55 protein-coding genes, 10 tRNA genes and 1 riboswitch (2 of these 66 running past the window's edge) are annotated in these 55,546 nt (G+C 59.8%); of the genes, 22 read left to right on the top strand and 43 right to left on the bottom strand.

The annotated features are described in order from the left end of the window. The 30 genes from ACTQ33_RS09945 to ACTQ33_RS09800 all read right to left on the bottom strand — a co-directional run. On the bottom strand, positions 1-298 hold the beginning of the coding sequence (locus ACTQ33_RS09945; protein ID WP_441464350.1) for a DNA/RNA non-specific endonuclease. 620 nt of this gene lie to the left of the window's left edge; only the first 298 of its 918 coding nucleotides appear in the window; the start codon lies at positions 296-298; its stop codon lies off the left edge, out of view. Further along, the gene (locus ACTQ33_RS09940; protein ID WP_441464348.1) at positions 295-693 is read right to left on the bottom strand and encodes a hypothetical protein; all 399 of its coding nucleotides are present in this window, start codon (positions 691-693) and stop codon (positions 295-297) included. Before ACTQ33_RS09940 ends, ACTQ33_RS09945 begins: the two co-directional genes overlap by 4 nt. Beyond that, on the bottom strand, positions 690-1,085 hold the full coding sequence (locus ACTQ33_RS09935; protein ID WP_441464346.1) for a Fur family transcriptional regulator: 396 nt from the start codon (positions 1,083-1,085) through the stop codon (positions 690-692). Before ACTQ33_RS09935 ends, ACTQ33_RS09940 begins: the two co-directional genes overlap by 4 nt. An 84-nt stretch (positions 1,086-1,169) precedes the next feature. After that, positions 1,170-1,244, bottom strand: a tRNA-Cys gene (locus ACTQ33_RS09930). Positions 1,245-1,247: 3 nt separating this feature from the next. Further along, positions 1,248-1,323, bottom strand: a tRNA-Gly gene (locus ACTQ33_RS09925). 89 nt (positions 1,324-1,412) lie between these two features. Further along, positions 1,413-1,488: transfer RNA gene (locus ACTQ33_RS09920), tRNA-Phe, on the bottom strand. A 29-nt stretch (positions 1,489-1,517) separates the two neighbouring features. Beyond that, a tRNA-Asp gene (locus ACTQ33_RS09915) sits at positions 1,518-1,594 on the bottom strand. 4 nt (positions 1,595-1,598) lie between these two features. Beyond that, a tRNA-Val gene (locus ACTQ33_RS09910) sits at positions 1,599-1,674 on the bottom strand. 144 nt (positions 1,675-1,818) lie between these two features. Further along, positions 1,819-3,636: a glycerophosphodiester phosphodiesterase family protein gene (locus ACTQ33_RS09905; protein WP_441464344.1), complete on the bottom strand. Its 1,818-nt coding sequence runs from the start codon at positions 3,634-3,636 to the stop codon at positions 1,819-1,821. A gap of 103 nt (positions 3,637-3,739) precedes the next feature. Then, positions 3,740-3,815 (bottom strand) — tRNA-Gly (locus ACTQ33_RS09900). A gap of 55 nt (positions 3,816-3,870) precedes the next feature. Next, positions 3,871-3,947: transfer RNA gene (locus tag ACTQ33_RS09895), tRNA-Asp, on the bottom strand. A gap of 33 nt (positions 3,948-3,980) precedes the next feature. Next, a tRNA-Gly gene (locus ACTQ33_RS09890) sits at positions 3,981-4,056 on the bottom strand. A gap of 25 nt (positions 4,057-4,081) precedes the next feature. Then, a tRNA-Phe gene (locus ACTQ33_RS09885) sits at positions 4,082-4,157 on the bottom strand. A 29-nt stretch (positions 4,158-4,186) separates the two neighbouring features. Further along, a tRNA-Asp gene (locus ACTQ33_RS09880) sits at positions 4,187-4,263 on the bottom strand. A gap of 121 nt (positions 4,264-4,384) precedes the next feature. Next, positions 4,385-5,260 (bottom strand): Hsp33 family molecular chaperone HslO, encoded by an 876-nt coding sequence (gene hslO, locus ACTQ33_RS09875; RefSeq protein WP_441464342.1) that lies wholly within the window; start codon positions 5,258-5,260, stop codon positions 4,385-4,387. Continuing rightward, a complete protein-coding gene (locus ACTQ33_RS09870) occupies positions 5,257-6,006 on the bottom strand; it encodes a class I SAM-dependent DNA methyltransferase (protein WP_441464340.1) in 750 nt (249 codons plus the stop codon). Before ACTQ33_RS09870 ends, hslO begins: the two co-directional genes overlap by 4 nt. After that, positions 6,003-6,314, bottom strand: a complete 312-nt coding sequence (locus tag ACTQ33_RS09865) for a YerC/YecD family TrpR-related protein (RefSeq protein WP_441464338.1) — start codon at positions 6,312-6,314, stop codon at positions 6,003-6,005. Before ACTQ33_RS09865 ends, ACTQ33_RS09870 begins: the two co-directional genes overlap by 4 nt. Before the next feature lie 204 nt (positions 6,315-6,518). Next, entirely contained in the window at positions 6,519-7,607 is a 1,089-nt protein-coding gene (gene ftsZ, locus ACTQ33_RS09860) for a cell division protein FtsZ (protein WP_441464336.1), read from the bottom strand. Between the two features lie 110 nt (positions 7,608-7,717). Beyond that, positions 7,718-8,695 (bottom strand): cell division protein FtsQ/DivIB, encoded by a 978-nt coding sequence (locus ACTQ33_RS09855; RefSeq protein ID WP_441464334.1) that lies wholly within the window; start codon positions 8,693-8,695, stop codon positions 7,718-7,720. Positions 8,696-8,731: 36 nt separating this feature from the next. Beyond that, positions 8,732-9,994: a UDP-N-acetylglucosamine 1-carboxyvinyltransferase gene (gene murA, locus ACTQ33_RS09850; RefSeq protein ID WP_441464332.1), complete on the bottom strand. Its 1,263-nt coding sequence runs from the start codon at positions 9,992-9,994 to the stop codon at positions 8,732-8,734. 225 nt (positions 9,995-10,219) lie between these two features. Then, complete coding sequence (locus ACTQ33_RS09845) at positions 10,220-11,347, bottom strand: UDP-N-acetylglucosamine--N-acetylmuramyl-(pentapeptide) pyrophosphoryl-undecaprenol N-acetylglucosamine transferase (protein WP_441464329.1); 1,128 nt, start codon at positions 11,345-11,347, stop codon at positions 10,220-10,222. Next, positions 11,344-12,510, bottom strand: a complete 1,167-nt coding sequence (gene ftsW / locus ACTQ33_RS09840; protein WP_441464327.1) for a putative lipid II flippase FtsW — start codon at positions 12,508-12,510, stop codon at positions 11,344-11,346. Before ftsW ends, ACTQ33_RS09845 begins: the two co-directional genes overlap by 4 nt. 25 nt (positions 12,511-12,535) lie before the next feature. Then, the gene (gene mraY / locus ACTQ33_RS09835) at positions 12,536-13,561 is read right to left on the bottom strand and encodes a phospho-N-acetylmuramoyl-pentapeptide-transferase (RefSeq protein WP_441464326.1); all 1,026 of its coding nucleotides are present in this window, start codon (positions 13,559-13,561) and stop codon (positions 12,536-12,538) included. 19 nt (positions 13,562-13,580) lie between these two features. After that, the gene (locus ACTQ33_RS09830) at positions 13,581-14,975 is read right to left on the bottom strand and encodes a UDP-N-acetylmuramoyl-tripeptide--D-alanyl-D-alanine ligase (protein ID WP_441464324.1); all 1,395 of its coding nucleotides are present in this window, start codon (positions 14,973-14,975) and stop codon (positions 13,581-13,583) included. A gap of 44 nt (positions 14,976-15,019) precedes the next feature. Continuing rightward, positions 15,020-16,468, bottom strand: a complete 1,449-nt coding sequence (locus ACTQ33_RS09825; protein WP_441464322.1) for a UDP-N-acetylmuramoyl-L-alanyl-D-glutamate--2,6-diaminopimelate ligase — start codon at positions 16,466-16,468, stop codon at positions 15,020-15,022. A gap of 39 nt (positions 16,469-16,507) precedes the next feature. Then, positions 16,508-18,853: a penicillin-binding transpeptidase domain-containing protein gene (locus ACTQ33_RS09820; RefSeq protein ID WP_441464320.1), complete on the bottom strand. Its 2,346-nt coding sequence runs from the start codon at positions 18,851-18,853 to the stop codon at positions 16,508-16,510. A gap of 123 nt (positions 18,854-18,976) precedes the next feature. Next, entirely contained in the window at positions 18,977-19,510 is a 534-nt protein-coding gene (locus ACTQ33_RS09815) for a hypothetical protein (protein ID WP_441464318.1), read from the bottom strand. A 27-nt stretch (positions 19,511-19,537) separates the two neighbouring features. Continuing rightward, on the bottom strand, positions 19,538-20,470 hold the full coding sequence (gene rsmH / locus ACTQ33_RS09810; RefSeq protein ID WP_441464316.1) for a 16S rRNA (cytosine(1402)-N(4))-methyltransferase RsmH: 933 nt from the start codon (positions 20,468-20,470) through the stop codon (positions 19,538-19,540). A gap of 1 nt (position 20,471) precedes the next feature. Continuing rightward, a complete protein-coding gene (gene mraZ, locus ACTQ33_RS09805) occupies positions 20,472-20,888 on the bottom strand; it encodes a division/cell wall cluster transcriptional repressor MraZ (protein ID WP_441464314.1) in 417 nt (138 codons plus the stop codon). A 236-nt stretch (positions 20,889-21,124) separates the two neighbouring features. Further along, positions 21,125-22,999, bottom strand: a complete 1,875-nt coding sequence (locus tag ACTQ33_RS09800) for an ATP-dependent Clp protease ATP-binding subunit (RefSeq protein ID WP_441464312.1) — start codon at positions 22,997-22,999, stop codon at positions 21,125-21,127. A 121-nt stretch (positions 23,000-23,120) separates the two neighbouring features. On the opposite strand from ACTQ33_RS09800, the gene ACTQ33_RS09795 reads away from it, so the two are divergent. The 3 genes from ACTQ33_RS09795 to ACTQ33_RS09785 are packed head-to-tail and all read left to right on the top strand — an operon-like array spanning position 23,121 to position 25,502. Further along, positions 23,121-23,825 (top strand): tRNA1(Val) (adenine(37)-N6)-methyltransferase, encoded by a 705-nt coding sequence (locus tag ACTQ33_RS09795; RefSeq protein ID WP_441464310.1) that lies wholly within the window; start codon positions 23,121-23,123, stop codon positions 23,823-23,825. A 21-nt stretch (positions 23,826-23,846) separates the two neighbouring features. Next, complete coding sequence (gene rsmI, locus ACTQ33_RS09790) at positions 23,847-24,692, top strand: 16S rRNA (cytidine(1402)-2'-O)-methyltransferase (RefSeq protein WP_441464308.1); 846 nt, start codon at positions 23,847-23,849, stop codon at positions 24,690-24,692. A gap of 21 nt (positions 24,693-24,713) precedes the next feature. Beyond that, positions 24,714-25,502: an arylamine N-acetyltransferase family protein gene (locus ACTQ33_RS09785; RefSeq protein ID WP_441464306.1), complete on the top strand. Its 789-nt coding sequence runs from the start codon at positions 24,714-24,716 to the stop codon at positions 25,500-25,502. A gap of 198 nt (positions 25,503-25,700) precedes the next feature. On the opposite strand, the gene ACTQ33_RS09780 is transcribed toward ACTQ33_RS09785, so the two are convergent. The 8 genes from ACTQ33_RS09780 to ACTQ33_RS09745 all read right to left on the bottom strand — a co-directional run bounded on the left by ACTQ33_RS09780 (position 25,701) and on the right by ACTQ33_RS09745 (position 32,307). Further along, the gene (locus tag ACTQ33_RS09780) at positions 25,701-26,942 is read right to left on the bottom strand and encodes an amidohydrolase family protein (protein WP_441464304.1); all 1,242 of its coding nucleotides are present in this window, start codon (positions 26,940-26,942) and stop codon (positions 25,701-25,703) included. Between the two features lie 53 nt (positions 26,943-26,995). Beyond that, a riboswitch (purine riboswitch) is annotated at positions 26,996-27,094 on the bottom strand. A 35-nt stretch (positions 27,095-27,129) separates the two neighbouring features. Beyond that, positions 27,130-27,705: a hypothetical protein gene (locus ACTQ33_RS09775; RefSeq protein ID WP_441464303.1), complete on the bottom strand. Its 576-nt coding sequence runs from the start codon at positions 27,703-27,705 to the stop codon at positions 27,130-27,132. Continuing rightward, positions 27,698-28,186 carry a sigma-70 family RNA polymerase sigma factor gene (locus ACTQ33_RS09770; protein WP_441464301.1) on the bottom strand — a complete coding sequence of 163 codons (489 nt, stop codon included), beginning with the start codon at positions 28,184-28,186 and terminating at the stop codon, positions 27,698-27,700. The genes ACTQ33_RS09775 and ACTQ33_RS09770 overlap by 8 nt, the downstream gene beginning before the upstream one ends. A 26-nt stretch (positions 28,187-28,212) precedes the next feature. Next, the gene (locus ACTQ33_RS09765) at positions 28,213-28,569 is read right to left on the bottom strand and encodes a hypothetical protein (protein ID WP_441464300.1); all 357 of its coding nucleotides are present in this window, start codon (positions 28,567-28,569) and stop codon (positions 28,213-28,215) included. A 123-nt stretch (positions 28,570-28,692) separates the two neighbouring features. Further along, positions 28,693-29,562: a DUF3298 domain-containing protein gene (locus ACTQ33_RS09760; protein WP_441464298.1), complete on the bottom strand. Its 870-nt coding sequence runs from the start codon at positions 29,560-29,562 to the stop codon at positions 28,693-28,695. A gap of 2 nt (positions 29,563-29,564) precedes the next feature. Beyond that, complete coding sequence (locus ACTQ33_RS09755) at positions 29,565-30,047, bottom strand: RNA polymerase sigma factor (RefSeq protein ID WP_441464297.1); 483 nt, start codon at positions 30,045-30,047, stop codon at positions 29,565-29,567. After that, positions 29,989-30,963, bottom strand: coding sequence for a GDSL-type esterase/lipase family protein (locus tag ACTQ33_RS09750; RefSeq protein ID WP_441464295.1), 975 nt, complete (start codon positions 30,961-30,963; stop codon positions 29,989-29,991). The genes ACTQ33_RS09755 and ACTQ33_RS09750 overlap by 59 nt, the downstream gene beginning before the upstream one ends. A gap of 12 nt (positions 30,964-30,975) precedes the next feature. Then, positions 30,976-32,307 carry an MBOAT family O-acyltransferase gene (locus ACTQ33_RS09745; RefSeq protein ID WP_441464293.1) on the bottom strand — a complete coding sequence of 444 codons (1,332 nt, stop codon included), beginning with the start codon at positions 32,305-32,307 and terminating at the stop codon, positions 30,976-30,978. A 185-nt stretch (positions 32,308-32,492) separates the two neighbouring features. Between ACTQ33_RS09745 and ACTQ33_RS09740 the strand changes: the two genes are divergently transcribed. The 15 genes from ACTQ33_RS09740 (at position 32,493) to ACTQ33_RS09670 (ending at position 45,683) form a co-directional block, all read left to right on the top strand. Then, on the top strand, positions 32,493-32,708 hold the full coding sequence (locus tag ACTQ33_RS09740) for a FeoA family protein (RefSeq protein WP_441464291.1): 216 nt from the start codon (positions 32,493-32,495) through the stop codon (positions 32,706-32,708). A 116-nt stretch (positions 32,709-32,824) separates the two neighbouring features. After that, a complete protein-coding gene (gene feoB, locus ACTQ33_RS09735; protein ID WP_441464290.1) occupies positions 32,825-34,831 on the top strand; it encodes a ferrous iron transporter B in 2,007 nt (668 codons plus the stop codon). A 26-nt stretch (positions 34,832-34,857) separates the two neighbouring features. Further along, the gene (locus tag ACTQ33_RS09730) at positions 34,858-35,034 is read left to right on the top strand and encodes a FeoB-associated Cys-rich membrane protein (protein WP_441464288.1); all 177 of its coding nucleotides are present in this window, start codon (positions 34,858-34,860) and stop codon (positions 35,032-35,034) included. 383 nt (positions 35,035-35,417) lie between these two features. Next, the gene (locus ACTQ33_RS09725; RefSeq protein WP_441464286.1) at positions 35,418-36,257 is read left to right on the top strand and encodes a PRD domain-containing protein; all 840 of its coding nucleotides are present in this window, start codon (positions 35,418-35,420) and stop codon (positions 36,255-36,257) included. A gap of 12 nt (positions 36,258-36,269) precedes the next feature. After that, the gene (locus ACTQ33_RS09720; protein ID WP_441464284.1) at positions 36,270-36,761 is read left to right on the top strand and encodes a PTS sugar transporter subunit IIA; all 492 of its coding nucleotides are present in this window, start codon (positions 36,270-36,272) and stop codon (positions 36,759-36,761) included. 20 nt (positions 36,762-36,781) lie between these two features. Continuing rightward, a complete protein-coding gene (ptsP, locus tag ACTQ33_RS09715) occupies positions 36,782-38,404 on the top strand; it encodes a phosphoenolpyruvate--protein phosphotransferase (RefSeq protein ID WP_441464282.1) in 1,623 nt (540 codons plus the stop codon). Then, positions 38,401-38,661: an HPr family phosphocarrier protein gene (locus ACTQ33_RS09710; protein ID WP_441464280.1), complete on the top strand. Its 261-nt coding sequence runs from the start codon at positions 38,401-38,403 to the stop codon at positions 38,659-38,661. Before ptsP ends, ACTQ33_RS09710 begins: the two co-directional genes overlap by 4 nt. A gap of 127 nt (positions 38,662-38,788) precedes the next feature. Next, positions 38,789-40,234: an N-acetylglucosamine-specific PTS transporter subunit IIBC gene (nagE, locus tag ACTQ33_RS09705; RefSeq protein ID WP_441464279.1), complete on the top strand. Its 1,446-nt coding sequence runs from the start codon at positions 38,789-38,791 to the stop codon at positions 40,232-40,234. 332 nt (positions 40,235-40,566) lie between these two features. After that, positions 40,567-41,046 carry a cyclic pyranopterin monophosphate synthase MoaC gene (moaC, locus tag ACTQ33_RS09700; RefSeq protein ID WP_441464277.1) on the top strand — a complete coding sequence of 160 codons (480 nt, stop codon included), beginning with the start codon at positions 40,567-40,569 and terminating at the stop codon, positions 41,044-41,046. A 14-nt stretch (positions 41,047-41,060) separates the two neighbouring features. Further along, positions 41,061-42,035, top strand: a complete 975-nt coding sequence (moaA, locus tag ACTQ33_RS09695) for a GTP 3',8-cyclase MoaA (RefSeq protein WP_441464275.1) — start codon at positions 41,061-41,063, stop codon at positions 42,033-42,035. Positions 42,036-42,039: 4 nt separating this feature from the next. Further along, on the top strand, positions 42,040-42,477 hold the full coding sequence (locus ACTQ33_RS09690; protein WP_441464273.1) for an MOSC domain-containing protein: 438 nt from the start codon (positions 42,040-42,042) through the stop codon (positions 42,475-42,477). A gap of 3 nt (positions 42,478-42,480) precedes the next feature. Continuing rightward, positions 42,481-42,969, top strand: coding sequence for a MogA/MoaB family molybdenum cofactor biosynthesis protein (locus ACTQ33_RS09685; RefSeq protein ID WP_441464271.1), 489 nt, complete (start codon positions 42,481-42,483; stop codon positions 42,967-42,969). A 218-nt stretch (positions 42,970-43,187) separates the two neighbouring features. Continuing rightward, a complete protein-coding gene (locus ACTQ33_RS09680) occupies positions 43,188-44,264 on the top strand; it encodes a substrate-binding domain-containing protein (protein WP_441464269.1) in 1,077 nt (358 codons plus the stop codon). 79 nt (positions 44,265-44,343) lie between these two features. Continuing rightward, a complete protein-coding gene (locus ACTQ33_RS09675) occupies positions 44,344-45,030 on the top strand; it encodes an ABC transporter permease (protein ID WP_441464267.1) in 687 nt (228 codons plus the stop codon). After that, the gene (locus ACTQ33_RS09670) at positions 45,027-45,683 is read left to right on the top strand and encodes an ATP-binding cassette domain-containing protein (protein ID WP_441464265.1); all 657 of its coding nucleotides are present in this window, start codon (positions 45,027-45,029) and stop codon (positions 45,681-45,683) included. Before ACTQ33_RS09675 ends, ACTQ33_RS09670 begins: the two co-directional genes overlap by 4 nt. Positions 45,684-45,886: 203 nt before the next feature. Here ACTQ33_RS09670 and ACTQ33_RS09665 read toward each other — a convergent pair whose 3' ends face one another. From ACTQ33_RS09665 to ACTQ33_RS09655, 3 genes are read right to left on the bottom strand one after another with little or no spacing between them, the layout of a single operon-like run. Continuing rightward, positions 45,887-47,791, bottom strand: a complete 1,905-nt coding sequence (locus ACTQ33_RS09665) for a molybdopterin biosynthesis protein (RefSeq protein WP_441464263.1) — start codon at positions 47,789-47,791, stop codon at positions 45,887-45,889. 22 nt (positions 47,792-47,813) lie between these two features. After that, a complete protein-coding gene (locus ACTQ33_RS09660) occupies positions 47,814-49,034 on the bottom strand; it encodes a molybdopterin molybdotransferase MoeA (RefSeq protein WP_441464261.1) in 1,221 nt (406 codons plus the stop codon). A gap of 3 nt (positions 49,035-49,037) precedes the next feature. Beyond that, positions 49,038-49,976 carry a substrate-binding domain-containing protein gene (locus ACTQ33_RS09655; protein WP_441464259.1) on the bottom strand — a complete coding sequence of 313 codons (939 nt, stop codon included), beginning with the start codon at positions 49,974-49,976 and terminating at the stop codon, positions 49,038-49,040. 171 nt (positions 49,977-50,147) lie between these two features. Between ACTQ33_RS09655 and ACTQ33_RS09650 the strand changes: the two genes are divergently transcribed. From ACTQ33_RS09650 to ACTQ33_RS09640, 3 genes are all read left to right on the top strand, one after another. Then, on the top strand, positions 50,148-51,956 hold the full coding sequence (locus ACTQ33_RS09650; RefSeq protein ID WP_441464258.1) for an aldehyde ferredoxin oxidoreductase family protein: 1,809 nt from the start codon (positions 50,148-50,150) through the stop codon (positions 51,954-51,956). A 77-nt stretch (positions 51,957-52,033) separates the two neighbouring features. Next, a complete protein-coding gene (locus tag ACTQ33_RS09645) occupies positions 52,034-52,255 on the top strand; it encodes a MoaD/ThiS family protein (RefSeq protein ID WP_441464256.1) in 222 nt (73 codons plus the stop codon). Between the two features lie 12 nt (positions 52,256-52,267). Beyond that, entirely contained in the window at positions 52,268-52,942 is a 675-nt protein-coding gene (locus ACTQ33_RS09640) for a HesA/MoeB/ThiF family protein (RefSeq protein ID WP_441464254.1), read from the top strand. Between the two features lie 2 nt (positions 52,943-52,944). Here the strand turns inward: ACTQ33_RS09640 and ACTQ33_RS09635 are convergent, their stop codons facing one another. Continuing rightward, complete coding sequence (locus ACTQ33_RS09635; RefSeq protein WP_441464252.1) at positions 52,945-53,760, bottom strand: MerR family transcriptional regulator; 816 nt, start codon at positions 53,758-53,760, stop codon at positions 52,945-52,947. A gap of 115 nt (positions 53,761-53,875) precedes the next feature. On the opposite strand from ACTQ33_RS09635, the gene ACTQ33_RS09630 reads away from it, so the two are divergent. Next, positions 53,876-54,616 carry a nitroreductase family protein gene (locus ACTQ33_RS09630; RefSeq protein ID WP_441464250.1) on the top strand — a complete coding sequence of 247 codons (741 nt, stop codon included), beginning with the start codon at positions 53,876-53,878 and terminating at the stop codon, positions 54,614-54,616. Positions 54,617-54,674: 58 nt separating this feature from the next. Here the strand turns inward: ACTQ33_RS09630 and ACTQ33_RS09625 are convergent, their stop codons facing one another. Continuing rightward, positions 54,675-55,546: the 3' end of a bifunctional diguanylate cyclase/phosphodiesterase gene (locus ACTQ33_RS09625; RefSeq protein WP_441464248.1), read on the bottom strand. The gene runs 1,375 nt beyond the window's last position; only the last 872 of its 2,247 coding nucleotides appear in the window; the start codon falls outside the window, past its right edge; its stop codon occupies positions 54,675-54,677.

The following is a 55,546-nucleotide window of genomic DNA, read 5'->3' as shown; positions in this document are numbered from 1 at the left end:
GGTCCTGGCCCACCGACGCCATGGCCACGCCGCAGCGCCCCAAGGCGTCCAGCGGGCTGTAGGACTCATAAGAGTCCGTGGTCAAATCCCCTTCCGTAAAATATGGTACGTTGTCGTGGATTGCCACATAGGCCGCGTCGCTGTAGGCCGGAACTTCATCGGCAGAAAACGTGCCGCCCACCAGATCTCCGCTTATCGTCTGCTGCGGCTGATCCTCGGCCGGAATCCCGGTGCAGCCGGTCAAGGGCACCGCCGCCACCAGTACCGTCAGCATCCATGTCATCATCGTTTGTTTCATGGTTCGTATACCTCCCTGGTGATTTTGGGGTGAGAACTGCCGGGAAACTCCGACCGTTCCCGCAGCGTCCAATGGTCCAATTGCAAATCCAGCACCCTGTCGGTGGGATAGACCCGATTCCATCGATAGACAATGAGGCGGTGTATCCGGGGCGCTGCCGGGCCCAGAGGCGGCGTTTCCACAAAGCAGACGCCGTCCTCCGGCGTATCCCTCAGGACGTCCTCTGTCACAGCCAGCGCCGTCTCCGTTGGAAACAACGGCACCGACTGGGGCGCCACATACAAAATACCCTTGCTGTCCTTCATCAGATGGGCCGACACCACGCGGTCCCGGCTCTGTCGGCGGCCATTGAACTGCATACCGTTTCTGTCATCGAGACAAACCAGCACCGTCATGTCTGCCCCTCCCCTTCCTTGGGGCTTGCCTCCCGCTTCCGGCGGCACGCTTCACAGCGATACAGCAGACGCAAGTCATATCCCAGCAGCAACTCCGGGACACGTTCCTGAAACTGCTGGATCATATCTCCCAGGTCAATGTCCAGCAGTGCGCCACAGTCGGCACAAATCAGGTGGTCGTGCCGTATCCGGCGGTCGTACCGGTCGGGCTGTCCTTCCACAGTGACTTTGTGCACCATTCCGGATTGACTCAGCTTTTTCAAATTATTATAGACCGTCGCCAAAACGATGGTGGGATAGCGCTGCTTCAGCGTGGCGTAAATTTGCTCCGCCGTCAGATGGCTGCGGGAAGATTCAATCAGCTCAAAGATCGCCTGTTCATACTTTGTCATAGGTACCTCACTTGCTTGCACGAAATGGGATGATATAACATATGACGCTGCGCAAAAAAAGACACACCATACGGTGTGTCTTTTTGGAGGTGCCACCCAGATTCGAACTGGGGAATAAAGGTTTTGCAGACCTTTGCCTTACCACTTGGCCATGGCACCGTATGGAGCGGGTGACGAGGCTCGAACTCGCTACCTCCACCTTGGCAAGGTGGCGCTCTACCAGATGAGCTACACCCGCGTATCACGCTGTGTACCAGCGAACGCAAGAATTATATCACATTCTTCCAGGTTTGTCAAGAAGTTTTTTCTAAACAAATCTTTCAGAAGTGGTGCCTCCGGTCGGAATCGAACCAACGACACGCGGATTTTCAGTCCGCTGCTCTACCAACTGAGCTACAGAGGCATATGTGCCGTACTTCGGCACAGTAAAAATGGCGACCCGGAACGGACTCGAACCGTCGACCTCCAGCGTGACAGGCTGGCGTGCTAACCGACTGCACCACCGGGCCAAATTGGTGGGAACAACAGGGCTCGAACCTGTGACCCCATGCTTGTAAGGCATGTGCTCTCCCAGCTGAGCTATGCTCCCAACAGTTCGCCGCGTTTTCCGAACTTTTTGCCGATGTTTTTCGGCGTCTTGTCCTCAACGCGTGATTTATTATACACGCATCCCCCCCTTTTTGTCAACGGTTTTTTGAGAAAAATTTCATTCTTTTTCGTTTTTGTCCAAACGTTAGAAATTCTCCAGAAATTCCAGGTATCGTTGGATCAATCCACTGGTCTTATTGGCGTAAACCACCGCTTTGGCCATTGGCACATTATCGGTGATAATGTTGTCCACACCCAACTGCACCATCTTCTCCATGGACTTCTCAGAATTCACCGTCCACGCGTACAACTGCTTTTGGGCGTTGTGCAGCCGTCCCACCATGGAAGAGGTGATATTGATGGATTTGACGCTGAACGTATCCGCCGCCTTGAGCTTCAACAGATTGCCATAGGCCACGGCCATAACATAGACGGTCTGCGCTTCCTCATCGCAGTCCCGGACCTGCTGTAGCGTCTCATAGGACTGGGACGTAATCACACACCGGTCCATATAATCAAAGTTGCGCACCAGCTCCACCACAGACTTGGCAAAATCCGTCTCATGGCCTGTGGGTTTCAGTTCAATATTCAGACGCATATCGTTATCCCTGGCCCACTCCAGGACCTCCGCCAGGGTGGGAATGGGCGTACCGGCATACTCCGGCGCAAACCATTCGCCTGCGTCCAGCTGGGCCACTTCCTTGTAGTCCACCTCCCAGATGTTGCGGGGATCCCCGGTGGTCCGGCGCAGATTACTGTCGTGCATCACAATCAGCACGCCGTCCCGGGTCTGCTGTACGTCCAGTTCAATCCAATCGGCGCCCATTTCCAGCGCCCCCTCAAAGGCGAGCATGGTGTTCTCCGGATAGTCCTTGGATGCGCCGCGATGGGCCGTCACCTCCATGGTGTGGACATATTCCACATTGAAATTGGTCTCGCCGATGGACGCCTGATAGGCGTAATAGGCGCAGAACGCCACCGACAACACCAGCAGCGCCGCCTCCGCCGTCCGCAGCCACCGACTGCCCCGGCGATGCTGCAAATTCACAGCCATGGTCTGGGGCAGTTCATATCCTTTCTGGTCCATCCGGACGTAAAACAGGGCGCTGATACAGCCAAAGCCCACCGGTACCGACAGGACGGAAAACAGCAGCAGCAGAATACTCAGCGTCACCCATACGGTGCCCATCAGCACTGCGTCCAACACCACCGACTCCGTGAACAGCTTGGAGAGAAACACAAAGCCCGCCAGCAGTGCCATCACGAGGATGGCAAAGAAAATCGCGCCCGCCATCTGCAATGCGCCAAAGGTCAGCAAATCCCGCAGACGGCTGCCCCGGCCCAGCTCAATGCTGCGGCGGCGAGCCTTACGAAACGGACAGCCCTGGAGGGCGTAAAAATGGAATACATAGAGCCAGCGGAGCACCACAACCGTCAGCGCCGCCAAAACCGCCACAGCACACCACACCCATCCCGGGTGTTTGCTCAGTAGGTCCTCCACCGCCTCTGGAATGGCCACCGTGCTGATAAAGCCCGGCAGAATACCAATGTTCATCACCGGCAGCAGCAGCAGCGCCATCACGGCCAGAGGCCAGTTCCGGGGCCGGAACACCCGCCACGCCGCCCGCCACGCCGCTCGGAGCATAGACAGGATATCTGCCCGGCAGCCCAGCCGACCCTGATCCACAGCGTAGAGAATCGCGCCAATATCCAGCAGCACATAAAAAGCCACCAGGAGAATGACCACAAACAGCAGTACCCAAGTGATGGGGTTCTGTAAAAACGGCCCAATATTGTCCACGGTCAGATAGTCGTAGCCATTGGCCGCCATGACGCCCCGGACCGACAGGGAGAACACCGGTGTAAACACCGTCAGTGCCAGCAGCTTGAACAGCAATTCAAATTCAAACAGCGGCCGCCAGCTGCACCGCAGCATCCTGGCCACCATCTTCCACTCCTTCAAGGCGGTCTCCCCTTTCCGTTTTCTCCATTTTATCATATTGTATGTCACTTTACCACAGCAGAAAAGGAAAAAGCACACAAACGGCGAACCGTTTGTGTGCTTTTGGAGCGGGTGACGAGGCTCGAACTCGCTACCTCCACCTTGGCAAGGTGGCGCTCTACCAGATGAGCTACACCCGCATCTGCGGTATTCGTCGGGGAGTTGAGAAGCTGAGAACGCTCTCAGCTTCTCATATGGCGACCCGGAACGGACTCGAACCGTCGACCTCCAGCGTGACAGGCTGGCGTGCTAACCGACTGCACCACCGGGCCAAACCTCCCTATTCATAACGGCTTTTCAGCCGATGGAGCGGGTGACGAGGCTCGAACTCGCTACCTCCACCTTGGCAAGGTGGCGCTCTACCAGATGAGCTACACCCGCATCTGCACCGCATTTGCAGTGCAAATGGTGCCTCCGGTCGGAATCGAACCAACGACACGCGGATTTTCAGTCCGCTGCTCTACCAACTGAGCTACAGAGGCATATGTGCCGAAACTCGGCACAGTAAAAATGGCGACCCGGAACGGACTCGAACCGTCGACCTCCAGCGTGACAGGCTGGCGTGCTAACCGACTGCACCACCGGGCCATTTGGCCTTGAAAACCTGGGTTTTCCCAACTTTTCATCGTCGTTCGCACCGTTGGGCGCTATCGACGGGTGTTATTATATCGGATGGTACGCCAAATGTCAACACCTTTTTTCAAAAATTTTAAAGTTTTTTCAGAATGTCCTGAATTTGCTCTGTTGTGAACGCATAGTCCGTATCACAGAACTGACAGCCGATGTGGATGGTCTCCCCATCGTCCACGATTTCCTGTAGTTCCTTCTTTCCCAAGCTGATCAGCGTGGACGTGACCCGGTCCAAAGAGCAATAGCACCGGTATTCCACCGGCGTTGTTTCGAGCAGCTCCAACTCAAAGTCCCGCAGTACCGTCTCCAGCAGCTGCTCCGGACTTCTGCCCTGTTCCAGCAGGGGCGTTACGGCTCCGGCGGCTTGGATGCCCGCCTCGATCTTGTCGATGACCTCGTCGGGCGCACCGGGCAGCAGCTGAATCAGGTAGCCGCCGGCGGCCTTGACACTCTGATCCACGTCCACCAGGACACCCAACGCACAGGCCGTCGGCACCTGTTCACTCTGGACGAAATACGCAGTGATATCCTCGGCAATCTCGCCGCTGACCAACTCCACGCTGCCGACATACGGTTCCTTCATCTGCAAGTCCCGAATTACCGTCAGCATACCATGGCCCACGGCAGCGCCCACATCCAACTTCCCCCTGTACTTCTCCAGCAGAGAAATCTGCGGGTTGGTCACATACCCTCGGACGTTGCCCACAGCGTCCGACACGGCCAGCAGCGTGCCCAGGGGACCGTCGCCCTTGATTTGCAGCGTCAGGGAGCCGTCCTCCACCTTCTGCATATTGCCCATCATAGAAGCTGCCGTCAGCAGGCGTCCCAACGCCGCTGTGGCCGTGGGCAGCGTCTTGTGAATCTGACGGGCCCACTCGACTATTCCGGCGGACGTGATTGCTGTGGCTTTGACATAGCCGTCCTTTGTCATGGCTCTGACAATCTTATCGCTCATGGTTCCTCCTTGACTGCCGCAAAATAGATGCGCTGTTCCTCCGGCTGCGGCGGCGTCAGGCGGCGGTCCCCCATGGGGAGCACCAGGCCAAATCCCGCCTCCAGCAACCACTGGGTCAGCTCCTCCGTGGTATAGGCATACTCGGCGTGCTCTTCGAAGCTGCGCCGCCACACGTCGCCGTCCCGTTGAAACAGGTCGATGCCATAATAGCAAATATTCTCCGCTTCGTCAAACTCCGCCCGCCACACACAGTAGCTCTCGTCGTTTTCATCCAGGAACACCTGGCCGTCTAGGCCGCGGAGTTTGTACGCCGAGTTGATATCAAACAGGAAGACGCCGCCCGGCGTCAGATGGTCGTAGACCCGCCGGAATGTCTCCCGGACATCCTCCGGGTCGGTGACATAGTTGAGACTGTCGAGGCAGCACACGGCCAGCTCCACCGGCTGAGGCAGTTCCAATTCCTGCATGGGCTGGCAGATGAACAGGGGCCGCTCCCCTTCCAGTTCCAATGCCTTGTCATAGGCCACCGTCAGCATGTCCTCCGACAAATCGACGCCCAACACCGCATACCCTTTACGGGCCAGCAAAACGGACAGAGAGCCGGTGCCGCAGGCCAGATCCAGTACGGTCTTGGGGGTCTTCCCCAGGCGCTGCAACACCGACTCTATAAAGTTCAGTGTTTCCTCATATGCGATATCTTGAGTCAATCCGTCGTAGGAGAACGCCAGGGCCTCATAGGCGCTCACGCGTCGTCCTCCTCGTCCTCGGACTCCAGTTTGGCAAAAATATCCCGATAGGCGTCGGTACCGTAGTTGAGACTGCGGTTGACACGGCTGATCGTGGCACTGCTGGCGCCGGTTTGCTCCAGAATGTCATTGTAGATCATACCCTGGTTGAGCAGCTTGGCCACTTCAAAACGCTGCTCCATGGCCTTCAGCTCCGATACGGTGCACAGGTCCACAAAAAAATTGTAGCACTGCTCCGGTGTCTCCAGCAGCAGGATCGCACGGTACAGGTCATTTTCGGGATTGGATCGCTTATTGCGGTTATTCACACCCACACCTCCAAAATTTAAAAATGGCCCTAATCGGCCCGATCTGTTTGTTTATATTAGCATACTAAACCGAAAAAGTAAATAGGAACTTGAAAATTTCTACCGGTTTATGGTGTTTTTTCCCCTTTCGCTTCTCATCAGGGGACAACAAAGGCAGGAGACATTCGTCTCCTGCCCGATCTGCTCTTATGGTGCACCAATGCCTTACTTATCGAAAATCTTCAGCAGCGCATCGATATCGTCATCGTCCACCTTGGGCTGCGCCGGCGCAGCGGTGCTCTTGGCCTTCTCCCCGGCGGCGGTGAACATGCCGGTGTTCTTGACGGGGGCCTTGGTGCTGGCATCATCGAAGCCTGTGGCAATGACGGTAACACGCATCTCATCATCGAAGCTGTCGTCAAAGGCAGCGCCGAAAATGATATTGGCATCGGGGTTTGCAGCCTCCATAACAATATTGGCAGCGGTCTCTACATCGTCCAGTCCCAGATCGGCGGAACCGGTGACGTTGATCAAAACGCCCATGGCGCCATTGATGGAGGTCTCCAGCAGGGGGCTGGCCACAGCAGCCATGGCGGCCTGCTCAGCCTTGTCCCGGCCGGAGGCGGTGCCCACGCCCATATGAGCCCGGCCGGCGTCCTTCATGATGGCCGACACGTCGGCGAAATCCAGATTGATGATGACCCGCTCGGAGTAGCCCACCAGCTCGGAAATGGAATTGACGGCCTGCTTCAGCACATCATCGGCGATTCCAAAAGCATTGGCAAAGGTGATCTTCTGATCGGTGACGTATTTCAGGCGGTCGTTGGGGATGATGATCAGGGCATCCACCTTCTCCGACAGTTCAGCAATGCCGCTCTCCGCCTGACGCATCCGGTTGGCGCCCTCAAAGCGGAAGGGCTTGGTCACCACGCCAACGGTGAGAATCCCGGCCTCGTGGGCCAGATCGGCAATGATGGGAGCCGCACCGGTGCCGGTGCCGCCGCCCATACCGGCGGTGATGAACACCATGTCCGTATTCTCCAGAACCTTGGCAATCAGCGCACGGCTCTCCTCTGCGGACTTCTTGCCGATATCGGGCTTGGAACCGGCGCCCATGCCGCCGGTGAGTTTCTCGCCGATCTGAACCTTGTTCTCACACTTGGACTTGTTCAGATCCTGCTTATCCGTATTGACGGCAATGAACTCTACACCCTGCATCCCGCTGGCAATCATGCGGTTGACGACGTTGTTACCGGCGCCGCCGACGCCGATGACCTTGATTGAAACTACCTTATCCGTATATACCTCAGACATTTGGGCTCCTCCTATGTATCTGGATCAACACTCGAAAGTGTACAGCTGTGCTATATTATGCTTATCTCTGCTATTTTAACGCGAAAACATCGTCAGGTCAATATATTTCATCAATTCTCCGCAGAATTATCGGTCGTTGCCGCTTCTTCCCCCGTTTCCGTCGTTTCCGACGCCTCCGGGGACGTCTGTTCGCCCATTTCCCCGGTGGATTCTTCCGATGTCTGGTCGGTGGTTTCCCCGTCAGGTTCCTCCGTGTCACCACCCGACGTCCCCGGTACCGATACCGTGGAACTCCAGGGTTTGAACACGGCGGCATTCTCCTTTTCCAGGGTCAAATCGATGATACCGCCCTCGACAATCTGACTGTCGGCCAGAATGGCCGTCAGATAGCGCATTTTGTACTCCATCTGGTCCACGCCGCCCAGGTGAATCTCATAAAGGGATTCATACCGGAGCAGAATGTCGTAGGGTTTTGTCACATCAATCTCCACAATTTTCGGCAGATAGTCGGTGGCTTCCAGCAGCTGAATCACCGTCAATGCCGCGTCCAGTGCCTCGGTCTCCGCGCAGACAGCCTGATTGCCCGCCTGGGGCGTCTGAACCGTGACGCCCACCAGCCAGGGGTAGGAGGATGCTCCCGGCGCGGCCTGCTCCAGCAGCTTTCCGCTGCTGTTCATCAGCCACACCGTGCCGTTGGCGGCATAGACGGCATAGACGGCGTCGCTCTCCCGAACCGTGACGGTAACGGTACCCGGCAGCGCCCGTCCCACCTGCACATCCTCCACATAGGGCAGGCTGGCCTGAATGCGGCCCGCCACGGTGCCGCGGCTCACGGCCAGCAGATTGTCTCCCAGAGCAAGGCCCGAGGCCTCCACCACCTCCTCGTCGGTGTAGAGATTATTTCCCACCACCACGATTTCGGTGATCTTAAAAAAGATGGCAGCGCAGAAAATGAATATGGCCACCACCAGCAGCATGACGAAAATTCTTGCCAGTACGCCGCTGCGGCCATATCGTCGTTGTCCGCCTGTCGGGGGCCGCCGGACGGAGGTTCCGCCGGACGGCCCATTGTATCTGCCTTGCTCCATATTGTTTCGTTCCTCCTGGCGCCTCCCGGCGCGGTGTTATCCAGTGTAATCGATTTCCCATATCCGGGCGCCCACAGCGCGCAGCGTTTCGGCAATGTTGTCATAGCCCCGCCGGATATGGTGGACGCCCAGAACCGTGCTGTCCCCTTCCGCCTGTAGTGCGCCGATGAGCAGCGCCGCGCCGCACCGCAGGTCCGTGGCCTCCAGGACGCTGCCATGGAGGCGGGACACCCCCCGGACCAGCGCCCGGCTGCCGTACTGGCGGATATCGGCCCCCAGCCGCCGCAGCTGCTCCACATGGCGCAGCCGGTTTTCAAAAATGGTCTCCGTAAACTCCGTGACGCCCGCCGCCCGCAGCAGCGCCGCCATCATGGGGGCCTGGGCATCAGTGGGAAATCCCGGATGGGGCCGGGTCACCACAGGTCCCGGTGTATGTAACCGTCCATCCGATTGCAGCAGCAGCCCTCGTTCCGTGGGCCGCAGGATGCAGCCGGACCGCTCCAGCAGTTCCGTCACCGGTGTCAAGGCGTCCGGCTCGGCTCCCACCAGCTCCACCCGACCGCCGCAGCCGGCGGCAGCGCACAAATAGGTGGCCGCTTCAATGCGGTCGGCCATAACCCTGTGACAGGCCCCATGGAGGGGCTGCCCGCCCTCAACGGTGATGGTCCCGGTACCGGCTCCGACGACTTTCGCGCCCATGGCCGTTAAAAACCGCGCCAGGTCCGTGATTTCCGGCTCTCTGGCAGCGTTTTCAATGGTCGTTACGCCCTGACAGCCCAAGGCCATAAGCATGGCGTTTTCCGTGGCGCCCACGCTGGGGCAGCGCAGGGGCAGGCGGCAGCCCACCATACTGCGGCAGGTGCAGCGCAGGCCTGGGCCGCATCCTTCCCAGCAGCCCCCCAACTCCTCTGCCGCCCACAGATGCAGATCGATGGGCCGCCGTCCCAGGGCACAGCCGCCGGGCAGAGACAGCTCCGCCTGGCCGCAGCGGGTCAGCAGCGCCCCCAGAAACAAAATCGAGGAACGCATGCCGCCCATGAGGTCTCCGGGGATATCACAGCGGTCCACCGTCGTGGCGTCCACCATCAGCCGGTGCTCCTGCCGGACCACCCGGCATCCCAAGTGCTCCAGAATGGCCACGGCCGTATCCACATCGGCGATGCGGGGACAGTTTTCAATTTCACAGATTCCGGCGCAGCAGACGCACGCCGCGAGAATGGGCAGGACGCTGTTCTTGGCCCCGTGGATGGCCACGGTCCCCTCCAGCGGCCGCCCGCCGTTGACCCAATACGCTTTCATAGCTCCCTCCGCAGTTCTCAATGGGACTCTCCATAGATATCCCGAACTTGTCAAACATGTTTGACAAGCTCAAGGCGAGAATTCAACTTTGAAAAGTTGAATTCTCGGTCAATTGAAATCGGTGCAGGGGACTTTTGTCCCCCGCACACACCCCCTGCTGCTCTGTCACAGCAGTTTTACGGGTTCCTTGACAACTGGATATCCCATCATATGCGGAAAAAGCTGTCATTGTGACTTGGCCAGTTCCAGCAGCACGCCGTAGATCTGCTCTGCGGCGTCCACCACGGCGATCTGCCGCAAGGCGCTTCGCATGGCGCTGCGCCGCGCCCGGTCCTCCAAGAGCTTCCGGGCCGTCTCATAGAGGCGACCACCGTAACAGTCCCGTTCCAGCAGGACCTCCGCCGCGCCGCGCCCTTCCAGCAGCCGCGCGTTCTTCTCCTGGTGGTTGTTGGTGGCGTTGGGCGACGGCACAATGATGCAGGGTGTGGCCGACGCCGCCACCTCACTGATGGTGGCCGCGCCGCCCCGGCAGATCACCAGGTCCGCCGCCGCCATCAGTAGAGGCATGTCGTAGATATACTCCCGCAGGTCAATGGACGGGTGTTCCGACAGGTCCACTCCCGCCTCCTTGACATACTGCGGCATCCACCGCCAGCCAAAGCTGCCGGTGGCATGGATATGATTCCACGGTTCTCCGTCGGCAATCTCCCGGACGAAGAAATCGGTAATCTTCTTGTTCATTTCCCGTGCGCCCAGGCTGCCCCAGCAGGACACCACCAGGGGACGGTTGTCCAGACCCAGGGCTTCCCGGGCCGCTTCCCGGGTGGTATAGAGAAATTCCGGCCGTACCGGCATCCCGGTGACCACCACCCGTTCCGGGTTCTCATACTGTTCCCGGCTCTCCTCGAAATTGACGAGAATGCGTTCGGCACCCTTGGCCACCATTTTGGTGGTAAGGCCCGGCACGGCGTTGGACTCATGGACCGCTGTGGGAATATGTCGTCTGGCGCCCTGCCGCAGCATGGGGAAACTGGCATAGCCGCCGGTGCCGAGAATCACGTCGGGCTTGAACTGGTCAATGATTGCATCGGCTCGCTGCAAGGCCCGCCGGATGGTCCGAATGGTCCGGAAATTGTGGGCGATGCCCTGGGGCGTCAGCTTCCGCTGAAAATTGGAGATGGTCAGCGTCCGCAGCTCGAACCCCTCCCGTGGCACCAGCTTTGTCTCCATTCCGTCGTTGGCGCCGACAAAAAGGATATTGCTGTTGGGACTGCGCTCCCGCAGGAGCTTGGCGACGGCAATGGCCGGATTGATGTGGCCACCGGTGCCGCCGCAGGTAAAGATCACATTCATGGCGTCGCCTCCCGGACCTGCTGTAGATTGCGCTTGGTGTTGCGTGAAATATTGAGAATGATGCCCATTTCACCCAGCTGCATCATGAGAGCCGTGCCGCCATAGGAGAAAAACGGCAGGGAGATGCCGGTGGAGGGCAGAAAGTTGGTGACGACGCCAATATTGAAGAACACCTGCAAGGCCAGCAGTGTGGAAAGTCCGGCGGCCACCAGAGTGCCGAACCGGTCTCTGGCCCGCTGGGCAATGAGGAAGCCCCGGACAATCAGCAGGACAAACAACAGAATGATGACGACCGCGCCGATAAAGCCCAGCTCCTCGCAGACAATGGCGAAGATATAGTCGTTGTGTTCCTCGGGCAAATAGAGGTATTTCTGACGGCTCTTGCCGAAGCCCAAGCCCATCAGGCCGCCGGAGCCGATGGCATAGAGGGACTGGACCAGCTGCAAGCCGCTGTCGGAGGGATCGCTGAAGGGGTCCCGCCATGACTCCAGACGGGCCGCGGCATAGGGGAAAATCGCCAGATACAGCGCCGCGCCCACCAGCGCCACGCCCAGGCCGATGAGAAACCACTTCTTAGGAGTACCGCCCAGGAACATCATCACCGCGCCGGTGGCGCCGATGATCAAGGTGGCGGACAGGTGGGGCTCCAGGGCCAGCAGGCCCGCCGTCACCGCCAGGACACCGGCAAAGGGCAGTACGCCGTATCGAAACGAGTTCATCTTCTCCCGGAAGTTGGAGATCATATTGGCAAAGAGCAGCACCACCGCCAGCTTCGCCACCTCTGAGGGCTGGAACTGACCCAGACCCGGCAGGGTAATCCAGCGGGTCGCGCCGCCGGATTCAGTACCGATGATGGGCGTCAGCAGCAGCAGCACAAAGCAGCCCGCCGCCAAAAACAGGGAGATGGGCCGCCACAGCTGATAATTGAATCGGCTGGCCGCGTACATACCGGCAATACCGATGAGGGCAAAGCGCAGCTGCTTCCAGAAGTAAAAAGCCGAGTCCCCTTCATCGGTATAGGCTCTGGCATAGCTGGCTGAAAACATCATGATGACACCGATGGTCACCAGCAACAACGTCAGGATCAAAAAAGGCAGATCCAGCATTCCGCGATCGTCTATGAGTACTTTCTCTTTCTCTTTTGTCTGGATTGTTGCTCTCATGGGTCCTCCTTTTACCGATTGCCGGTTAGTAGCGCCCGGCTACGCCCACAAATGCCGCCGCGCAGAGCAGCAGCGTCACCACGGTAAACACCGTGAAAATTTTCACCTCGCTCCATCCCGACATCTCAAAGTGATGGTGGATGGGCGTCATTTTAAAAATCCGCTTGCCGTGGGTCAGCTTGAAATACGTCACCTGCATCATCACCGACACGGTTTCCATAATGTAAATCAAGCCGACGGGGATCAGTACCAGGGGCATATCCATCGCGAACGCCGTGCCGCAGACGGCAGCGCCCAGGAACAACGAGCCCGTATCGCCCATAAATACCTTGGCCGGGTGGAAGTTGTAGACCAGGAATCCCGCCAGACCGCCGAACAGAGCCGCCGGGAACAGGGCCAGGGTGTGGAGACCGCTCTCGGGAAACACACTCCAGATGGATGCCGTCACAGCAAAAAACGCCATAACGGGCATCGTGACGCCGGTGGCCAGTCCGTCGATGCCATCGGTCAGGTTGACGGCGTTGACACAGCCCACGATGACGAAGATGGCGAAGACCATATAAATAATCCAGTTGATCTCAAAGGTCACATTCCAGAACGGGATGTACAGGTGGTTGGTCAGGTGGCCGCTCCACCGCAGCAGCGCAAGGTAGCAGCCGGCGGCGGCCAGCTGCAACACCAGCTTCTGCAATGCCGTCAGGCCCAGGTTCCGCTTCTTCTTCACCTTGACGAAATCATCCAGAAAGCCGATGGCGCCGAAGACCAGGGAAAACACCAGAACAAACAGGTGCTCCCAATGGCCCGACAACACGCCGCTCCATCCGAACAGAATCATGGAAAAGGCCGCGGCGGCAATAAAGATGATGCCGCCCATGGTGGGGGTACCGGCCTTGGAGTTGTGCCAGCTGGGGCCAATCTCCCGGATGGATTGACCGGCCTTCAAGGCCCGCAGGGCAGGGATGCAAAGTTTGCCCAGGAGCAGGGCCGCCACGAAAGCCACTGCCGCCGTCAGCAGCGGCAGGGCAATCGCTTGGAATTGTAAATTATTCATGGGTTCCTCCGATGTATGGTCAGATATCCTCGTCCTTCCAGAACAGCTGTAGAATCCGCTCCATCTTCATGCCGCGGCTGCCCTTGAACAGCAGGGTGTCGCCGGGCTTGGCCTGAAAGCGCAGGTCGTGAATCAGCTGATCCTGGTCGTCGTAGAAGTTGGCGAATTTGTTTTTCATACCGCCGGTGACTGCGCCGGTGGCCACACGGCTGGCGTTGACGCCATAGGCAAAAATCCGGTCGATCTTGCGGATTTGGGCAATACGGCCGATGCGGTGATGCTCGGCCATGGCGCAGCTGCCCAATTCCAGCATATCGCCCAACACGGCGATCTTCCGGCCATTGCCCTCCACGACCCGGTCTGCCAGGACGTTAATGGCGGCTTCCATGGACTCGGGGCCGGCGTTGTAGCAGTCCTCAATGATGGTGTAGCCGTTCTTCTCGTAGATCTTCTGGCGCATACCGGCGTTTTCAAAGGTCGCAAGGCCCGCCTGGATGTTCTCCACCGTGGCCCCCTGCAGCAAGGCCGCTGTAATGGCCGCCAACGCGTTATACACCGTATGCTGGCCGTTGGCGGGAACGAAGACCTCAAAGGTCTTGCCAAAGGCCGTCACATCGAAGCGGACGCCGCTGTTATCGCTGCGGATATTGCTGCCCGACACTTCACACAGACTGTTGTCGATGCCGAAGTAATGGGTCTCCATGGGCAGCTCCTTGCGCTGGTTCCATAGCAGCGGCTCGTCGCCGTTGAGGACCAGGACACCCTTCTCCTTGTTCATGCCCTCGAGAATCTCCATCTTGGCCTTGAGAATGCCCTCCCGGGAGCCCAGATGCTCAATGTGCATGGTGCCGATATTGGTGAAAATAGCCATGTCGGGCCGGGCAATTTTAGTCAGATAGGACATCTCTCCAAAGGCGCTCATGCCCAGTTCCAGAACGGCCAGCTCCGTGTCCTCCTCGATGTCCATGACGGACATGGGCAGACCCAGGTTGTTGTTGTGATTGCCCTCGGTCCAGATGGTGCGGAACTGACGGTTCAGAATGGCAGCCAGCATTTCCTTGGTGGTGGTCTTGCCGACGCTGCCGGTAATGGCCAGAACCTTGGCCTTCATGGTCTGACGGTATCCGGCGGCAATGGCGCCGAAGGCCAGCAGCGTATCCTCCACCTGGATATAGGGGACGTTTTTAGGCGCTTTCTCCTTGTTGGCGTTGAGGACCGCCACAGCGCCGTTTTCCACGGCACGGCTGATGAAGGTGTGGCCGTCTACCCGTGCGCCCACCAGAGGAATGAACATCTGACCGGGCTTGACCTCCCGGGAATCGGTGGAAACGCCCCGGACCTCCACTTCCCCGTCCGTCTCATGGAGGGTGCCGCCGCACCACTGGGCAATCTGCTTGAGTTTCGTCGTTTTCATATCCGTCGCTCCTTTATCGGTGGGTTCACGCCCGCCCTCTCTCTTTAGTGACCGGCCAGATGGGCCGCTACCTCTTCCCGCTCGTCCAGATGGGTCTTCTCTGTGCCCAGAATCTGATACGTCTCATGGCCCTTGCCGCAGAGAACCACAATATCATCCTTCTCCGCGTGGTCCATGGCCCATCGGATGGCCTCCCGCCGGTTTTCAATGACCACATAGGGCTTTTCCGTTCCTGCGAAACCTGCCACAATCTGGTCGATGATGGCCATGGGGTCCTCGGTCCGGGGATTGTCGGAGGTGATGACCGCCAGGTCCGACAGCTCCACACCGATGCGGCCCATGATGGGACGCTTGATAGGGTCCCGGTCGCCGCCGCAGCCAAAAACGGCGATGACCCGCCCCTTACAGAAACCCTGTACCGCCCGCAGGACATTTTCCAGTCCGTCGGGGGTATGGGCATAATCAATGAGAATGGTGTAGTCTTTGCCCGGCGTGGGCACCACCTCCACCCTGCCCTTGACGCCCCTGGCATTGGTCAGCGCTGCGGCAATCTCCGGCAGGGACAACCCCAGTTCCAGCGACGCGCCGATGACCGCCAAGGCGTTATAGACGGTGAAGCCGCCGGGAATACCCAGAGTCACCGCCTGACATTGTCCGCCGCTGCGGACCGTAAAGGACACGTGGTCCGATGCCAAATCCAGGTCCGTGGCCGACACCTGGGCGTCGGCTCCCCGGGCCGTATAGGTGCGGATGGTGCAGGTAGCGCCGTCAGCCATGATCTCCCAGGCCGGGTCATCGTGGTTGAGGACACCGGCCTTGCACCGGCGGAACAGCTGGGCCTTTGCCTTGCCGTACTCCTCCATGGTCTTATGGAAATCCAGATGGTCCTCGGTCAGATTGGTGAAGACGCCCACGGCAAAGGGAATGCAATCCACCCGATGAAGCACCAGGGCGTGGGACGACACCTCCATGATGGCGTGAGAGCACCCGGCCTCCACCATGCGGGCAAACAGCCCCTGGAGCTCAAAGCTCTCCGGCGTGGTCCGCTCCGTCTCGATGACCTCGTCGCCAATCATGTTCTGAATGGTGCCGATGAGGCCCACCTTGGCGCCGTAACACTGTTCCAGCACCGATTTTAAAAGATACGTCACGGTGGTCTTGCCGTTGGTGCCGGTGACGCCTACCACCGTCAGCTTTTCCGCCGGATGGTCAAACCAGTTGGCGCCCACCTGGGCCAGAGCGGCCCGGGTGGAAGACACGGTCACATAGGGAACGTCCTCCTCCGGCGGCCGCTCACAGAGTATGGCCGCAGCCCCGTTCTCCACAGCTTTGTGGATAAATCGATGGCCATCGACCGCGTAGCCGGTGACGGCCACGAACAGGTCGCCGGGCCGGGTGGTGCGGGAGTCGTAGCTGACGCCGCTGATCTCCAGATCCCCGTCGGCATGGGCCGACAGCGGTTCCAGTCCGGCAAGCACTTGTGACAGTTTCATGGAAGTCTCTCCTTTTCCGCCGAAGCCACGGCTCCGGCACTAATCCTGTGCGCTGTGGTTGGTGAATTCCACGGTGATGGTGGTGCCGCGCGGTACTTCCGTGCCGGCCTCCACATCCTGATAGGTGACGCTGACGGCGTTGTTGTTCTGGTCGGTACCCTTGGCCAGAATATACAATCCCCGGTAGGCCGCTGTATCGTTGGCCTGGGCCACGGTAAGGCCCGTGAAGTCGGGTACCGTCACCAGGTCCGTCGGCTTCTCCTCGCCCATGTAGAGGATAACCTCCGAAGCACCGGGTACCTCGGATCCGGCGGCGGGAATCATGTCGGTAACCGTGTTGCCGTCGCCCACGGTGCGGTAGGTCAGACTCCGCTTTTTCAGGGTCTCGGCAGCATCACTCTCGGTCATATTGCGCACATTGGGTACGGTGACGGCGATTCTCTCAATGTCGTCGTCGTTATAGTTGGGCTCCACGCCCAGATAGGGCAGAATATCGGTGAACACGTCGCGGACCGTGGGGGCAGCCATGATGCCGCCGGAGATATAGAGGCCCGTGGCGGTGGAAGGCGTATCCAGTGCCACCAGGACCACATATTGGGGATCGTCGATGGGACCCACACCCACGAACGACACGATCTTATCCTCGACGGGTTTGCCGTTTTCGTCAAAGACGTCGATCTTTTCCGAGGTGCCGGTCTTGCCGCCAATGCTGTAACCGGCCACCTGGGCATTCTGCGCCGTGCCGATTTCCACCACGTTGCCCATGAGCTGGCACATGGTCTTGGAGGTCTCCTCGCTGATAACCTGACGAATGACGGTCCGCTCGTTCTTCTCGACCAGATTGCCCTCATCGTCCAGAACCTCGCTGACCACATAGGGCTCCAGCACATAGCCGCCGTTGACCACGGCGGAAATGGCCCGCACCAGCTGAATGGGAGTGACCTTGAAGGTCTGGCCGAAGGAGGCGGAAATGGTATTACTGATGCCGCCCGCCACGGTGGATTCCAACTCGTCGCGGCCATAGAAGTATCCCGAAGCCTCGCCGGGCAGATCAATGCCCGTCTTGCTGAGCAGACCGAAGTCTCTTACATAATCATAAAGGTTTGTGCCGCCCAATGCAAGACCGATATTGGCAAACGCAATATTACAAGAATTTTCCAATGCCTGACTGGTAGTCTGGGTGCCGTGGCCCTCATCCTTCCAGCAGTGCAGCGTCTGTTCACGGCCTGCAAAATCATGGGCGCCGTCGCAGTAGAAGGTATCGTCCAGGGTGACGGCCCCTTCCTCCAGGGCCGAAGCCAGTGTAATGAGTTTGAAGGTGGAGCCGGGCTCATAGCCGTCGGATACCGCCCGGTTTCGCCACTGGGCCAGCTGTGCGGCTTCCACGGCATCCAAATAGGCATTCATGGCCGCTTCATATTCCGGGCTCTCTTTGCGATATCCCTGGGCAGCCTGATACAGATCATTGAGCTCCGCCGCCGTCTTCTCGTCGTAGATTTTCTGGTAGTCATTGGGATCGTATGTACCCATGGTGGCCATGCCCAAAATCTCGCCGGTGTTGACGTCGGCCACGATACCGAACGCACCGTTGAGCACATCATACTTTTCAATGGCCGTTTGCAGGTTCTTCTCAAGATAATACTGCACCGTGGCATCGATGGTCAAGACCAAACTGTTTCCATCGGCGGCATCATAATACTTTTCATAGTTATAGAGCATCTCCGTACCCAGATTGCCCTTGGTGGTAATGATCTCACCGGCGGTGCCTTGCAGATAGTTGTCGTAGTAGGCCTCCAGGCCGTTGGCTCCCACGTTATCCTGCCGGGTAAAGCCTAAAACCTGGGCACACAGGGTACCGTAGGGGTAGGACCGTTTGGTGTCCGGCTCCAGGTAGATGCCTTTGACCTTGTTTTCGTTGATAAAGTTCCGGACCTCTTGAGCCAGGTCCGCGTCAATTTTTCGGCGAATGATCTTATACCGCATTTTGGTGTCGGCAGCCTGTTCATAGACAAAGCTCTCCTCCACATCCAGAATCTCCGCCAGACCCGACGCAATGAGGTTCAGGTTCTGCTGCTCCGTAGCGATCTGGTTGGGGTCGATAAAGACGTTCTCCACCGTCACCGACTTGGCCAAAATGTTCATATTGCGGTCGTAGATCACACCCCGTTCCGCAGACAGGGAGGTGCTGCGGGTCTGGTTGGCAATGGCCATCTGCTCATACTTGTCATGATCCAGAATCATCAGCTGAAACAGCGTCCAGATCAGGGGCACAAACGCCAACGCCACCAAAAGGGTGATTCCCATGGTCCGGCGCAAAACCCCCTGGCTGGCCCGCTGTCCGGGGTTCTGATGGGTCTGCTTCCACTTGCGGTTTTTGTCTGCCATGTTGCTCCGTGCCTTTCTGTTCCGAATGCTCAAACACGGACGGACGGAAAGCTCCGCCGTCCGTGTTCCTCTGATCTGATGCGTCGCCCAACGGCGTCCCGCACCATACTTATATGATGGCGGTTACTGGAGATATGCCACCAATCGCGCCACACCGTCCACCAGTTTCTGGAAGAACGAGGTGTCACTGCCGCTGTCCTGCTGCAATACCTCTCCCCGGTCGGTGCCGGTCAGGTCCAGATACACCGTCTGATTGGCCGATGGCTGGACCATGCCCAGCTCCATGGCCCGTTTCTCAATGGCGTCCATGTCGATTTTGCTCTCATACTCCGTCTGGAGCATCTCATTGTCGTGGGCCACTTCTGCCAGCTGTGTAGTGAGGGCGCTGGCCTGGGAGGTGGCCTCATACAGATCCGCCTGGGTGAAAATCACCAGGGCCACCATCACAGAGATGGCCAGGAAGCCCAGGACCACGCCGGGCATCACCGGCAGCCGGGCCCGAACCACCTTTTGTCGGACTCTGCCGGGAGCTTGCCGTTCCTCCGGCAGCTGGGTTGGCTTCCGCTTGGGAAGCGCCGTCTCATAGGCATGGACGTCATAGGCTGCCGCGCCGTTGGTCCGAAATGCCTGTTGTCTGTCGATTCGCTTCTGCGCCATTTGACATCCATTCCTTTCTATTATAGATTACAGTTTTTCCGCCACCCGGAGCTTTGCGCTGCGGGCCCGTGGATTGCGCTCCAGCTCTTCCGCGCCGGAGACGATGGGTTTGCGGGTCACCACCCGCACCTGGGGCGTATGGCCGCAGACGCACACCGGGAAATCCGGCGGGCAGGTACAGCCCTTGGCCGCCGCCGCCATGGCGTTCTTCACAATCCGGTCCTCCAGGGAGTGGAACGTGATCACCGCCAGCCGTCCGCCGGGATTCAACCGGGGGATGGCCGCCTGCATCATGTCGCCCACGGCGTTCAATTCGTCGTTGACGGCGATGCGAATGGCCTGAAAGCTGCGCTTGGCCGGGTGCTGCTTTTCCCGCAGCGCCTGGCCCGGCATGGCGCTTTTGATGACGTCCACCAGCTCCAACGTGGTATCGATGGGTTTTTCTCCCCGCCGCCGCTCGATGGCTGCGGCAATCAGGGGCGCGTAGCGTTCTTCACCGTACTCAAAGAGAATCCGCCGCAGTTCCTCCCGCGGCCAGTGGTTGACCACTTCCCAGGCCGTCAGGCTGTCGCCGCCGTCCATGCGCATATCCAGCGGCGCGTCGGCCATATAGGAAAAGCCCCGCGCGCCGTCATCCAGCTGGGGCGAAGACACCCCCAGGTCAAACAGCATCCCATCCACCTTGTCGATGTGCAGATCGTCCAGGATGCGGTCGATTTCCCGGAAGTTGCTATGGACCAGCGTCACCCGATCCATCCAGGGGGCCAGCCGCTCCCGGGCCACCTGCAAGGCCACCGGGTCTCGATCCACGCTGATGAGCCGGCCCGTGGTCAGCCGCTGGGCGATTTGACTGGAATGGCCCGCACCGCCCAGGGTTCCGTCCAGATAGATGCCGTCGGGCCGGATGTGCAGCGCGTCAATGCATTCGTCCAGCAAAACGGAAATATGATGAAATTCCATATCAGAATCCAAGCTCCTCCATGGCTGCCGCCAGATTCTCCGGCGTCAGCGTCTCCTGCTCCAGGGCTTCATAGGCGGCAGAATCCCAAATCTCCGCGTGGCCGCCCTGGCCGATAAATGTCACGTCCTGTCCCAGTCCGGCATACTGCCGCAGCTCGGCGGGCAGGGAGAACCGGCCCTGCTTGTCCGGTTCGCACTTGGCCGCATTGGCAAAGAGAAAGCGCATCTTGCGGGACTGGGAAATGGGCAGGGCGTTATAACGGTCCACAATGGCCTGCCACCCCTCCTCGGTGTACACCGACAGACAGTGATCCAGTCCCAGTGTCACATAGAAGGCGTCGCCAAGCTCCTCCCGGAGCTTGGCTGGAACGAACAATCGGCCTTTGGGGTCCACCGCGTGCTTGTACTTGCCGAACATCGTTCCACCTCCTCCACACTTCTTCCTATCTTTATCATTTTTCTTCCACTTTGCTCCACTCAACTATAATATACAGCGCTAAAACACATTTTGCAATCCCCATACAGAATTTTTGTGATGAAAAATTTGGGATTTTGGGTCGTTTTTTTCGATATTTTCCAATTTTTGAACATATGTTCGATTATGGAGCAAAGTGGAACGCGGTGGCGTTTACCACCGCGTTCCACCGAAAAAAGTCAACGGGTCGGGACTACCTGCAAGGCCCGGTCGCCGTCGGGGGCCACCTCCACCGCCCGGCTGCCCTCCCGCAGCAGCAGGTCCGCCAGCGGGTCCTCCACCTGTCGCTGGATGGCGTGGCGCAGGGCGCGGGCTCCTCCCTCCCGGCCCAGACAGCCGCGGGCCAGGCAGGCCGCCGCGCCGTTGGCCAGACGCACCTGGGTACCGCGGGCACGAGCCCGGCTGGCCGTGTCCTCCAGGAGTTTTTCCGCAATGCCCGTCAGGGCTGTTTCATCCAGGGGCCGGAACTGCGCCACACAGTCGATACGGCCCAAAAACTCCGCCGGAAAGTGGGCCCGGAGACAGTTCTGCACCCGCTCCTCCCGGCTGGACGGCTGAAATCCCAGACCGCCCCGGTGCTGTTCCTCACCGCCCAGGTTGGAGGTCATGACGATGGTGGTGTTTTTAAAGTCCACCGTCCGGCCCAGGGTGTCCGTCAACACGCCGTCCTCCATGATTTGCAGCAGAATGTTGCACACATCCCGATGGGCCTTTTCCAACTCGTCCAGCAGGATCAGGGCATAGGGCTTCCGGCGGACCTTCTCCGTCAGTTCGCCGCCCTCCCCGTGGCCTACATATCCGGGAGGCGCGCCCACCAGGCGGGAGACGCTGTGCTTCTCCATATACTCGCTCATATCCAGGCGGATCATGGCGTCGCTGCTGCCGTAAACCGCCGCTGCCAACGCCTTGCACAATTCCGTCTTGCCCACGCCGGTGGGACCCATGAACAGCAGCGACGCCAGGGGCCGCCGCTGGTCGGCAAGACCCGCCCGGCCCCGCCGGATGGCACGGGCCACGGATTCCACCGCCTGGTCCTGCCCCACGACCCGCTCCTTCAGCGTCGTTTCCAGCATCAGGAGCCGTTGGCGCTCTCCGCCGCTGATCTGTCCCAGGGGAATGCCGGTTCGGGCCGATACGGTTTCCGCCAGATCCTCCGCCGTGACCCGCCGGGGCCGGGTCAACGCCTGCAAGGGCCGGACAATGGCCTGAAGCCGGTCCCGCAGCTCCGCCGCCCGCTCGAACCGTTTCTCCCGGATGGCGGCGTCCAGCTCCTTGCTGATCTGCCGTTCGGCCATCACAGACGGGTCCGGCCGCCGGTGCCCCAGGAGCTTCGTCCGCGCCGCCGCCTCGTCCAACAGGTCCACGGCCTTGTCCGGCAGAAATCGCTCGGTCAGATACCGGCACGACAGGTCCACCGCCGCAGCGATGGCTTCATCGGTGATCTCAATGCGGTGGTGCTTCTCCAGGCCCGGCCGCAGGCCCTGGAGAATCTGCCGGGCCTCCTCCCTGGTGGGTTCCGGCACCGGCACCTGCCGGAACCGCCGGTCCAGTGCCGCATCCTTCTCGATGTGTTTGCGGTACTCCTCCAGTGTAGTGGCGCCGATGACCTGAATCTCCCCGCGGCCCAAGGCGGGCTTCAACAGATTGGAGGCGTCAATGGCCCCTTCGGCGGCGCCGGCCCCCACGATGGTATGGAGTTCATCAATAAAGAGAATCACATTGCCCACCCGGCGCATTTCAGCGATCAAATCCCGGATGCGCTCTTCAAACTCGCCCCGGTATTTGGTACCGGCAATGATGCTGGCCATATCCAGCGACATGAGCCGCTTGCCCCGCAGAATCTCCGGCACCTGTCCCAGGGCCAGACGCTGGGCCAGTCCCTCCACAATGGCCGTCTTGCCCACGCCGGGCTCACCGATGAGGGCCGGGTTGTTCTTCTGCTTGCGGCAGAGGATTTGCAATACGGTTTCGATTTCCCGTTCCCGGCCGATGACCGGTTCCATGGTGGCGGCCTTTTCCACCAGATTGACACAAAATTGATCGACTACTCTCATAAGGCTGCACCTGCTTCCTTCATAATCCATGGAGAGTTTTCCCTATGGGAGGAATTTTATACCTTTGCATTTGTGCCGCCGTATGGTACACTATATCTATTCTGACACAGGAGGGATGGTCATGGCGGAAACTCTGTGGGGCGGTATCACCATGGAAACTGCCGACGCTGTTTTTCCCCTGACCACCGACTCCATGGCCCTGGCCCACTTCGTACGCCTGGGACGGCGGGAGCGGGTCTGCGACCTGGGCTGCGGCGGCGGCACGCTGGGTCTGCTGCTCTGCGGCAAACGGGACGACTGCGCCGTGACCGGTTTGGAGTTGCAGGAGACCGCTGTGGACCTGACGGCCCGAAACATTGCCCGCAACGGATTACAGGCGCGCATGACCGTGCGCCATGGCGATCTGCGGGACATCCGGAATCTGCTGCCCGCCAACGGTTTTACCGCTGTGGTATCCAATCCCCCCTATTTCCCCGCCGGGTCCCGGACCGCGCCGGAGACTGCCAAAGCCGCCGCCCGGTCCCAGGGCCACTGTACGGCGGAGGACCTGTCTCAAGCCGCCGCCTGGCTCTTGTCCACCGGCGGCCGCTTTTCCCTGGTGTACCGGCCCGAAGCCCTCTGTGATCTGTTCTGCGCGCTGCGGAGCGCCAAACTGGAACCGAAGCGTATGCAGCTGGTGCGCCACCGTTCCGGCAGTCCCGTCAGCGTCGTTCTGGTGGAAGCGTTATCCGGCGGCAAACCGGGACTCCGCTGGGAGCCGGAACTGGTCCTGTACCGGGACGACGGCTCCCCCACTGCCGACTGCGCCGCCATTTACCATCTGTGACCTGCAAAGGAGAACTGTACCATGTCCGGTATGTTATATCTGGTCCCCACGCCCATCGGCAACCTGGGAGACCTGTCCGACCGCATTCGGGAAACCCTGTCCCAAGCCGATTTCATCGCCGCCGAGGACACCCGGGTGTCTTTAAAGCTGCTGAACCATCTGGGCTTGAAAAAGCCCCTGGTCAGCTATTTTGAGCACAACTGGGCCGAGAGCGGCCCCCGCATTGTCCAACGGCTTCTGGCAGGCGAAACCTGCGCCCTTGTCACCGATGCCGGTACCCCTGCCATCTCCGACCCCGGCGAGGATTTGGTGGCCCTCTGCGCCCAGGCGGGTATCACCGTCTGCGCTATCCCCGGCCCCTGCGCCGTCATCACGGCCCTGGCCGTTTCGGGACTGCCCACCGGCCGGTTTACCTTTGAAGGGTTCCTCTCCACCAACAAAAAAAGCCGCCGCAGCCATCTGGAACAGCTGCGGGGCGAGACGCGGACCATGGTGTTCTATGAAGCGCCCCACAAGCTGTGCCAGACGCTGGCAGATCTGGCGGACTGCTTCGGCCCCGACCGGCGCATTTCCCTGTGCCGGGAGCTGTCCAAGCTCCACGAGGAAATCCTGCGCATGACTTTGGGGGAGGCCATGGCCTATTATGAGACCCAGCCGCCTCGGGGCGAGTACGTTCTGGTGCTGGAGGGCGCGACAGTCCCCGCCGAACCAGAGGTCACCGTGGACATGGGGGTGGAGCGGGTCCGACAGCTCATGGCCGAGGGTATGCGCCACAAAGACGCGGTCAAGCAGGCGGCCAAGGCCCTGGGGCTTGCCAAAAACGCCCTGTATGAAGCCACTTTGGAAACAGTCACGGAATCGGATTGAAAGAAAGAAGGAACCGCTATTATGTACGAAGCCCTGTACGCCCCTATCCCCGATGTCAACGCCTATCTGGACCGTCTGGGCCTGACCGCTCCCCTGCCGGTGTGCCTGGAAACCCTGGATCAGGTTCTGTTGTCCCATCAGTGCCGGATTCCCTTTGAGAATCTCCAGTGCTTTGAGGAGCATCAGGAGCCGTCTCTGGAAATTCCGGCCATGTTTGACAAAATCATCGTACAGGGCCGCGGCGGCTTCTGCTTCGAACTCAACGCTCTTCTGGAAGCGCTGTTGCAGACGCTGGGCTTTGATGCCTGGTCGGTGACATGCCGCATTGTCCGTGGTAAGGATTTCATTCCGCCCATGCTCCACCGGGGCGTCCTGGTGCAGCTGGACGGACAGCGGTATTACTGCGACGTGGGCTACGGCGGTCCGCAGCCCTCCTTCGCCGTACCCCTGGACGGGCGGCGGGAGAAAAACGGCGAAACCTTCTGGGGAGAATCCCTGGGCAGCGGCTGGTACGCCGTCAGCCGTCTTACCAGTCAGGGTGTGGCCGAGCGGGTCTTTGAATTTCCCGATCAGCGGCAGCCTGCCAGCTATTTCGTCCCCTACAGCTTCTACTGTGCCCGCCATCCCGATTCCCTCTTTGCCCAGCACCGCATTATCAACTTGCGGACCAGAACCGGCTCTCTGGCCCTGACAGATAATACGCTGACGGAGCGGGACGGCGATGCGGTGACGGAAATTCATGCAGACAACAAACAGGCGTTGTCGGACCTGCTGTTGCGGCGCTTCGGTATCCGCTATACCTTTGAATGATTGCAGACACACAAACGGCCCCCGGCGTCCACCCCATCATGGGGTGGCGCCGGGGGCCTTGTCCTTTGGTCTGGAATTGCACCATCTGTGGATGGCGCTTGAATCGATGGAAAATTTCACCCTGTGGGCGGCACGGGGATTTTGCTGGCCATTTACGATTTTTTCAAAACCGAATAAAACTTTACGTTTGTATTCCGGTTATTTGACTTTTCTGCCGTCGGACCAGACGGCCACAATATCCGCCGGTTCCATCTGATATAACGCCCGCTCCAGCCGTTCCTCCGGCGTCCGCTTCGGGTCCATAGCAAAGCGGCTGTCATCCACCACCACAGCGTGGAGTTTTTCTCCCACACCGAAGCCGGGGGCCGCGCCGAAGAACTGCTGTCCCGCCGTGGTCCCCAGATAATATCCTTCCGCCGCCGACAGGGGCGCGTCGCCATGGGTCATCGCCCGGATTTTGGAGGCCCGGATGGAGGCTGTAATGACCTGGGGCATAAACAGCTGTGCGCCGCCGGCGATATCCGAACCCAGGGCCACGCTCACGCCCTCTTGCAGCAGCTGGCGCACCGGAGCTGTGCCGCTGCACAGGTTCAAATTGGAATCGGCACAGTGGACCACCGTCACGCCGTGGTCCCGCATGGCCGTCCGCTCCCGGCGGTCGCTGTGGACACAGTGCGCCATCAGCGTTCGGGGACCCCACAGGCCGTACTTGTGGTATGTCTCCCAATACTGGGCGCAATCGGGGTGCAGCTCCCGGACCCAGGCGATTTCCGCGTCGTTTTCGCTCAGGTGGGACTGGACCGGCAGGCCCCGCTCCCGAGCCAGTCCGCCCAGCCACGCCATCAGCGCATCGGTGCAGGACGGCGTAAAGCGAGGCGTCAAAATGGGCCGGATATGCTGGAATTGTTGGCAGCCATCCAGCCACCGCAGCGTTTCCCGCTTTGATTCCTCTGTTGTCTCCTGGAGGTTGACACCGCCGTTGCGGTCCATGTTGACCTTGCCCACATAGCCCGTGACACCGGCCCGTTCCAGCTCCTCCATCAGCACCAGCGTGGCGTCTGTATGGAGCGAGGAAAACATGGCCACCCGGGTGGTACCCCCGTCAATCAGCGCCTTTGCCAGTCGCTCATAGACCGACCGGGCGTATTTCAGGTCCGCAAACTGTGCTTCCAGTGGGAATGTATAGGTGTTGAGCCAGTCCAGCAAGGGCAAATCCATGCCCATGCCCACCTGGGGAAACTGGGGACCATGGAGATGCAGGTCGGAGAAGGATTGCAGAATCAGCCGGTCTCCATAATCCGTCACCGGCTCCTTGCCCCCGGGCAATTCCGGCAGACAGTCCAAAACGGCGCCCTGTTCATCCAGCCGCAGGCAGCCTCCGGGCAGACAGGTCAGTTTTCCCAGTTCTGTAGTCGTTACGATGGTTCCTCGCAGGATCATTGTGTAGCCCTCCTTTTTGATGAAAAACAAAATGTGCGCCCGACAGGCATACTTCTACCCTGTCGGACACACATAGGAAAGCCTTGGGCGGCTTTGTAGAGACTCCCGCGCCAGATCAGCAGGATTATATGTGTATGCACGATTTGTTTTTTATAGTATACCACAGCTCCGCCGAAGATGCAAGGCATCACCAGTCCTGCCCGTGGCGGTGCTGCTGGCCGCCTCCATTGTGGCCGTTGTTGTGGCCCCCTGTGGTCCCGCTATCGTCGTAGGTCCCATCGGCGCTGCTGCCGTCGTCCGCCGCATTGCCCCATCCGTGGCAGTAGGCCTTACCGCCGGAACAGCGCTCCACCGCATCGGAAATGGCGGCGCACTGTCCCGGATCGCCGTCCACGGCAACTGCCACGTTTTCCATGGGACACTCCGCAAAGATGGCGGTCAGCGCCTCATCATAGGTCTGATGGTAAATGTCTGCTTCCGTACCCGTGGCGGAAACCACCCGGCCGAACCGGTTGACCTCCAACTCCACCGTCTCCGGCAGATCAATGCGCACCGTGGCCGTGGGAGTGGCGTAAACCTGGTAGCCTCCCAGGCCTCCCAGAATCACCAGGGCACAGGTCGCTGCCGCCGCCCAGCGGCGCACCGGATGGGCGGTCCTGCGGCGGGCCGACAGCTCTTGCGTGACAGCAGCCACAGTCCGGGCTTTCAGCGCCTCGTCGGCCTGAACTGCGTCGAACGCTTCAAATATCATACGCTCATCCATGGCCGTCCTCCTCCCCTTCCAGCTTCCGTTTCAACTGCTCCCTGGCACGGCGCAGCAGCGTATAGACGGAGTTTTCATTCTTGTGTAAAATCGTCCCCATCTCCGCCGCCGTGTAGCCCTCGTAGTAGTGGAGGTACACCACCTCCCGGTACTTGGACGGCAACGACAGAACGGCCTCCAGCACCTCTCGGTGCTGGGGGTCGTAGACGGCGGCCTCATTCAAAGCCGTCTCCAGTGGCACGGTCCGCCGCCGAAAGGCGCTTTTCAGCAGATCTTTGCAGGCATTGATGGTGACGCGGATAATCCACGCCCGCTCCTGCTCCCCGTTGGAAAGACCGGTCCCATGGAGGAAGTATTGGAGGAAGACCGTCTGGAAAATGTCCTCTGTGTCCGCCTCATTTTTCAAATACACCATGCAGAGCCGTCGAACTGTGGAGCCATACCGCTCCACCGCCGCCTGCACGGCCTGTTCCCGTTCCATGGAACCGCCTCTTTCCCCGTTTTACCTTATGCCCAGCAGCCTCCCCGGTGGCAGCCGGCACCAGTGCCGTAATTGTCACAGACACCGTCACCGTTGGCATCCACATAGTACCGACCGGTACCCGTGCCGTAGTTGTCGCACACACCGTCGCCATCGGCATCCACATAGTAGTGACCAACACCGGTGCCATAATAGTCGCACACACCGTCACCGTTGGCGTCCACATGGTACCGGCTTACACCGGTGCCGTAGTAATCGCAGACTCCGTCGCCGTTGGCATCCACATAATTGCCGCCTCGAGCGTGGCCACCCCGAGCCATAGCGGTGGTCGCCAATCCGGCCACCATCAGGACTGCAAAAAACATAGTGATCATTCGTTTCATAAAAAATCCCTCCGTTGTTTTTTTGTGGTTTCACCTTAAATACGACGGAGGGCAGCAAAACCGTTCACTGTTTTAAAAAAATTTTTTTAAACAGTGCCACAGGTTTAAAATGCGGTGTCGCCTTTATGGCCGGTACAGCAGGTGTTCGTACAGGTCCGGGTTCTCCAGGGTAAACTCCGGGCTGCCGGTGGTACCGGGGCCCACCTCGTACTTGTCAAAGGGAATGACAATCTTCCCGTCCCCGTTGAAGTAAAAATCCTGTTCCGGGTCGATGGCGTCAAAATACCACGTCCCCAGTTCATTGACGCCCTCCAGCCAGTAGGATTCGCCGGGATTGTCCGCCATGCGCTGGGCCATCTGCACTTTTAATTCATCGCTGATGGCGGTCACATAGTCGTAATCCGACGGGAACAGGTCCGACAGCGTCTTCTGCTCTCCCGTGGCCACGTCAATGTGGTAGTGCTGCTCCTGATGATTGCCGGAGGCCATGACGCAGTCGGTGGAAATCCGCAGGGTAAACCAATGCTCCGTATTGGTCACCACCGCCCAGGTCACATCCAGATTGAAATAGCCGTCGGCCTGGGCCTGGCTTTCAAATTCGGCGATGAGCTGGTCGGTGTACGTCTCCACCTGATCGTTAATGGCTTCCGCTCCCGCGCTGTCGGTCTCATCGAGAATCTGCGGCACGTCGATGGACACATGATTCTTGCCCTCCTCCACTGAATAGGTGCGGAAGGTCACGGCCTGGAACAGTTCGCCCACCACCGGCAGCGCGCCCAGCGTCTCGGCCATGGCGGCGCTGGTGTTGGGCAGGGCCACCGTCACGGCCACCGCCGCCGCCAGACCCGCTCCCAGCAGATGCCGCCAAGTACCGCGGTGGGACGGCCTGGACGGCAGATTGTCCAGCGTCTCCCGGACCCGGCGGGAAAATCCCTCCGGCACGCCGTCGCCTTCGGCTTCGGCACGCCGTTTCAGTTCCTCGTCAAATCCCATATTCATCCCTCCAACAGTTCCCGCAGGCGCTTGCGCGCCCGGGACAGTCTCGTTTTCACATTGGCTTCCGATATGCGCAGGATGGACCCGATTTCCCGGGCCGAAAATCCCTCATAATAATACAGCACCACCACGGACCGCAGCTGCTCGCTGAGGTCGCAGACCGCCTGCCACAAATCCTGATGCTCCTCACTGAGGACCGGGGCCTCCGGCTCCGGCAAGGCGTCGGACTCCAAAAAACGCTGCCGCTGTCGCAGGATGGTGTAACACTCATTGGTCAGAATGCGCAGAATCCACGGTTTGAACCGGTCCCGCCGCCGCAGGGTATGGAGCTTTTCATAGGCGATGCAGATGGTTTCCTGGGCGGCGTCGGCAGCGTCGTCGCCGTTGCTCAGAATGCTCATGGCCAGTCGGTACATGGCCGGTTCACAGGCCTGCACCTGGGCTGTGAACCACTTGATCTCCTCCAACAGTTGTTTCCTCATTTCTGATGATTCCGTGCTCCCGGAGCCAGTCGGCCCAGAGCGTATACCCGGCGGCGTAAGGGTGGACCCCGTCGCCGGTCATGTCGTCTTTTAAATAGCCCTCCGCGTCGCAAAATACCGGGTTGGCATCCAGATAGAAGCTGTGCTCCCCATCTGTCATGGCTTTGATCTCCGCCTCCAGGCGGCACAGATTCTCCATGGTCAGCCAGGAAGTCCCCGCCGACGCCGTCCGGGTCACATGCAGATTGGCGCACAGCAGCAGGTCTGCCTGGGGCTGTAACTTTTGGATGGTGGACACGGTGGATTGATATTGGCGCAACAGACTGTCCATGGGATAGCCCAGCTCATTGATGCCCAACATTACATATATCTTACCATACGACCGGTTGGAAAGTAAGGTCTCCAATGTCTGCTGTTCCAAATTTGTATCCGACAGGGCCTTGTCCCACAGGTTGAACACCGTCAGCCCCACGTCGGCAAAGTAATCGGCCTGCCCCAGGCGGCCATACTGACTCAGACCCACGGTGCGGGAATCCCCAATGAACAGTACATCGTCAAAATAACTGTCCTCCACAGGGCCGAAGGTGACCGCCGGCGGTTCTTCTGTCTGGACTTCCAACTGGTCTGCATCAGTGTGCACCTCCGGCGTCGGGGCGATGGATGGAATGCGGCTGCCTGACGGCGTCTCCTTGGGTTTGGCTAATGTTTCCGTGTCGTTCACCGGCGGCGTCACCTTTGGTACGCGCAGCAGCGTCGGGTCCGCCAGGACCATCAGCGGCACGGCCACCGCCGGGCCGGATTGCAGCTGCCGCACCTCTCTGCCAACGGTGCAGCGGATCGCCATGCCGATGGCGGCCATCATCGCCGAGGAGACCAGCAGCACAGCCAACAGCGTTAAAGGGTGTCTTGTACGCAAAATGGGCACCTCCTAAAAGCTGAAATAGAGGAATGGATCGTTCTGGCCCGCCGCCATGACATAGGCTGCCGCCCAGAAAGCGATCACCAGCACAACCGTTCCGAAGGCCGTTCGCTGAAGCCGCCGCCACAGGCGCTCGGGATAGGGCGTCGCCAGCAAACTGCCCACCAGCAGATACCCGCCGTACTGTTGCAGATGCCGCTGGAAATCCGGGGCGCTCCAGGAATATTCCGTCAAAAGCCGTCCGGCAAAGGTCCACAGCTGGTGCAGATTTGGAATGGCAAACAGCATCCAGGTCAGCAGACAGGCCGGAATCAGATAGAACCGGCACAAAATGCCGTGGCGCCGCAGAAATGCGCCGGTCCAGCGTTTTTCCAGCACAATCAGCCCGAACAGCGACAGGCCCCAAAGGAGATAGTTGATTGTGGAGCCGTGCCACAGAGCTGTGCAAAGCCAGACGATGAGCAGATTCCGGGTAAGCTGCCTATTGCCGCACCGGCTGCCGCCCAGTGGAATATAGATATACTCCCGGAACCAGGCGCCCAGTGTGATGTGCCATCGTCTCCAAAAATCGGTCATGGTCCGGGCCGCGTAGGGGTGGTCGAAATTCTCCGGCAAATGATAGCCCAGCATATGGCCCACGCCCACAGCCATCTTGGAATAGCCGTAGAAATCGAAGTACAGCTGTAGAGAAAACGCCGCCAGACCCAGCCAGGCCAGCGGAGCCGATACACTTTCATAGCCGATATTGCCCAACTGCCGCCACAGGCCGCCCAACTGATCCGCCAGCAGCAATTTCAGGCCCAGACCCCAGATAAACTCCCGCAGTCCCAGGTTGAAGTTGCTCATGCGGCAGCAAGGCCGCCGGACCGCCGTCAGAGGCGTGATGGGACCTGACAGCAGTTTGGGAAACAGCAGAATGCCGTTGGCAACCCGCAGAGGGTTCCAGTCGGCGGGGCCTTTTCTTCTGGCCACGTCCGCCAGATACGCCGCCATGGTAAAGGTATAGAAGCTGATGCCCAAGGGCAGCGGCAGAGGCGATTCCGTAAACAGGCCCATATATTTAAAGAAGAGCAGCGTTCCAAACAGAACCATCCAGGAGAGGGCCAGGAGCGTTCCGGCCCAGGCCCTATGCCAGGCCATGATCACAGCGGCTCCATACGTCCAGGCCAACAATCCCAGCAGCAGGCCCATCATCCATGGGTTGCTCCGCACCCCCCACCAGTAGAAACACAAGCTGCCCAGGAGCATCGTCACGCCCCGGACTTTGGCTGGCGTGATATAATAGGCGGCCAGCATGGCCGGTAAAAACAGAAATACAAATTCCAAACTGCTGAATGCCATCCGGTTCTTCCATCCAATCTTCGTTGTCTCTGTTCTATAGATGGACAAAGACGGCAAAAGGTGACAATATTTTTTGAGTTAGTTGAATCAAACTTTTTTTCGCCGCCCTATTGACACCACACACCGGTTATGGTACCATAACTCACAGTTAATGAACACTAACCAAACGAAAGGCGGTGTTTCCTATGAATTTGACCCGTGCCGCAGAGGGACAGGAGTATATTGTCCGGCAGATTGTCACCGACGATCCTGAACTGGATGCCTTTCTCTTCTCCCTGGGCTGCTATAGCGGCGAACCCGTCACCGTCATCTCGCATCTGAAAGGCGGCTGTGTCATCTCCATCAAGGACGGCCGGTACACCATTGACCGGGATCTGGCGTCGGCCATTGAAGTCCAATAACTGTTTTTTCTTCGGTGCCGTCTGCGGGCGGCGCCAAAAAAACACCACTAAAGTTAGCGGCGGTTAACTATAAACCGTTCCCCCTATCAAATACCAGCAGAAAAGAGGAATTGTCTATGAGAATTGCATTGGCAGGCAACCCCAACAGCGGCAAGACCACCATGTACAACGCCCTGACTGGGCGCAACGAAAAGGTGGGCAACTGGGCCGGCGTCACCGTGGACAAAAAGGAAAGCCCCATCAAATCCCAGTACCGCCGAAGCGGTCAGGAACTCCTTGCCGTGGACTTGCCCGGCGCGTATTCCATGTCTCCCTTCACCTCGGAAGAGAGCATCACCAGCAGCTATGTCAAGAATGAGCATCCCGACGCCATCATCAACATTGTGGACGCCACCAATCTGAGCCGCAGTCTGTTCTTCACCACCCAGCTGCTGGAGCTGGGCATCCCCTTGGTGGTGGCCCTCAACAAAAGCGACATCAACAGCAAAAAGGGAACGAAAATCGATGTGGAAAAGCTGTCTCAGCAGCTGGGCTGCCCTGTGGTGGAAACCGTTTCCACCACCGCCGACGGTCTTCTCGACCTGGTGACCGTGGCCGCCTCCCTGGCCGGAAAAAAGCAGAAAGCGCCCTATTCCCAGGGGAATGTGGATTTGACCGACAAGCACGCCGTGGAGCAGGCGGACCGCCAACGCTTTGCCTTTGTCAACGGCATTGTCAAGGACGTGGAGACCCGCAAGGTCCTGACCCGGCAGAAAAACTCCCAGGACAAACTCGACAATATCCTCACCAACCGCTGGCTGGGCATCCCCATTTTTGCGCTGGTCATGTTCCTGGTGTTCCAGATTTCCCAGACCTGGGTTGGCCCCTGGATCGCCGACACCCTGGTGGGCCGGATCAACTCCTTCCAGGGCCACGTCAGTGAACTGCTGGCCGACGCCAATCCCTTGCTGACAGCCCTGCTGGCCGATGGTATCATCGGCGGTGTGGGCGCCGTGGTGGGTTTCCTCCCCCTGGTTATGATCATGTACTTCCTCATCGCCCTGCTGGAGGACTGCGGCTACATGTCCCGCGTCTCGGTGGTGCTGGACCCCATCTTTAAAAAGGTCGGTCTCTCCGGCAAGTCAGTCATTCCCTTTGTCATCGGCACCGGCTGCGCCATCCCCGGTGTCATGGCCAGCCGCACCATCCGCAATGAGCGCGAGCGCCGCGCCACCGCCATGTTGACCCCCTTTATGCCCTGCGGCGCAAAAATTCCCGTCATTGCCCTGTTCGCCGGTGCGTTCTTCGATGACGCCGGTTGGGTCAGCTTCACCATGTACTGCTCCGGCATCGTCCTGATCTTCCTGGGCGCGCTGCTGGTCAACAAAATCACCGGCTACAAGAACCGCAAGTCCTTCTTCATCATCGAACTGCCCGAATACAAGACCCCTTCCCTGCTCTTTGCCTTCAAGGCCATGTGCGCCCGGGGCTGGGCCTACATCGTAAAGGCCGCTACCATCATTCTCCTGTGCAACACGGCGGTCCATATCATGCAGACCTTCAACTGGAGTTTCCAGGTGGCAGAATCCGCTGACCGTTCCATTCTGGCTTCCATCGCCGGTCCTTTCGCTTACCTGCTGGTGCCCATTGTGGGCGTTCTCTCCTGGCAGCTGGCCGCCGCCGCCGTCACCGGCTTCATCGCCAAGGAAAACGTGGTGGGCACCCTGGCCGTCTGCTTTGTGGGGTTGCAGAACCTCATTGACACCGACGAACTGGCCATGATGGAAGGTTCCGGCGCGGAAATTGCCGGTATCATTGCCATCACCAAGGTGGCTGCCCTGGCCTATTTGATGTTCAACCTGTACACGCCCCCCTGCTTCGCCGCCATCGGCGCCATGAACTCCGAAATGAAGAGCGCCAAATGGCTGTGGGGCGGCATCGGATTGCAGCTGGCCACCGGCTACACTGTGGCGTTCCTGGTCTATCAGATCGGTACGCTCATCACCACCGGTTCCATGGGCGTGGCATTCCTCCCCGGCCTCATCGCCGTGCTGCTTATGGCCGCCATCGTCGTGTACCTGTGCAGAAAAGCCGACCGGGACCTGGTACGGGAATACGCCCTGGGCGCCAAAGCATCATTTTAGACAGCTATGAAAGGCGGTAGATTTTTATGACAGATGTGATGATCATTGCCATACTGGCGGTCATTTTGATTGCGGCAGCACGCTATGTGTACCGGGCCAAAAAGAATCACGCCCCATGCATCGGCTGCTCCGGCTGCTGCAGTCACTCCAAAACCGGGAGCGAGTCCAGCTGCTGCGGCTGCCACTCTCATACCAATTCCTAAACGCACAACATGCCCGGGCCGCTTCCTGCGGCCCGGACTTTGTGCCTGTGTCAGAGGCGGAGCGATCATTCCACAGGCTAAAGCATTGCTTCGATATAGTTTTTCCTAATTGTTACCATCAAATTTAGTCAATCTTAACAATTTATTTACAGTTAATTTGTGATTCGTTCTAAATTTGTGAAACCTTTCCCAAAGCGATTGACAACGTTTCCATTTCTTTGTAATATTTGAACAGAAGCTTGGATTGTTACCGCGCAAGCGGGCAAAACCGGGACTCGCCAAAAAGGATGATCAGGCATTGCCATGGGCATTTGCGTTCAGGATCACCATGGGCGGGGCCTGGTTTTTTTCTTTCTCCGCGGGAGATTGGGAGGCGATCTACTTTGGAATTCCAAATCTTGAAGACCATCAACAACAACATCGTCAGCTGTCTCGACCCCCAGGGCCGGGAACACATTCTCATGGGCCGCGGCCTGGGCTTTGGACGCAAAGCCGGGCAGACCATCGGCCAGGACCAGGTGGAGAAGATCTTCTCCATCACCGACGAGGCCAATCTGGAGCGGTTCAAGGAACTGCTCTCCCGACTGCCCCGGCGGCAGGTGGAGTTCTGCACAGAGTTGATCCCATACGCCTGTCATGTTCTGGGCCACTCCCTCAACGAAAGCGTCTGCTACACCCTCTGCGATCACATCTGCTTCGCCATTGAACGGGTGAAAAACGGCATGGCGTTTACCAACGCCCTCCACACGGAGGTGCGGCTGTTCTATCCCCGGGAATACGGCGTAGGCTCCTATGCCGTGTCCGAAATCGCCCGCCGCTTTCAGGTCCAGCTGCCGGAGGACGAAGCCGCTTCCATTGCGCTGCATCTGGTCAACGCCGAGTACGTCACCTCCTTCGGCATCACCATGCAGGTGACCCAGGCCCTGGGCGAGATGGTGCAGCTCCTGCGCACCTCCGCCGAATTTGATCTGGATGAGACATCCATCTATTTCAATGAATTTCTCATTCACCTGAAATTCCTGGCGCTGAGCCTCTTCTCCCACTACGAGGAGACGGTGTCCGACAATCCCTTTTTTGACTCTGTGGCCGCGGCCCTGCCGCTGGAATACCACTGGGCCGGAGTCCTGACCGAAAACCTGGAGCAGGCCAGCGGTCAGAAGCTGACACAGCAGCAAAAAGCATATCTGGCCATCAATCTCCATCGAATTCATCCGACGAAATGAGGTAATACCAAAATGGGTATCTTCGACAAACTTTTCCACAAACCCCAGTCCGAACACCCCGTGATCACCGCCCCTGTGACCGGTACCGCCGTCGCCCTGCAGGAGGTCAACGACCCCACCTTCAGCCAGGAGATTCTGGGCAAGGGCATCGCCATCCGTCCCACCGGAGGCCAGATCGTGGCCCCCTGCGACGGCAAGGTGGATATGATGTTCGACACGGGCCATGCCGTCAGCCTCATCAGCAGCAACGGCATGGAAATCCTGATTCATGTGGGTCTCGAGACCGTGCAGCTCAAGGGCAAGCACTACACCACCCATGCCAAGACCGGCGACACCGTCAAGCGGGGCCAGCCCCTGATCTCCTTTGACCGGGAAGCCATCGCCGCCGAGGGCTATGACCTCATCACCCCCATCGTTCTGTGCAACTCCGACCGCTTCCCCATTTTGCAGGCCCATCTCGGCGCCGTCTCTGCCGGCGATCCCCTGCTGACCATTGACGGCTGAGCATGGGAGGGACGGACACCATGATACAGGGAACAGGCTTGCCGGTATTTCCCGGCGTTGCCATCGGACCGGCCTTCGTCCATGAGACGGCCAAGCTGGAGCTGCCCGCTTCCTGGGGCTCCGCCGCCGAGGAGCGGCAGCGTTTCACCGACGCCAAAGCCCAGGCCCAGGCCCAGCTCCAGACGCTGCTGGAGGAGACCGCCGCCCGTTTGGGCCAGGAACACGCCATGATTCTGGATGTCCAGATCATGATGCTGGAAGATTTGGATTATGTGGAGGCCATTGAGGGCCGCATTGACGGCGGCGACAGCGCTGCCCACGCCGTCCAGGAGACCGGCGAGGAATTTGCCGAGGTGTTCGCCTCCATGGACGATGAGTACATGAAGGCCCGGGCCACCGACGTCCGGGACGTGTCCCGCCGGGTGGTGGAGATCCTCTGTGGCTTCTCCTCCACCATGACCATGGAGGTTCCCGGCGTGCTGCTGGCCGAAGACCTGACGCCTTCGGAGACGGTGCAGCTGCCCAAAGACAAGATTCTGGCCTTTGTGACCCGTAAGGGTTCTGCCAACAGCCACACGGCCATTCTGGCCCGGACCATGGGCATTCCCTCCCTGGTAGCCGCCGACATCGATCTGTCGGCTGTCCATCCGGGCGACACCGTTATTGTGGACGGCTTCACCGGCCAGTGCTACATCCGGCCCGACGAGGCCACTCTGGCGGAGATGACTGCCAAGCAAACCGAAGCCCAGGCCGCCAAGGCGGCGCTGGAAGCCTACCGCGGCAAGGAGACCCGGACGGCCAAGGGCCGCAGGGTCAAGCTCTACACCAACATCGGCAGCCCCGACGATGTGGAGCTGGTGCTGAAAAACGACGGTGAAGGCGTGGGTTTGCTGCGCAGTGAGTTCCTGTATCTGGGCCGCGACAGCTATCCCACTGAGGAGGAGCTGTACATAGCTTACCGCCAGGTGGTGGAGGGCTTGCAGGGCCGTCCCGTCATCGTCCGCACTCTGGACATCGGCGCCGACAAGCAGGCCGACTATTTCCAGCTGGACGCCGAAGAAAATCCCGCCCTGGGCCTTCGCGGCGTGCGTCTGTGTCTGAGCCGTCCGGAGCTGTTCCGGACCCAGCTGCGGGCCATCTACCGGGCCAGCGCCCACGGTCCCGTCAGCATCATGTTCCCTATGATCGCTTCCCTGTGGGAGGTCCAGGAGGTCAAGGCCCTGTGCCGGACCATCCGGGAGGAACTGACCGCCGAAGGCGTCTCCATCGGTGAAGTGCCTCTGGGCGTTATGATCGAGACGCCCGCCGCCGCCATCATCAGCGACACCCTGGCCCACGAGGTGGACTTCTTCAGCATCGGCACCAACGACCTGACCCAGTACACCCTGGCCGCCGACCGGCAAAACAGCGCCCTGGGCCGCTACTGTGACCCCAAGCATCCGGCCCTGCTTTGGCTCTTGCAGCGCATTGCCGACAGCGCCCATGCTGCCGGAATCTGGTGCGGTATCTGCGGTGAATTGGCCGCCGACGCCACCATGACCAATCCGTTGATGACCATGGGCTACGACGAGCTCTCCGTCTCCCCGGCCCAGGTGCTGAAAATCCGTAAAGCCATCTCTGAAAGCGAGGTTGTTTCCCAATGAAAACCATTACCCACGTCATCCAGGACCCCCTGGGTCTCCACGCCCGTCCCGCCGGACTGCTGGCCAAGGCCGCCGGTGCTTGCGGCGCCTGTGCCGTCAACCTGACCTGCAAGGACCAGACGGTGGACGCCAAGCGCATCATGGGCCTCATGAAGCTGGGCGCCAAACAGGGCGATACCCTGACCATTACCTGTGAGGGCGAAAATGAGGACGCCGCTGCCGCGTCCATGGAATCCTTCCTCAAGGAAAATCTCTAAGGCTTGCTTCCAATCCATTTCTTTTTGAGCATTCGCGGGGGACCGGGATAGGCACCGGTTTCCCATCCATTGCCGACGGGCAGTTCCCTGCCCACGGCCCAATGTAAGAGAGAGGAGCAATATTATTATGATGCGTTTTTTACAGCGTCTCGGTAAATCCCTGATGCTGCCCGTAGCGTGCCTGCCCATCGGCGGCCTGCTCATGGGTATTGGTTACTGGATCGACCCTTCTGGCTGGGGCGCCAACAACCTGCTGGCCCTGCTGCTGATCAAATCCGGCGGCATCCTCATCGACAACATGGCCATCCTGTTCGCCCTGGGCGTTGCCATCGGCATGTCCAAGGATCAGCACGGTACCGCCGGTCTGGCCGCTATCATCTCCTGGCTGACCGTTCAGACCATGCTGGGTGTGGCTGTGGTCAGCACCATCATGGGTGTTCCCGCTGAAGAAGTCCCCGCTGCTTTCAGCAAGATCAACAACCAGTTCATCGGCATCCTCTGCGGTCTGATCTCCGCCGGCTGCTACAACAAGTTCTATAAGACGGAAATGCCCGACTTCCTTGGCTTCTTCGCCGGCCGTCGGTTCGTTCCCATCATGACTGTTGTCGTGACGCTGATCGCCTGCATCCCCCTGTATTTTGTATGGCCCATCGTCTACACCGCTCTGGTAGGCTTTGGTGAGGCCATCATCTCCCTGGATGCCGTCGGCGCCGGTATCTATGGCTTCTTCAACCGTCTGCTGATCCCCGTCGGCCTGCACCACGCTCTGAACAGCGTGTTCTGGTTCAACGTGGCCAACATCTCCGACATCAACCGCTTCTGGGGCATCCTGGACGGCGGTGTCCTGGGTCAGACCGGTATGTATCAGGCCGGCTTCTTCCCCGTCATGATGTTCGGCCTGCCCGGCGCTGCTCTCGCCATGTACCACACCGCCAAGACCAAGAACAAGAAGATCGCTGCCGGCATCCTGATGTCCGCCGCTCTCTGCTCCTTCTTCACCGGCGTCACCGAGCCCCTGGAGTTCTCCTTCATGTTCCTGGCCCCCGGCCTGTATTTCGCCCACGCTGTGCTGACCGGCATTTCCGTTGCCGTTGTGGCCGCTCTGCCCATCCGCGCCGGCTTCCAGTTCAGCGCCGGCTTCGTTGACTGGTTCCTGTCTTTCAAGGCGCCCTTTGCCCTGAACCCCATTCTGCTGATTCCCATCGGCCTGGTCTTCTTTGTCATCTACTACGTGGTGTTCCGCTTTATGATCACCAAGTTCGACCTCAAGACTCCTGGTCGTGAGGATGACGACTCCGCTGCCGAAATGAAGATCGAGCTGAGCAACAGCGACTACGCTGCCATGGCAAAGATCATTCTGGAGGGTGTCGGCGGCGCTGCCAACGTGGCTTCTGTCGACAACTGCATCACCCGCCTGCGCCTGGAGGTCAAGGATCGCCTGCTGGTGGATGAGAAGAAGATCAAGTCCTCCGGCGCCGCCGGTGTCATCCGTCCCGGCAAGACCTCCGTTCAGGTCATCATTGGCCCCAAGGTCCAGTTCGTGGCTGACGAGTTCAAGAAGCTGGTCGACTAATCTTCGGACGCGCTCAAAAAGATTTGATGTATTGACAGCACCCCTGTCCCGCGCCTATGCGGGACAGGGGATTGATTTTTTCCATACAAAAATCAGCGAGGTACCATTTTTTTGCCCCTGCGGGACAACCGAAGCTACTGCACAAAAATCTTTAGTGCCGTCTATTTTTGCCTGTTTTCGCGGTGCGTTGAAGCCTATGCGGGTTTGTTCCACCGTCATATTCTGAACGGTCGTTGCGGAATGTGTATTGTAAATTGTGCCCAGTCATGATACAATCATTTTACCATCCATGGTGCATCGTTCCGGTGCACCGCTGTGCAGGAGGCCGACCCATGGACAACTCTTTCAATCACTTTGATGCCGACGGCAACGCCGTTATGGTGGACGTTTCGGAAAAATCTCCCACGGTCCGGGTGGCCGTGGCTGAGGGTACCATCCGTCTGACGCCGCCCATTTTAGCCGCCATCACCGGCCGCACCGCCGCCAAGGGCGACGTGCTGGGCGTGGCACGGGTGGCCGGTATCATGGCCACCAAGCGCACCGGCGATCTGATTCCCCTGTGCCATCCTCTGATGCTGAGCCATTCCGCCATCGACTTTACGATTTTGGAGGAGGAATGCGCCGTCCGCGCCACCTGCACCGTTAAACTGACGGGCAAAACCGGCGTGGAAATGGAGGCGCTCACCGGTGTTTCTGTCGCATTGCTGACCATCTATGATATGTGCAAGGCGTTGGACAAGGGCATGGAGATTACAGACCTCCACCTGGTCCATAAGGAGGGCGGCAAGTCCGGCTCCTACGACCGGGCTTAGAAGGAGGAGTCGCCATGCTGGACCAATTTCAGCGGGAAATCCACTATCTGCGGATTTCCGTCACGGACCGCTGCAACCTCCGCTGCGTCTACTGTATGCCGGAATCGGGCGTGGATTGTCTGCCCCACAGCGCCATCCTGACCTATGAGCAGATCGCCCGGCTGGTGGAGCAGTTTGCCGCCCTGGGCATCACCCATATTCGTCTCACCGGCGGCGAACCCCTGGTGCGTCCCCAGCTTCACAAGCTGGTGTCGGCCATCCGGGCTGTTCCCGGCATTCAACGAATTACCTTGACCACCAACGGGGTCCTGCTGGCCCAACAGCTGCCCCAGCTGCTGGAAGCCGGTATCGACGGGGTCAACATCAGTCTGGACACCTTGGACCGGCAGCAATTTGCCGCCATTGCCCGGCGGGATCTGCTGCTGGAAACGCTCTCCGGTCTGGAGGTCGCCTTGAGTGTTCCCGGCCTGACGGTGAAAGTCAACTGCGTGCCCACCGAAGCCAACCGGGACCAGCTGGTGCCCCTGGCCGCCCTGGCCAGGGATCGGGATTTGTCGGTGCGCTTCATTGAAATGATGCCCATTGGCCTGGGCCGCAATCTGGGCCGCCTGACCCAGGAGGAAGTTCTGGCCCAGCTGACCGACGCTTTCGGTGCACCTCTGGACTGTCCCCCACCCCCCGGCGCAGGCCCCAGCACCTACCGGACATTCCCCGGCTTTACCGGTCGCGTGGGCTTTATCAGCGCGGTCAGCCATCAATTCTGCCACAACTGCAACCGGGTCCGACTGACGGCCACCGGGTATTTAAAAACGTGTCTGCAATATGAGACGGGCCGGGATTTGAAGGCCCTGCTGGATGACGGCGCGTCGGACGACGAACTGCGCCGGGTAATCTCCGAAACCATCCGGCAGAAACCGGCCAGCCATCATTTCTCTACCGCCGCCCAGTCCGGCGACGAAGCCATGAACATGCATCAAATAGGAGGATGAGACCATGGGCAATGTGATTGCAGTCTGTATCAGCGAGAAAAAAGGCGTTCAGAAGAAAAATGTGGGCAGCGCCCGGTTCATCGAGGATTGGGGCATCGAAAACGACGCCCATGCCGGTAAATGGCACCGTCAGGTCTCTCTGCTGTCCCAGGACCGGGTGGAGGAATTCCGGGCCCGCGGCGCTGTCGTGGACGACGGTGCCTTTGGAGAAAACCTGGTGGTCTCCGGCTTTGATTTCAAGAATCTGCCTGTGGGCACCAAATTCCGCTGCAACGACGTGCTGCTGGAAATGACCCAGATCGGTAAACAATGTCATGCCCATTGTGAAATTTACAAGGTCATGGGCGACTGCATCATGCCCCGGGAGGGCGTCTTTGCCCGTGTCCTCCATGGCGGCACCATCTCAGTCGGCGACACCCTTACCATTGTAGAGGAGGAATAAACCATGCGCGTTGCCATTCTCACCCTCAGCGACTCCGGTTACACCGGCCAGCGGGAGGACAAAAGCGGCCCCGTCATCCGGCAGATGGTGGAAGCTGCCGGTTACACCGTGGTACACACACAACTGCTGCCCGACGGTATTGATCCCCTACGGGGTGTCCTCTCCACCCTCTGCGACGAGGACGTGTGCGATTTGATTCTCACCACCGGCGGTACCGGCTTCTCCCCCAGCGATGTGACCCCCGAGGCCACCATGGCCGTAGTGGAACGTCCTGCCCCCGGCATTGCCGAGGCCATGCGGTACCACTCCCTGCAAATCACCCCCCGCGCCATGCTGTCCCGGGCCGCCGCCGGTATCCGCAAAGGCACCCTCATTGTCAATCTGCCCGGCAGTCCCAAGGCCGTCACCGAATGTCTGGAGTATATTCTCCCCTCTCTGGCCCACGGTCTGGAAGTCCTCCGGGGCATGACCGGCAACTGTGCCCGGACGTAATTCCAATGGCTAGAAGACGGCGGGCACTGCCCCGCCGTCTTCGGACTTGCCTTTCCTTTTGGGATATGGTATACTGTTGTTGCAAGCCCGACACTTTCGGGTCACAATATGAACTAGAAGCGGGTGGACGAGCCCCTTTTCCAGGTTCTGATCGGTACAAGACGGAAGTTGGAGGGGCTTGTTTCATTTTTTCCATATTTTAGGAGGAATTATCCATCATGAAAAAGCTTCTTGCATTGGTGCTGGCCCTGACAACGGTGCTGGGTCTTCTGGCAGGCTGCGGCGCCAAAGAGAACACCACCGAACCCACCACGGAGGACACCGCCAACACCGAGACCAACGACGCCCCGGCGACCACGGAGGACACTGCTGAGACCGGCAGCGAGGAGACCACCGACGACAGCGGCGCTGTGGTGGTGGACCTGACCATCCTCAAGGAAGCCGACGAGAGCATGCTGAACACCTATTCCATGATCGCCGTAAACCCTGATGCCCCCTTCACTAATGCCGACGGCAACGCCGTCTCCGACGTCACCATCAACACCGCCGGCGCCGATGCCCTGATGCACTGGATGCTGCTGCCGGAGACGATGGAAGTGGCGACCAATTACGGTATGAAGGAGTACGGCAATACCCTGTTCTATGCAGTCGATGGCGCTCCCACCTATGAAGGCGAAATTCCCGCCGCCACCGAGGAAACCAAGACCATTCGTCTGTCTACCACCACCTCCGTCAACGACTCCGGTCTGCTGGCTTATCTGCTGCCCCAGTTTGAGGAGGCCTACGGCTACACCGTAGAGGTCCAGTCTGCCGGTACCGGCAAGGCCATCGAGGCCGCCAAGTTCGGCAACGCCGACCTGATTCTGGTCCACTCCAAGAGCCAGGAAGAGGAGTTTGTCAACGCCGGTTTCGCCCGCGTGATCGACGGCATGGAGACGGAGCGTCTGACCTTCCTCTATAACTACTTTGTCCTCTGCGGTCCCTCTGCCGACCCCGCCGGTGTGAAGGACGCCGCCACGGTTCTCGACGCCTTCGCTGCCATTGCCGAGGGCAAGTATCCTTTCATCTCCCGTGGTGACGGTTCCGGTACCCACACCAAGGAGCTGTCCCTGTGGCCTGCGGAGCTGGGCATCACCGAGGACCCGGAATCCTTTGCTGATTACACGGATTGGTACATCTCTGCCAACGCCGGTATGGGCGCTTGCCTGGTCATGGCTGAGGAAATGGGCGGCTACATCCTTACCGACAAGGCCACATTCCTGACCTTCGTTGCCAACAACGGCGTCATGGAATAACCAGACACATTACAGAAAAACTCACCGTTGGGGTGCTGTATTGACAGCACCCCAATTTGGTATGGAAAGGGGAATGTCTATGGGCTCTGCTGTGGAGCAGGCCATCGCGTTGATCGCCTCAGGAGACCGGGAACTGCTCTCCATTCTGACCGTCACAGCCAGAACGAGCCTGTCCAGTTCCCTCATTGCCCTGCTGCTGGGCGTGCCGCTGGGGCTGTTGCTTGGGGCCTGCCGGTTTCCGGGCCGGGGACTGCTGCTGGTGCTGAACCGGACCCTCATGGGCGTGCCGCCGGTGGTCTGCGGGCTGATTTTCTATATCCTCTTCTCCGGCGTGGGACCACTGCGCCATTTCCATCTGTTGTTCACCGTGGAAATTATGATTCTGGCCCAGGTGGTGCTGATCACGCCCCTGCTCACCAGTCACATGGAGACATACGTGGCCCAGATTGCCGGTCCCGTCCGGGAGACGGCCAAGGGTCTGGGACTGTCCCGCCGGAAAACCTTTCTGCTGCTCCTCAACGAGAGCCGCTATCCCATCTTTTCCGGGTATCTGCTGGGTTTCTCCCGCGCCATCGCCGAAGTAGGCGCCGTGTCCATGGTGGGCGGCGCCATCGCCTGGAAAACCAACGTCATGACCACGGCCATCATGCAATACACCAACCGGGGCAATTTCTCGCTTGGCATCGCGTTGGGGCTGATTCTTCTGGTGCTGTCCCTGGGGATGAATCTGGCGTTGTCCCTGCTGCAAAGGAAGGTGGCGTCATGAACCTTTATGCCTTTACCAAATCCTTCGGCGGCCAAGCGGCAGTTACCGTACCGGACCTGACGCTGCAAGCCGGAACATTGTACGCCGTCATCGGCGCCAATGGCAGCGGAAAATCCACCTTTTCCCGTGTGATTGCCGGCGTCCTCCCTCCTGACTGCCGCCGCCTGGTGACGGAACCGGGGCTGCGGGTGGGGTATCTGCCCCAGAAAAGCTACGGATACCGGCTGAGCGTCCTGCAAAATCTGCTGCTGGTGAATCGGGACCGGGACCGGGCCAACCGTCTGCTGGAGGCGGTACAGTTGTCCCACCTGGCCGGAAAACCGGCACACCGTCTGTCCGGCGGCGAGACGGCTCGCATGGCACTGGCCCGGCTGTTCATGGGGCAATATGACTTGGTCATTCTGGATGAACCCACGGCTTCCATGGACATGGAAAGTACTGTGCTCACCGAGCATTTGACCCGTCAGTATGTGGCTGAAACAGGCTGTGCCCTGCTGCTGGTCACCCACAGTCTCCAGCAGGCCCGGCGGCTGGCCGATCACGCCCTGTATTTCCACAAAGGGCAGCTGTTGGAGCAGGGCCCCGCTAAAACGGTTCTATACGAACCACAACACCCTGAAACCCGGCAATTTCTCTCATTTTACGGCTCATAAAAAGTTTTATTCGATTTTTTTCAAAAAATCGCGGAGTCCAGAGGCAGAGCCTCTGGTCGTGCCTCGCAAGGCGCGAAATCCCCCAGCATCCAAAGCGCCATCCGCAGATGGCGCAATTCCCGGCCAAAGGCCAACGCCCCCGGCGCCACCCATAAAGGGTGGACGCCGGGGGCGTTCTATATTCCATTGTTCATTCGGTGAACTTACAGTTCCCGCACCGTACCAGGATTGTTTACCGTATAGCCGCCCAGGGCTTCCAGCCGGGCGCGGAAGGTATCGCTGCGGAGTACCTCCAGCAGCTTCTGCACTATGGGAGTATCCCAAGCGCTGTCGGGAATCAGCAGATCGTACTGCTCCGTACAGATGGGCAGGAATTCCAGACCGTACAGCTGCGCCGCGGACCAGATGCCCATACCGGCGTCGCCGCTGCCGTTGGCAATCTGCGCCGCCACCGCCGTGTGGGTGAATTCCTCCCGGTCATAGCCATAGATGGCCTTGCCGTCCACGTGCTCCTGTTTGCACAGATAGTCGAAGAGAATCCGGGTACCACTCCCCTTCTGGCGGTTCACATAGGAGATGCCCTCCTTGGCCAGATCGGCAAAGCATTGGATTCCCTTGGGATTGCCCGGGGCCAGCATCAGGCCCTGGGTCCGGCCCACGCACTCCACCAGACGGACGCCGCCGTTGGGAAAATACTTATGAATAAACGCCATATTGTAGGAGCCATCCTTTTCATCCAGCAGATGGACACCGCCCATATGGGCCTCGCCCCGGCGGATCGCCATGATACCACCCATGGAGCCCACGTGGGACGAGCTGAGATAGAACTGCCCGTCCAGACGGAACAGGTCCGCCAATTCGTCCATGAGGGGGTCGTGGCTGCCGATGACCACCAGGGTTTTCTGGAGTTCGGCCCTGGGCCGCAGCAGTTGGACGGTGACCGTCTGGCCGTTTTCATAGCCCTCCGTCCCCTGGGGTACCTCCAAAATGCCGTCGGCCTTCATAAAGGAGGTGACGACACCGCTGCCGCGGCTCAACGGAGACGCCATCAGCTTGTCCCCCACATACCCCAGCCGGACGCGGATAAACTCCCGATACTTGAGGCCCGACATCACGGGGCGGGACAGAACGGCCTCCGCCGTCTCCACCTGGGCATGGGTGCGGCCTGTCAGATGCTCCACCAGCGGCTGCAACAGCTCCCGGATGACTAGGATGCCCGACACGGGATAGCCTGGCACACCCAAAATGGGTACGGTACCCTTACAGCCAAGAATGGCGGGCTTGCCGGGCTTGATGGCGATACCGTGGCACAGGACCTCGCCCACCTCCGAAATGGCCTGGCAGCTGTAATCCTCCCGGCCCGCCGAAGAACCGGCGTTCAGAAGCACCATATCGCACTCCGCCGCCGCCTGGGCCACTCTGGCCCGGATATCGTCCAGGTTGTCCCGGGTGATGGGGTACGTTTTCGGCACCGCGCCCCACTCCTGCACCATGGCCGAGAAAATGGTGGAATTGAACTCCATGATCTGGCCCGGGGCCGGGTCCGTGGTGGGCGGGATGATCTCGTCGCCGGTGGGCAGAATGCCCACCACCGGGCGGCGGTACACCGGAATCTCCAGGACGCCGCCGGCCAGCAGCGCGCCCATGGCCGCCGGGGTCACGGCGGTACGGGACGGCAGAAGCATTTCTCCGGCACAGACGTCCTCTCCAATCTGGCGGATATGCTGCCAGGGAGCCGCCGGAGCATAGAGCCGGGCAGAGCCGTCTTCCTCATAGACCACATCCTCCACCATAATGACGGCGTCACACCCCTCGGGGATGGGGTCGCCCGTATCCAGCACCGTGAACTGGGACGGCGGCAGCACCACCGGCGTGGTCTCCGTGGCGCCGAAGGTATCGGCAGCCCGGACGGCAATGCCGTCCATGGCGCTGGCATGGTAATGGGGGGCGCAGATATGGGCGTAAACCGCCCGGGACGTAATGCGTCCCAACGCCTCGCCCACGGGAATCGTCTCCTCTGCGGGAGCGAATCCGTGGTCCAGCAGCGTCGTTAAGTACAGGGTTTTTGCCTCATCTAAGGGCATGTTTTGCAGGAATTGAAATGCCATGGGTGCGATTCTCCTTCTTGTTTCATTCCAAATGGTACACGGTGACGGCGACGGTGCTGCCCTGGGGCAGTCCCTCGCAGTCCCGTGGGATTTCAAAATAGCCGTCGGACCCGGCCAGGGTACTGATGAGGCCCGACTTGCTGCGGATGGGTTCGGCATACAGCATGCCATCCCGCTCCGTCAGATGGACCCCGGTATACTGGGCCCGGCCATGGTTGGCCGAGACGGTCTCCGTCAAAACGGCAGGCACCGGACGGCGCACCAGCGTGCGGCCCTGCATCCGGGCCAGCAGGGGCTTCAAAAACAGGTTGGCCACAAAGAACGCCGCGCCGGGATGGCCCGGCAGTCCCATGACGGGCTTGCCCTCCACAACGCCCAGAATGGTGGGCTTGCCGGGCTTCATGGCGATGCCGTGGAACAGCAATCGGCCCAGCCGGTCAATCACCCGGCAGGTAGCGTCCTTTTCCCCCACAGAGCTGCCGCCGGAAATCAACACGCAGTCACACTGTGCCAACGCCTTGCGCACCGTCTCTTCCAGCAGCGTCTCCTCATCCCGCAATGCCCCCATGGGGACGGCTTCGCCGCCAAAAGAGACCACCGCTGCCGCCAGCAGGGCCGAATTGACGTCCCGGACCTGACCGGGCCCCGGCTGCTCCGTCACGTCCACCAGCTCGTCACCGGTGCTGATAACAGCCACTCTGGGCCGTCGGGCCACGGTCACCTGGGACCGGCCCAGGGCCGCCAATGCGCCGATGTCGGCGGCCGTCAGAACACGGCCCGCCTGCAACACCACCTTACCGGGCCGTACGTCGTCGCCCCGATACACCAGATTACTGCCGGGGGCGGCGGGCTTCATAATGCCGATGGTGCCGTCGCCGTAGTCCTCTGTATATTCGATCATTACCACCGCATCGGCCCCCTGGGGCAGCGCGCCGCCGGTGGGTACGGCCATACAGGTGTTTTCCACCACGGTTCCCGCTGCCGCCCGGCCCATTTGGACCGAGCCGATAACCGTCAGAATGGCCGGGATGCTGTCGCTGCATCCAAACGTATCGGCTCCCCGGACCGCGTAGCCGTCCACGGTGGACCGGTCAAAATCCGGTACAAACTCCGCAGCCGTCACCGCTTCCGCCAGCACCCGGCCCAAGGCCGCGGACAGGGGCACCCGCTCCGGTTCCCCCACTGTAAACGCCGATTCCGCAATCAGCGACAGTACCTCCTCGGGCGTCTTCACTGTCAACATGTGTCAAACCTCCTCCAGAATTTCCCCCATCTGCGCATAGTCGTTGCCGCTGAACTCCTCCAGCTCCCGGCGAAAGGCCGGGTCCCGTAAAACGGCCAGCAGCGTCTGTACCTCCGTCTGTTCCAGCGTGTCTTTCCGCAGGACCAGATCACAGCGTTCCTGCTGTAGGGGGATAAAGTCCAGTCCCGCCTGCTTGCGGGTGACCCGTTCGGTACCCACGCCCACGTCGGCCTTCCCCTGGGCAATGGCCCCGGCCAGCGTCAGATGGGAGCCGGTTTCCTGATCATATCCCCGGACCGCCGACGGCGCAATGCCAAGCCGCCGCAGATGTTCATCCAGCAGCACCCGGGACGCGGAACCGCAGCCCCGGTTGAGCATGCGCACATCCGCCCGGCCCAGATCCTCCCAGCCGGTGATGTGCTTGGGATTGCCCGCCGCCACATAAAAGCCCTGCATCCGCCGGGACACATTGACCAAAACGGCCCCCACACCGGGCATCAGCCGCCGGACATAGGGGCTGTTGTACCGGTCCACATCCCCGGCCCACAGATGGACCATGGCGGCATGGATGCGCTTCTGATAGAGGGCCAGCAGCCCCTCAAAGCCGCTGAGGTACGCCCGCAGCGCCGCCACATTCTTCTGCTGCATCCGGCTGGACAACAAATCCAGCACCACATCCTGGCCCGCGATAATAAAATGATGGTCCCAGTCGGCCCGGGTGAGGAGCCCGCCCTCCAACTCAGCGGTCTTGACCTTTGGGGCCGAACGCTCGTGGCGGGACCGGGCAATGTACTGGTCCACGTCCTCCTTGGTGAACCGCACCTTGCGCCCCACCTTATAGGAATTGATCTCCCCCCGCCGAATCAGTTCATAGACAGTATTGCAGCTCACATGGAGCATTGCCGCCACCTGCTGGGTGGACAGGGCCTTCTGGTCCGGCATCACTTACCCCTCCTCTTTTATATAGCAGTTGACACAAGTATAACCCATTTCACACAATGTTGACAAGTCCAATGTGAATTCTCTTGCGATTTTATTGTATTTTCACGAATTCCAGCTATGATGAAAGTAGGAAGTGTGTAAGGAACCCCATTTTTTCAAGGAGGGAATCGTATGAGCCGTTCTTACTATGAGAAACTCGCCCGTATCGATCTGACCGCCGGTACGGTGGCCGTGGAGCCTCTGGAATTGGAAAAAGCCCAGCGGTACATCGGCGGCCGTGGTCTTGGTACCAAGATCCTCTACGATGAGGGCGTCGCCACGGTGGACCCCCTGGGCCCCGACAACAAGCTGGTTTACATCACCGGCCCCATGACCGGCACGCCGTCGCCGTCCTCGGGCCGCTATATGGTCTGTACCAAGTCTCCCCTGACGGGCATGATCGCCTGTTCCAACTCCGGCGGCATCTGGGGCGCCAAGCTGAAACACGCCGGTTGGGACGGTCTCATCGTCGAGGGCGTGGCCAAGGAGTGGACCTATCTACTGGTGGATGACGGAGAAATCTCGTTCCACAGTGCCGAGCAGTACGTGGGTATGAAGAGTGAGGACCTGGATGAGGCGCTGCGCAAGGTCCACGGCGAAAAAGCCTCTGTTCTGAACATCGGTCCCGCCGGTGAGCATCAGGCGCTGCTGGCCGCCATCATCAACGACAAGGACCGGGCCGCCGGTCGCTCCGGCGTCGGCGCGGTCATGGGCTCCAAGAAGCTCAAGGCCATCGTAGTCAAGGCCAGCGTGGGCCACGTGACCACCCTCCACGATGAAGCCGCCCTCAAGCAGGCCACCAGCCGCTGCCTGGGCATCCTCAAGGAAAACGGCGTCACCGGCCAGGGCCTGCGGGCCTACGGCACCGCCGTACTGGTCAACATCATCAACAACATCGGTTCCCTGCCCACCAAAAACTGGCAGGAAGCCTATTTTGAAGCCGCCGAAAAGATTTCCGGTGAAACCATGGCCGAGACGTGTCTTGTCAAACCCGGCGCGTGCTTCCGCTGCCCCATCGTCTGCGGCCGTATCGTCAAACTCAACGACGGCAAGGTCTGCGGCGGTCCCGAATACGAGCCCCTGTGGGCCTACGGCGCCAACTGCGGCGTGGATGACCTCAACGCCATCAACGTGGCCAATATGCTCTGCAACGAGTACGGCCTGGACGCCATTTCCACCCCCTGTACCATCGCCGCCGCCATGGAGCTGTATCAGATTGGCGCCATCCCTGCGGCCGAGTGCGAAGGCGTTCCCCTGACCTGGGGCAGCGCCGAGGCCATTGTGCAGTGGACCCGCCGCATGGGTGAGGGCAAGACGGAGCTGGGTCGGCGGATGGCCCAGGGTTCCTACCGCCTCTGTGCGCACTACGGCCACCCCGAAGTGTCCATGAGCGTCAAGAAGCAGGAGATGCCTGCCTACGACGCCCGCGGCGTACAGGGTATCGGCATCACCTACGCCACCAGCAACCGCGGCGGCTGCCACGTCCGGGGCTACATGATCTCCCCCGAAGTCCTGGGCCTGCCCCAACAGCTGGACCGGACGGTGACCGATGACAAGGCCGCCTGGGCCAAGACCTTCCAGGACCTGACCGCCGTCATCGACTCCATGGGCAACTGTCTGTTTACCTCGTTCGCCCTGGGCGCTCAGGAGTACGCAGACCTGCTCAACGCCGCCACCGGCACCAACTACACCGTGGAGACGCTGCTGGAGGCTGGTGAGCGCATCTACAACCTGGAGCGGCTGTTCAACAAGGCCGCCGGTATGAAGCCCGAGGACGACCGGCTGCCCAAGCGCCTGACGGAAGAGCCCATTCCCGGCGGCCCCTCCAAGGGCATGACCAGCAAGATCGCGCTGACGCTGCCCCAATACTACGAAGCCCGCGGCTGGGTGGACGCCTTCCCCACGGAAGAAACGCTGCGCCGTCTGGGCCTTGCCGAATAAGTCCGAGACTGCTATGATGGAGGGGAAGGAATTCCCCTCCATCGCTTTCATACCATTTCTGAAAAGGAGTGAGTCCCATGCTGGAAGTCCGTCTGTTCGCCACCCTGCGGCAGGGCCGGGAGAAGGTCTATCATCTGGACGCCGCCGGTTTCCCCAACGGTACCGCCATCTTGGAATATCTGCACATTCCCCGGGAGGAAGTGGCCATTTTCCTGCGCAACGGGTTCCACAGCCCCACGGCCACCGCTCTGACGGACGGGGACATTGTAGCCATTTTCCCGCCCACCGGCGGCGGCTGAGGAGGCATCCATATGGAGGAACGCTATCTGCGCAATCTGGGGCCCCTGACCGAGGCAGAACAAGAGCTGCTGGCCTCCAAAACCGTGTTTCTCGCCGGTCTGGGCGGTCTGGGCGGCCATCTGCTGGAGCACATGCTGCGGCTGGGGGTAGGGGCCATTGTGGCCGCCGACGGCGACCGCTTCACCCCCTCCAATCTCAACCGGCAGCTGCTTGCTACAGAGGACGCCATGGGCCAATCCAAAGCCCAGGCGGCAGCGAACCGGGCCGCCGCCGTCAATCCCGGCGTCCGGGTCACCATCGTATCCACACCGTTGACAGCCCACAACCGGGACACCCTGCTGTCCGGGTGTGATCTGGCCCTGGACGGTCTGGACAATCTGGAAGCCCGCCGCATTCTCGCCGCCGGCTGTGACCGGGCCGGGATTCCCCTGGTCCACGGCGGCATCCGGGACTGGTGCGCCCAGGTGGCGGTGATCCCACCGGGCAGCGGCCTGTTGGACCGCATTTACCCGCCCCATCTGTCGGCACTCTCTCCCAGCGGCACCGTCTCGCCGGTACCGGCCTGGTGCGCCGCCGTACAGGCAGTCCAGGCGTTGTGTCTTCTCTGCGGACGTCCCGCGCCCCTGTGGCGGAAGCTGCTGGCGGCGGACCTGCTCCATGGGGAACAGGAGATTCTACCTCTGTAGCATCACCGTACCTGTATGTCGATCTGGGTCAGATAGTCCTCCGGCGTTGGACTGACGGTCTCATTGATGACGGTCTCATAGGCGTAGCCCGTCAAGGCAATGCCCTGTTCTTCAGCATAGGCCAGCATCCGTTCATAGGCCGCCGGGACCTGCTCCCAATACCCCCGACAATAGGCCCGCAGATAGGTGCCGCCGGGGCGGATATGCTGCCGCGGCACGGCGGCGGCGTCGGGACACCGCAGAAAAATGGCCGTATACCCCCAGAAATCCCGTTGCATCAGCCGTTCCACCGGAATCATGGCCCCGTAGTCGATGCCATAGAGCCGCCGGAGGCCATGGTCCGCTACGGCCTGCTGGGACGTCTGTACATCCTCCTCCAGGGTAGCGGTCCGGGAGGTTTCCAGCAGAGCCAGACGGCACGGTTCCACGGTCACCAGCCCCATCTGGTCCGGGTCCACCTGCCGCAGCTGCTCCAGGGATTGCCGCTGGCGGCCCAAGGCTTCCTGCAATTCCCGCAGATGGGCAATGGCCGCGTCCAGTTCCGCCGCTTTTTCCGCCATCAGCGTGTCCAGTTCCTCCACAGACCGGTGGGCCATCCATGCCCGGATATCGGGAATGGACATATTCAGCTCCCGCAGCATGAGGATGGTGCCCAGGGTGGCGCTCTGTAGAAAACTGTAATACCGGTAACCGTTCTCCCCCACCACCGCCGGACGGAACAGGCCGATTTCATCGTACCACATCAGTGTCTTTTTATGGATGCCGTGGGCTTTGGCAAATTCCCCAATGGTATAGAGATGTCTGGCATCCTGGGGCATGGGTCCCACCTCCTGTGTCGTTTTGGATACTATAGCATATGTCGTTGCTTTTTGCAGCCCTATGGAGTATACTGGAAAAAAACAGAAGGAGGCGGGCCTTGGGCCCAAGTATGGTATGAACGAGATTTTACGCGCACTGCATGAGAGAAAATCGGTGCGGCTCTATGAGGACCGGCCCGTCCCCGATTCGGTGAAGGCCGCCGTCCTGGAAGCCGCGGTACAAGCCCCCACGGCGGGCAATCAACAGCTGTACACCATTCTGGATATCACTGATCCGCAGCTCAAGCACGCCTTGTCCATCACCTGCGACAATCAGCCCTTTATCGCCCAGGCCCCCATGGTTCTGGTGTTTCTGGCCGACTGCAAAAAATGGTACGACGCCTACCACTACGCCGATTGCAGCCCCCGGGAGCCCGGCGTGGGCGACCTGCTATTGGCCGTCAGCGACGCCAATATTGCCGCTCAGAACGCCGTCACCGCTGCGGAAAGCCTGGGACTGGGTTCCTGCTACATCGGCGATATCATGGAGCACGCCGCTGAGCAGCGCCGTCTGCTCCATCTGCCGGACTACGTCTTCCCTGCCGCCATGGTGGTATTCGGTTATCCCACGGAGCAGCAGCGCCGCCGTCCCAAACCCACCCGCTGCCCCATGGAGCAGATCGTCCACGAGAACGGGTACCGTATCCTCGACGAGACGGAACTGCGCCATATGCTGGAGGACAAGGCCGGGCAGAAGCCCTATGAAGCGTGGCTCAACGCCTTCTGTCAGCGGAAGTACAACTCAGCGTTTTCCCGGGAGATGACCCGATCTGTAGCTGCGTATCTGCGGCAATACCAGATGTCGGAGGAAGATTGACCGTATCAGAATATACAATTATGGGGCGTGCTGCCAACACAGCACGCCCCAACCTATTTTATTGCATAAACGTTTCATCAAAGGTCTTCACATCGACGGGCTTACTGTAGTAGTAGCCCTGTCCCAGGTCACAGTGCAGCTCCCGCAGCAAGGCTTCGTCCTCCGCCGTTTCCACACCCTCGGCCACCGTTTCCAATCCCATAGTCCGGGCAAACTGGATGATCTGGTCCAGAATCGCCCGCCGCCGGGCGGCGTCCTCCTCGGTGGCCGCCATGGCCAGAAAGCCCCGGTCCAGCTTCAATTCATCGATTTTCAGCTGATACAGCGCATTGAGGGACGAATATCCCGTGCCGAAGTCGTCCATGGACACCCGGAAGCCCTGTTGATGGAGCTGATCGATGACGTCGTTCAGCTCCTTCGTGTTGCCCGTAGCCACGCCTTCCAAAATCTCCAGCGTCACATACCGGGGCGGCACATCATATTTCCGGACAATGGCGGTGAGTTTTTCCACATACCCCGCGCTGAAGAACAGCAGCCGCGTCTGGTTGACCGAAATGGGAATCGGTACCCGGCCCGCATCCATCCACCGCCGCAGCTGGCGGCACACCTGATCCATCATGTAGAGGTCCAGCTGCGTACAGAATCCGTTTTCTTCAAACAGGGGAATAAACTCGTTGGGATACCGGTAGGTGCCGTCGTGCTTGCGCCACCGGACCAACGCCTCTGCACCGGCCAGGGCGCCGGTGTCCAGCCGGAACTTAGGCTGCAAAAACAGCTCGTATTCCTCCTGTTCCAGAGCAATCTTCATGGTGTTTTCAATCTGACACTTGCGCCGTTCCTCTGCGTGGACCTTGGCATCGTAGAAGGAAATCTCCGTCTGCATGGAAGCCTGAATGCTCTGCATTGCCAGCAGCGCCTGAACCCGGTCGC

It is taken from the genome of Candidatus Avoscillospira sp. LCP25S3_F1, assembly GCF_052117125.1.
Taxonomy (GTDB): Bacteria; Bacillota; Clostridia; order Oscillospirales; family Oscillospiraceae; genus Avoscillospira_A.
This window is presented reverse-complemented; position numbering and strand designations above follow the sequence as displayed.

What these genes read in the sequence shown, in the direction of transcription:
- ACTQ33_RS09940 (WP_441464348.1), bottom strand. Translation starts at nt 693, where the DNA reads ATGACGGTGCTGGTTTGTCTCGATGACAGAAACGGTATGCAGTTCAAT.
- ACTQ33_RS09935 (WP_441464346.1), bottom strand. Translation starts at nt 1,085, where the DNA reads ATGACAAAGTATGAACAGGCGATCTTTGAGCTGATTGAATCTTCCCGC.
- hslO (WP_441464342.1), bottom strand. Translation starts at nt 5,260, where the DNA reads ATGAGCGATAAGATTGTCAGAGCCATGACAAAGGACGGCTATGTCAAA.
- ftsZ (WP_441464336.1), bottom strand. Translation starts at nt 7,607, where the DNA reads ATGTCTGAGGTATATACGGATAAGGTAGTTTCAATCAAGGTCATCGGC.
- ACTQ33_RS09855 (WP_441464334.1), bottom strand. Translation starts at nt 8,695, where the DNA reads ATGGAGCAAGGCAGATACAATGGGCCGTCCGGCGGAACCTCCGTCCGG.
- murA (WP_441464332.1), bottom strand. Translation starts at nt 9,994, where the DNA reads ATGAAAGCGTATTGGGTCAACGGCGGGCGGCCGCTGGAGGGGACCGTG.
- ACTQ33_RS09845 (WP_441464329.1), bottom strand. Translation starts at nt 11,347, where the DNA reads ATGAATGTGATCTTTACCTGCGGCGGCACCGGTGGCCACATCAATCCG.
- ftsW (WP_441464327.1), bottom strand. Translation starts at nt 12,510, where the DNA reads ATGAGAGCAACAATCCAGACAAAAGAGAAAGAGAAAGTACTCATAGAC.
- mraY (WP_441464326.1), bottom strand. Translation starts at nt 13,561, where the DNA reads ATGAATAATTTACAATTCCAAGCGATTGCCCTGCCGCTGCTGACGGCG.
- ACTQ33_RS09830 (WP_441464324.1), bottom strand. Translation starts at nt 14,975, where the DNA reads ATGAAAACGACGAAACTCAAGCAGATTGCCCAGTGGTGCGGCGGCACC.
- ACTQ33_RS09825 (WP_441464322.1), bottom strand. Translation starts at nt 16,468, where the DNA reads ATGAAACTGTCACAAGTGCTTGCCGGACTGGAACCGCTGTCGGCCCAT.
- ACTQ33_RS09820 (WP_441464320.1), bottom strand. Translation starts at nt 18,853, where the DNA reads ATGGCAGACAAAAACCGCAAGTGGAAGCAGACCCATCAGAACCCCGGA.
- ACTQ33_RS09815 (WP_441464318.1), bottom strand. Translation starts at nt 19,510, where the DNA reads ATGGCGCAGAAGCGAATCGACAGACAACAGGCATTTCGGACCAACGGC.
- rsmH (WP_441464316.1), bottom strand. Translation starts at nt 20,470, where the DNA reads ATGGAATTTCATCATATTTCCGTTTTGCTGGACGAATGCATTGACGCG.
- mraZ (WP_441464314.1), bottom strand. Translation starts at nt 20,888, where the DNA reads ATGTTCGGCAAGTACAAGCACGCGGTGGACCCCAAAGGCCGATTGTTC.
- ACTQ33_RS09800 (WP_441464312.1), bottom strand. Translation starts at nt 22,999, where the DNA reads ATGAGAGTAGTCGATCAATTTTGTGTCAATCTGGTGGAAAAGGCCGCC.
- ACTQ33_RS09795 (WP_441464310.1), top strand. Translation starts at nt 23,121, where the DNA reads ATGGCGGAAACTCTGTGGGGCGGTATCACCATGGAAACTGCCGACGCT.
- rsmI (WP_441464308.1), top strand. Translation starts at nt 23,847, where the DNA reads ATGTCCGGTATGTTATATCTGGTCCCCACGCCCATCGGCAACCTGGGA.
- ACTQ33_RS09785 (WP_441464306.1), top strand. Translation starts at nt 24,714, where the DNA reads ATGTACGAAGCCCTGTACGCCCCTATCCCCGATGTCAACGCCTATCTG.
- ACTQ33_RS09780 (WP_441464304.1), bottom strand. Translation starts at nt 26,942, where the DNA reads ATGATCCTGCGAGGAACCATCGTAACGACTACAGAACTGGGAAAACTG.
- ACTQ33_RS09775 (WP_441464303.1), bottom strand. Translation starts at nt 27,705, where the DNA reads ATGGATGAGCGTATGATATTTGAAGCGTTCGACGCAGTTCAGGCCGAC.
- ACTQ33_RS09770 (WP_441464301.1), bottom strand. Translation starts at nt 28,186, where the DNA reads ATGGAACGGGAACAGGCCGTGCAGGCGGCGGTGGAGCGGTATGGCTCC.
- ACTQ33_RS09765 (WP_441464300.1), bottom strand. Translation starts at nt 28,569, where the DNA reads ATGAAACGAATGATCACTATGTTTTTTGCAGTCCTGATGGTGGCCGGA.
- ACTQ33_RS09760 (WP_441464298.1), bottom strand. Translation starts at nt 29,562, where the DNA reads ATGGGATTTGACGAGGAACTGAAACGGCGTGCCGAAGCCGAAGGCGAC.
- ACTQ33_RS09755 (WP_441464297.1), bottom strand. Translation starts at nt 30,047, where the DNA reads ATGAGGAAACAACTGTTGGAGGAGATCAAGTGGTTCACAGCCCAGGTG.
- ACTQ33_RS09745 (WP_441464293.1), bottom strand. Translation starts at nt 32,307, where the DNA reads ATGGCATTCAGCAGTTTGGAATTTGTATTTCTGTTTTTACCGGCCATG.
- ACTQ33_RS09740 (WP_441464291.1), top strand. Translation starts at nt 32,493, where the DNA reads ATGAATTTGACCCGTGCCGCAGAGGGACAGGAGTATATTGTCCGGCAG.
- feoB (WP_441464290.1), top strand. Translation starts at nt 32,825, where the DNA reads ATGAGAATTGCATTGGCAGGCAACCCCAACAGCGGCAAGACCACCATG.
- ACTQ33_RS09730 (WP_441464288.1), top strand. Translation starts at nt 34,858, where the DNA reads ATGACAGATGTGATGATCATTGCCATACTGGCGGTCATTTTGATTGCG.
- ACTQ33_RS09720 (WP_441464284.1), top strand. Translation starts at nt 36,270, where the DNA reads ATGGGTATCTTCGACAAACTTTTCCACAAACCCCAGTCCGAACACCCC.
- ptsP (WP_441464282.1), top strand. Translation starts at nt 36,782, where the DNA reads ATGATACAGGGAACAGGCTTGCCGGTATTTCCCGGCGTTGCCATCGGA.
- ACTQ33_RS09710 (WP_441464280.1), top strand. Translation starts at nt 38,401, where the DNA reads ATGAAAACCATTACCCACGTCATCCAGGACCCCCTGGGTCTCCACGCC.
- nagE (WP_441464279.1), top strand. Translation starts at nt 38,789, where the DNA reads ATGATGCGTTTTTTACAGCGTCTCGGTAAATCCCTGATGCTGCCCGTA.
- moaC (WP_441464277.1), top strand. Translation starts at nt 40,567, where the DNA reads ATGGACAACTCTTTCAATCACTTTGATGCCGACGGCAACGCCGTTATG.
- moaA (WP_441464275.1), top strand. Translation starts at nt 41,061, where the DNA reads ATGCTGGACCAATTTCAGCGGGAAATCCACTATCTGCGGATTTCCGTC.
- ACTQ33_RS09690 (WP_441464273.1), top strand. Translation starts at nt 42,040, where the DNA reads ATGGGCAATGTGATTGCAGTCTGTATCAGCGAGAAAAAAGGCGTTCAG.
- ACTQ33_RS09685 (WP_441464271.1), top strand. Translation starts at nt 42,481, where the DNA reads ATGCGCGTTGCCATTCTCACCCTCAGCGACTCCGGTTACACCGGCCAG.
- ACTQ33_RS09680 (WP_441464269.1), top strand. Translation starts at nt 43,188, where the DNA reads ATGAAAAAGCTTCTTGCATTGGTGCTGGCCCTGACAACGGTGCTGGGT.
- ACTQ33_RS09675 (WP_441464267.1), top strand. Translation starts at nt 44,344, where the DNA reads ATGGGCTCTGCTGTGGAGCAGGCCATCGCGTTGATCGCCTCAGGAGAC.
- ACTQ33_RS09670 (WP_441464265.1), top strand. Translation starts at nt 45,027, where the DNA reads ATGAACCTTTATGCCTTTACCAAATCCTTCGGCGGCCAAGCGGCAGTT.
- ACTQ33_RS09665 (WP_441464263.1), bottom strand. Translation starts at nt 47,791, where the DNA reads ATGGCATTTCAATTCCTGCAAAACATGCCCTTAGATGAGGCAAAAACC.
- ACTQ33_RS09660 (WP_441464261.1), bottom strand. Translation starts at nt 49,034, where the DNA reads ATGTTGACAGTGAAGACGCCCGAGGAGGTACTGTCGCTGATTGCGGAA.
- ACTQ33_RS09655 (WP_441464259.1), bottom strand. Translation starts at nt 49,976, where the DNA reads ATGCCGGACCAGAAGGCCCTGTCCACCCAGCAGGTGGCGGCAATGCTC.
- ACTQ33_RS09650 (WP_441464258.1), top strand. Translation starts at nt 50,148, where the DNA reads ATGAGCCGTTCTTACTATGAGAAACTCGCCCGTATCGATCTGACCGCC.
- ACTQ33_RS09645 (WP_441464256.1), top strand. Translation starts at nt 52,034, where the DNA reads ATGCTGGAAGTCCGTCTGTTCGCCACCCTGCGGCAGGGCCGGGAGAAG.
- ACTQ33_RS09640 (WP_441464254.1), top strand. Translation starts at nt 52,268, where the DNA reads ATGGAGGAACGCTATCTGCGCAATCTGGGGCCCCTGACCGAGGCAGAA.
- ACTQ33_RS09635 (WP_441464252.1), bottom strand. Translation starts at nt 53,760, where the DNA reads ATGCCCCAGGATGCCAGACATCTCTATACCATTGGGGAATTTGCCAAA.
- ACTQ33_RS09630 (WP_441464250.1), top strand. Translation starts at nt 53,876, where the DNA reads ATGAACGAGATTTTACGCGCACTGCATGAGAGAAAATCGGTGCGGCTC.